The sequence below is a fragment of the Xanthomonas phaseoli pv. dieffenbachiae genome (assembly GCF_008639345.1).
Lineage (GTDB): Bacteria > Pseudomonadota > Gammaproteobacteria > Xanthomonadales > Xanthomonadaceae > Xanthomonas > Xanthomonas phaseoli.
Window position 1 is genome coordinate 1,894,618 of sequence record NZ_CP041380.1, and the last position, 57,671, is coordinate 1,952,288.

The 57,671-nt window shown below is 63.1% G+C and carries 40 protein-coding genes, 1 tRNA gene and 1 pseudogene (2 of these 42 only partly in view); 24 read left to right on the plus strand and 18 right to left on the minus strand.

Annotated elements, in window-relative coordinates:
- The 8 genes from pcnB to FLG15_RS08800 form a co-directional block, all read left to right on the plus strand.
- On the plus strand, positions 1-14 hold the 3' portion of the coding sequence (gene pcnB, locus FLG15_RS08765) for a polynucleotide adenylyltransferase PcnB (protein ID WP_007965770.1). 1,354 nt of this gene lie to the left of the window's left edge; 14 of the gene's 1,368 nt are visible here — the last part of the coding sequence; its start codon lies off the left edge, out of view; its stop codon occupies positions 12-14.
- A gap of 3 nt (positions 15-17) precedes the next feature.
- Positions 18-503: a 2-amino-4-hydroxy-6-hydroxymethyldihydropteridine diphosphokinase gene (folK, locus tag FLG15_RS08770; RefSeq protein ID WP_007965767.1), complete on the plus strand. Its 486-nt coding sequence runs from the start codon at positions 18-20 to the stop codon at positions 501-503.
- A 35-nt stretch (positions 504-538) separates the two neighbouring features.
- On the plus strand, positions 539-1,354 hold the full coding sequence (panB, locus tag FLG15_RS08775) for a 3-methyl-2-oxobutanoate hydroxymethyltransferase (RefSeq protein WP_057659208.1): 816 nt from the start codon (positions 539-541) through the stop codon (positions 1,352-1,354).
- The gene (gene panC, locus FLG15_RS08780) at positions 1,351-2,193 is read left to right on the plus strand and encodes a pantoate--beta-alanine ligase (protein WP_007965764.1); all 843 of its coding nucleotides are present in this window, start codon (positions 1,351-1,353) and stop codon (positions 2,191-2,193) included. The genes panB and panC overlap by 4 nt, the downstream gene beginning before the upstream one ends.
- A gap of 167 nt (positions 2,194-2,360) precedes the next feature.
- The gene (gene panD, locus FLG15_RS08785) at positions 2,361-2,741 is read left to right on the plus strand and encodes an aspartate 1-decarboxylase (RefSeq protein WP_003481969.1); all 381 of its coding nucleotides are present in this window, start codon (positions 2,361-2,363) and stop codon (positions 2,739-2,741) included.
- On the plus strand, positions 2,738-4,252 hold the full coding sequence (gene pgi / locus FLG15_RS08790) for a glucose-6-phosphate isomerase (protein ID WP_057659210.1): 1,515 nt from the start codon (positions 2,738-2,740) through the stop codon (positions 4,250-4,252). The genes panD and pgi overlap by 4 nt, the downstream gene beginning before the upstream one ends.
- 156 nt (positions 4,253-4,408) lie before the next feature.
- Entirely contained in the window at positions 4,409-4,753 is a 345-nt protein-coding gene (locus FLG15_RS08795) for a type II toxin-antitoxin system prevent-host-death family antitoxin (RefSeq protein WP_007965758.1), read from the plus strand.
- Positions 4,754-4,756: 3 nt separating this feature from the next.
- Positions 4,757-5,380 carry an ATPase gene (locus tag FLG15_RS08800; RefSeq protein WP_057678959.1) on the plus strand — a complete coding sequence of 208 codons (624 nt, stop codon included), beginning with the start codon at positions 4,757-4,759 and terminating at the stop codon, positions 5,378-5,380.
- 217 nt (positions 5,381-5,597) lie between these two features.
- Here FLG15_RS08800 and FLG15_RS08810 read toward each other — a convergent pair whose 3' ends face one another.
- Positions 5,598-7,553 carry a PhoX family protein gene (locus tag FLG15_RS08810; protein ID WP_150145859.1) on the minus strand — a complete coding sequence of 652 codons (1,956 nt, stop codon included), beginning with the start codon at positions 7,551-7,553 and terminating at the stop codon, positions 5,598-5,600.
- Between the two features lie 434 nt (positions 7,554-7,987).
- On the opposite strand from FLG15_RS08810, the gene FLG15_RS08815 reads away from it, so the two are divergent.
- Together FLG15_RS08815 and FLG15_RS08825 are read left to right on the plus strand one after the other, a co-directional pair.
- A complete protein-coding gene (locus FLG15_RS08815; RefSeq protein WP_057678958.1) occupies positions 7,988-10,600 on the plus strand; it encodes a glycoside hydrolase family 3 protein in 2,613 nt (870 codons plus the stop codon).
- Between the two features lie 253 nt (positions 10,601-10,853).
- Positions 10,854-12,416, plus strand: coding sequence for a sodium/sugar symporter (locus FLG15_RS08825; protein ID WP_057678960.1), 1,563 nt, complete (start codon positions 10,854-10,856; stop codon positions 12,414-12,416).
- 198 nt (positions 12,417-12,614) lie between these two features.
- Here the strand turns inward: FLG15_RS08825 and FLG15_RS08830 are convergent, their stop codons facing one another.
- Positions 12,615-14,471 (minus strand): putative bifunctional diguanylate cyclase/phosphodiesterase, encoded by a 1,857-nt coding sequence (locus tag FLG15_RS08830; RefSeq protein ID WP_057678957.1) that lies wholly within the window; start codon positions 14,469-14,471, stop codon positions 12,615-12,617.
- A 485-nt stretch (positions 14,472-14,956) separates the two neighbouring features.
- Here FLG15_RS08830 and FLG15_RS08835 point away from each other — a divergent pair, with 485 nt between their 5' ends.
- The gene (locus tag FLG15_RS08835; protein ID WP_057678956.1) at positions 14,957-15,943 is read left to right on the plus strand and encodes a cellulase family glycosylhydrolase; all 987 of its coding nucleotides are present in this window, start codon (positions 14,957-14,959) and stop codon (positions 15,941-15,943) included.
- A 185-nt stretch (positions 15,944-16,128) separates the two neighbouring features.
- Here the strand turns inward: FLG15_RS08835 and FLG15_RS08840 are convergent, their stop codons facing one another.
- Both FLG15_RS08840 and FLG15_RS08845 read right to left on the minus strand, forming a co-directional pair.
- Positions 16,129-16,695 carry a response regulator transcription factor gene (locus FLG15_RS08840; RefSeq protein WP_017158628.1) on the minus strand — a complete coding sequence of 189 codons (567 nt, stop codon included), beginning with the start codon at positions 16,693-16,695 and terminating at the stop codon, positions 16,129-16,131.
- Positions 16,692-17,918, minus strand: a complete 1,227-nt coding sequence (locus tag FLG15_RS08845; protein WP_057678955.1) for an ATP-binding protein — start codon at positions 17,916-17,918, stop codon at positions 16,692-16,694. Before FLG15_RS08845 ends, FLG15_RS08840 begins: the two co-directional genes overlap by 4 nt.
- A 321-nt stretch (positions 17,919-18,239) precedes the next feature.
- Here FLG15_RS08845 and ispG point away from each other — a divergent pair, with 321 nt between their 5' ends.
- Both ispG and FLG15_RS08860 read left to right on the plus strand, forming a co-directional pair.
- A complete protein-coding gene (gene ispG / locus FLG15_RS08855; RefSeq protein WP_057687124.1) occupies positions 18,240-19,505 on the plus strand; it encodes a flavodoxin-dependent (E)-4-hydroxy-3-methylbut-2-enyl-diphosphate synthase in 1,266 nt (421 codons plus the stop codon).
- The gene (locus FLG15_RS08860; RefSeq protein WP_150145861.1) at positions 19,486-20,217 is read left to right on the plus strand and encodes a phosphatase PAP2 family protein; all 732 of its coding nucleotides are present in this window, start codon (positions 19,486-19,488) and stop codon (positions 20,215-20,217) included. The genes ispG and FLG15_RS08860 overlap by 20 nt, the downstream gene beginning before the upstream one ends.
- Here the strand turns inward: FLG15_RS08860 and FLG15_RS08865 are convergent.
- The 8 genes from FLG15_RS08865 to amaB form a co-directional block, all read right to left on the minus strand.
- Positions 20,214-21,497 carry an MFS transporter gene (locus tag FLG15_RS08865; protein WP_150145863.1) on the minus strand — a complete coding sequence of 428 codons (1,284 nt, stop codon included), beginning with the start codon at positions 21,495-21,497 and terminating at the stop codon, positions 20,214-20,216. The two genes, FLG15_RS08860 and FLG15_RS08865, sit on opposite strands and share 4 nt — an antisense overlap.
- Positions 21,498-21,690: 193 nt before the next feature.
- Positions 21,691-22,395: an aspartate/glutamate racemase family protein gene (locus FLG15_RS08870; protein ID WP_057677505.1), complete on the minus strand. Its 705-nt coding sequence runs from the start codon at positions 22,393-22,395 to the stop codon at positions 21,691-21,693.
- A 139-nt stretch (positions 22,396-22,534) separates the two neighbouring features.
- Entirely contained in the window at positions 22,535-23,446 is a 912-nt protein-coding gene (locus FLG15_RS08880) for a DMT family transporter (protein ID WP_209227744.1), read from the minus strand.
- Positions 23,440-24,492: a UDP-N-acetylmuramate dehydrogenase gene (gene murB / locus FLG15_RS08885; protein ID WP_057677506.1), complete on the minus strand. Its 1,053-nt coding sequence runs from the start codon at positions 24,490-24,492 to the stop codon at positions 23,440-23,442. The genes FLG15_RS08880 and murB overlap by 7 nt, the downstream gene beginning before the upstream one ends.
- Complete coding sequence (locus FLG15_RS08890; RefSeq protein WP_005923429.1) at positions 24,489-25,544, minus strand: quinone-dependent dihydroorotate dehydrogenase; 1,056 nt, start codon at positions 25,542-25,544, stop codon at positions 24,489-24,491. Before FLG15_RS08890 ends, murB begins: the two co-directional genes overlap by 4 nt.
- Before the next feature lie 5 nt (positions 25,545-25,549).
- Positions 25,550-26,317, minus strand: coding sequence for a class I SAM-dependent methyltransferase (locus FLG15_RS08895; protein ID WP_057677507.1), 768 nt, complete (start codon positions 26,315-26,317; stop codon positions 25,550-25,552).
- A gap of 2 nt (positions 26,318-26,319) precedes the next feature.
- The gene (locus tag FLG15_RS08900; protein ID WP_011347158.1) at positions 26,320-26,604 is read right to left on the minus strand and encodes a DUF4190 domain-containing protein; all 285 of its coding nucleotides are present in this window, start codon (positions 26,602-26,604) and stop codon (positions 26,320-26,322) included.
- 495 nt (positions 26,605-27,099) lie between these two features.
- Positions 27,100-28,632: an L-piperidine-6-carboxylate dehydrogenase gene (gene amaB / locus FLG15_RS08910; protein WP_057677508.1), complete on the minus strand. Its 1,533-nt coding sequence runs from the start codon at positions 28,630-28,632 to the stop codon at positions 27,100-27,102.
- Between the two features lie 387 nt (positions 28,633-29,019).
- Here amaB and FLG15_RS08915 point away from each other — a divergent pair, with 387 nt between their 5' ends.
- From FLG15_RS08915 to FLG15_RS08940, 6 genes are all read left to right on the plus strand, one after another.
- A complete protein-coding gene (locus FLG15_RS08915; RefSeq protein WP_150145867.1) occupies positions 29,020-29,496 on the plus strand; it encodes a hypothetical protein in 477 nt (158 codons plus the stop codon).
- 609 nt (positions 29,497-30,105) lie between these two features.
- Complete coding sequence (locus FLG15_RS08920) at positions 30,106-30,909, plus strand: toll/interleukin-1 receptor domain-containing protein (protein ID WP_370512616.1); 804 nt, start codon at positions 30,106-30,108, stop codon at positions 30,907-30,909.
- A gap of 17 nt (positions 30,910-30,926) precedes the next feature.
- Positions 30,927-31,436 (plus strand): TIR domain-containing protein, encoded by a 510-nt coding sequence (locus tag FLG15_RS08925; RefSeq protein ID WP_150145871.1) that lies wholly within the window; start codon positions 30,927-30,929, stop codon positions 31,434-31,436.
- Complete coding sequence (locus FLG15_RS08930) at positions 31,417-32,295, plus strand: macro domain-containing protein (protein WP_370512617.1); 879 nt, start codon at positions 31,417-31,419, stop codon at positions 32,293-32,295. The genes FLG15_RS08925 and FLG15_RS08930 overlap by 20 nt, the downstream gene beginning before the upstream one ends.
- On the plus strand, positions 32,295-32,726 hold the full coding sequence (locus FLG15_RS08935) for an HIT family protein (RefSeq protein ID WP_150145875.1): 432 nt from the start codon (positions 32,295-32,297) through the stop codon (positions 32,724-32,726). Before FLG15_RS08930 ends, FLG15_RS08935 begins: the two co-directional genes overlap by 1 nt.
- A gap of 48 nt (positions 32,727-32,774) precedes the next feature.
- Positions 32,775-33,722, plus strand: coding sequence for a hypothetical protein (locus tag FLG15_RS08940; protein WP_150145877.1), 948 nt, complete (start codon positions 32,775-32,777; stop codon positions 33,720-33,722).
- 256 nt (positions 33,723-33,978) lie between these two features.
- Here FLG15_RS08940 and FLG15_RS08945 read toward each other — a convergent pair.
- From FLG15_RS08945 to FLG15_RS08960, 4 genes are all read right to left on the minus strand, one after another.
- A protein-coding gene (locus FLG15_RS08945; RefSeq protein ID WP_223842567.1) for an IS3-like element ISXcd1 family transposase occupies positions 33,979-35,066 on the minus strand; the annotation gives its coding sequence in 2 pieces (ribosomal slippage) (positions 33,979-34,814 and positions 34,814-35,066; 1,089 coding nt in all).
- Positions 35,067-35,114: 48 nt separating this feature from the next.
- Positions 35,115-35,942: a hypothetical protein gene (locus FLG15_RS08950; protein ID WP_150145879.1), complete on the minus strand. Its 828-nt coding sequence runs from the start codon at positions 35,940-35,942 to the stop codon at positions 35,115-35,117.
- A 110-nt stretch (positions 35,943-36,052) separates the two neighbouring features.
- Positions 36,053-37,045 carry a hypothetical protein gene (locus FLG15_RS08955; RefSeq protein WP_150145882.1) on the minus strand — a complete coding sequence of 331 codons (993 nt, stop codon included), beginning with the start codon at positions 37,043-37,045 and terminating at the stop codon, positions 36,053-36,055.
- Positions 37,046-37,110: 65 nt separating this feature from the next.
- A complete protein-coding gene (locus tag FLG15_RS08960; protein ID WP_150145884.1) occupies positions 37,111-38,526 on the minus strand; it encodes a site-specific integrase in 1,416 nt (471 codons plus the stop codon).
- A gap of 29 nt (positions 38,527-38,555) precedes the next feature.
- On the opposite strand from FLG15_RS08960, the gene FLG15_RS08965 reads away from it, so the two are divergent.
- A tRNA-Arg gene (locus FLG15_RS08965) sits at positions 38,556-38,632 on the plus strand.
- A 1,053-nt stretch (positions 38,633-39,685) separates the two neighbouring features.
- Positions 39,686-41,920 (plus strand): methyl-accepting chemotaxis protein, encoded by a 2,235-nt coding sequence (locus tag FLG15_RS08970; RefSeq protein WP_150145887.1) that lies wholly within the window; start codon positions 39,686-39,688, stop codon positions 41,918-41,920.
- Positions 41,921-42,219: 299 nt separating this feature from the next.
- On the opposite strand, the gene FLG15_RS08975 is transcribed toward FLG15_RS08970, so the two are convergent.
- On the minus strand, positions 42,220-42,771 hold the full coding sequence (locus tag FLG15_RS08975) for a CPBP family intramembrane glutamic endopeptidase (protein WP_057677509.1): 552 nt from the start codon (positions 42,769-42,771) through the stop codon (positions 42,220-42,222).
- A 292-nt stretch (positions 42,772-43,063) separates the two neighbouring features.
- On the minus strand, positions 43,064-43,705 hold the full coding sequence (locus FLG15_RS23375) for a VOC family protein (RefSeq protein ID WP_237377029.1): 642 nt from the start codon (positions 43,703-43,705) through the stop codon (positions 43,064-43,066).
- Between FLG15_RS23375 and FLG15_RS08985 the strand changes: the two genes are divergently transcribed.
- The 3 genes and pseudogenes from FLG15_RS08985 to FLG15_RS23380 all read left to right on the plus strand — a co-directional run.
- A complete protein-coding gene (locus tag FLG15_RS08985; protein WP_237377028.1) occupies positions 43,613-44,503 on the plus strand; it encodes an AraC family transcriptional regulator in 891 nt (296 codons plus the stop codon). The genes FLG15_RS23375 and FLG15_RS08985 overlap by 93 nt on opposite strands.
- 766 nt (positions 44,504-45,269) lie before the next feature.
- On the plus strand, positions 45,270-46,970 hold the full coding sequence (locus FLG15_RS08990; RefSeq protein WP_150145890.1) for a ShlB/FhaC/HecB family hemolysin secretion/activation protein: 1,701 nt from the start codon (positions 45,270-45,272) through the stop codon (positions 46,968-46,970).
- 70 nt (positions 46,971-47,040) lie between these two features.
- A pseudogene (locus FLG15_RS23380) lies at positions 47,041-57,671 on the plus strand (two-partner secretion domain-containing protein); its annotated part runs 2,954 nt beyond the window's last position; the annotation flags it as partial.

Sequence of the window (57,671 nt, forward strand, 5' to 3'; positions counted from 1 at the left end):
CGGCCGGCGAGTAGGGCATGCAGACCGCCTTTGTTGGCCTGGGTGCCAACCTGGGCCAGGCCGAGGCCAGCGTGCGCGCGGCCATCGCCGCGCTGGGCGCCGTGCCGCAGACCACGCTGATCGCCGCTTCGCGCTTGTATCGCACGCCGGCCTGGGGCCGCGAAGACCAGCCCGATTTCATCAATGCCGTGGCCCAGCTGCGTACCGAGCTTGCGCCGCTGCCGCTGCTGGAGGCCTTGCTCGGCATCGAACAGGCGTTCGGCCGCGAGCGTCGCGCCGGCGAGCGCTGGGGCCCGCGGACGCTCGACCTGGACCTGCTGCTGTACGCCGACCAGGTGATCGACCTGCCGCAGCTGCAGGTGCCGCATCCGCATCTGCACGCGCGCGCCTTCGCCCTGCTGCCGCTGTCGGAGCTGGCGCCGGAGGCGATCATTCCGGGGCATGGAACAGTGCGGCGCGCCCTGCACGCCATCGATACCTGCGGGCTGGAGCCGATTGGGTAGATAATGGCCGGCTTATCACCCCACGTAATGACTTCATGAGCAGCCACGCCGACAGCAAGCCCTGGACCGTGCCCGCCTTGGCGCAGGCCAAGCGCGAGGGTCGAAAACTGGTCATGTTGACCGCGTACGACGCCGGTTTTGCGCGCACCTTCGACGCCAATGGCGTGGACCTGATCCTGGTCGGCGATTCGCTCGGCATGGTGGTGCAGGGGCACGATTCCACCTTGCCGGTGACCACCGCCGACATGGTCTACCACACGGCCTCGGTGGCCCGTGCGCTCGATCGCGCCTTGCTGGTGGCCGACCTGTCGTTCCAGGCCGACGCCACGCCTGAGCGTGCATTGGACGCCGCCACCCAGCTGCTGCAGGCTGGCGCGGAGATGGTCAAGATCGAAGGCGCCGGGCACAAGCTGGAGGTCATCCGTTACCTGGTCGAGCGCGAGATCCCGGTCTGCTCGCACCTGGGCCTGACCCCGCAATCGGTGCTGCGGTTCGGTGGCTACAAGGTGCAGGGCCGCGGCGAGGCTGGCGAGCAGCTGCGTCGTGGCGCGCAGGCCGTGGTCGACGCCGGTGCGAGCCTGCTGGTGCTGGAATGCGTGCCGACGCCGATCGCCACGCAGATCAGTGCCGACCTCAGCGTGCCCACCATCGGCATCGGTGCCGGCCCCGGTTGCGACGGCCAGGTGCTGGTGATGCACGACATGCTTGGGCTGGACAGTGGCCACCGCCGGCCCAAGTTCGTCAAGGATTTTCTGGCCGAGGGCGGCTCGGTTGCCGGCGCGGTGCGCGCCTATGCACAGGCGGTGCGCGACGGCAGCTTTCCCGATGCAGAGCATGCATACGCCGCATGATCCAGACCCTGACCGATCTTTCCGCACTGCGCGCCCTGGTCAATGGCTGGAAGCGCGAGGGCTTGCGTGTGGCGCTGGTGCCCACCATGGGCAACCTGCACGCCGGGCATTATTCGCTGGTGATGCTGGCGCGCCAGTACGCCGACCGCGTGGTGTCCAGCGTGTTCGTCAACCCGACCCAGTTCGGACCGAATGAAGATTTTGCGCGCTACCCGCGCACGCCCGAGGCCGACCTGCGCGGCCTGGAAGACGCCGGTTGCGATGCGCTGTGGCTGCCGGACGTGGACACCATGTACCCGCTCGGCACCGCGCTGGCCACACCGATCCATGCGCCCGGCGTCAGCGATGTGCTGGAAGGCGAATGCCGGCCCGGGCATTTCGATGGCGTGTGCACCGTGGTGGCGCGATTGTTCAACCAGGTGCAGCCGGACGTGGCCGCCTTCGGCAAGAAGGATTACCAGCAGTTGGCGGTGATCCGGCAGATGGTGGCCGACCTGGCGTTTCCGATCGAAATTTTGGGCGGCAGCATCGTGCGCGAGGCCGATGGCCTGGCGATGAGCTCGCGCAACCAGTATCTGTCGGCGGAAGATCGCCCGATCTCGGGCACGATCCGCAAGGTGCTGCTGCAGATGCGCGACAGCTATGCCGCCGGCACGCCGCGTGCGCAGGTGGAAGATGCGGCCAGCCACACGCTGGAACAGGCCGGTTTCAGGGTCGATTACGCGGTGGTGCGGCTGCCTGACCTCAGCGAGCCGGGCGACAGCCACACCGGCGCGCGCGTGGCCTTGATCGCGGCCCGGTTGGGCAACACGCGCTTGATCGACAACCTGGAATTCTGAGCAGGCCGACGCGCCGTCGGAGCCGTCCGGCAGCGCCAGCGAACCGGGCGCGCGGTTGTGCGTGCTGCGCAGGCCTGAAGCCCTCACCACCGGCCGCAGCGCAAACCGGTGGGGACGGGCGCTTTCCGCTAAAATGCCGGCTTTCCTTTTGTCGTTGCCTTCCGTCCATGCACCTGTCCCTGCTGAAAGCCAAGATCCACCGCGCCACCGTCACCCACTCCGAGCTCAACTACGAAGGCTCGATCGCCATCGACGGCCTGCTGCTGGAAGCGACCGGCATCCGCGAATTCGAACAGGTCCACATCTGGGACGTCACCAACGGTGCGCGTTTCAGCACCTATGCCATCCGCGCCGAAGACGGCAGCGGCATCATGTCGCTCAACGGTGGCGCTGCGCGTCACGTGCAGGTGGGCGATCTGATCATCGTGGCGGCGTTCGCCAGCATGAGCGAAGACGAAGCCAAGACCTTCAAGCCCAATCTGGTATATGTGAACGCGCACAACGCGATCTCCCACACCAACCACAGCATCCCCACGCAGGCCGCATGACACACACCAACGGATTCGACGCGCTTCACGCCCACGCCCAGCGCCTGCGCGGCGCTGCCATCCCCGCATTGCTTGCCGCCGAGCCGCAGCGGCCGACGCAATACGCCAGGCAAGTCGGTCCGTTGTATTTCAACTTCGCGCGGCAGAAGTATGACCGCGCCGCGCTCGATGCGCTGTTCGCCATCGCGCGCGCGCGCGATCTTTCCGGCGCGTTCCAGCGCCTGTTCCGTGGCGAGCAGGTCAATGTCACCGAACAGCGCGCGGCCCTGCATACCGCGTTGCGCGGCGATTTGACCGACGCAGCGGTGGCATCGGAGGCGTATGCCACCGCTGCCGACGTGCGCCAGCGCATGGGCGCGCTGATCCAGCAGCTGGAAGCGACCGAGGTCACCGATATCGTCAGTGTCGGCATCGGTGGATCGGACCTGGGCCCGCGGCTGGTGGCCGATGCCTTGCGTCCGGTGGCCGGAGCGCGCTTGCGCGTGCATTTCGTCTCCAACGTCGATGGTGCGGCGATGCAGCGCACGCTGGCCACGCTGGATCCGGCACGCACCGCCGGCATCCTGATCTCCAAGACCTTCGGCACCCAGGAAACCCTGCTCAACGGCAGCATCCTGCATGCCTGGCTCGGTGGCAGCGAGCGGCTGTACGCGGTCAGTGCCAACCCCGAGCGTGCCGCCAAGGCCTTCGACATCGCACCCGGCCGCGTGCTGCCGATGTGGGACTGGGTGGGCGGGCGCTACTCGCTGTGGTCGGCAGTGGGTTTCCCGATTGCATTGGCCATTGGTTTCGAGCGTTTCGAACAACTGCTGGAAGGCGCCGCGCAGTTCGATGCACATGTGCTCAACACGCCGCTGGAAGAAAACGTTGCGGTGTTGCATGGCCTGACGGCAGTGTGGAACCGCAACCTGCTCGGTAGCGCCACGCACGCGGTGATGACCTACGACCAGCGCCTGGCACTGCTGCCGGCTTACCTGCAGCAGCTGGTGATGGAGAGCCTGGGCAAGCGCGTCAAGCTCGATGGCTCGGCGGTGGACAGCGACACCGTGTCGGTGTGGTGGGGTGGTGCCGGCACCGATGTGCAGCACAGCTTCTTCCAGGCGCTGCATCAGGGCACCAGCGTGGTGCCGGCCGATTTCATCGGCACCGTGCACAACGACGACCCGTACGCGGAAAACCATACTGCGCTGATGGCCAATGTGCTGGCGCAGACCGAGGCGCTGGCCAACGGGCAGGACAGCAGCGACCCGCACCGCAGCTACCCGGGCGGCCGCCCGAGCACGGTGATCCTGCTCGATGCGCTCACCCCGCAGGCGCTGGGCGCGCTGATCTCGATGTACGAGCACAGCGTCTACGTGCAATCGGTGATGTGGGGCATCAATGCGTTCGACCAGTTCGGCGTGGAGCTGGGCAAGCAGCTGGCCAGCCAGTTGCTGCCGGCGCTGAAGGGCGAATCGGCCGATGTGGCCGACCCGGTGACGCGCGAGCTGCTGAACAAGTTGCGCGGCTGAGCATGTGCGCATCGCGCTTGAAAAACCGGGGCCTGCGGGCCCCGTTTTTGTTTTGGACGGCATGATCGACCGGATTGTTTGGACAAAATGGACAAATTTCCTAAATTGGGAATTTGGGAGTAGGCTGATCGCCAGCACTTCGCCCCGGATTTCCCCATGTCGCGCTTCCAGGATCTGCCCGAGCTCGAAAAATCCCCCGCTGCCGACATCAAGGTAAAGGGCTGGCCCAGCCTGATGCGCAAGGTGCGCTCGCACGGGGCAGTGGTGATCACCAACCACAATCATCCCGAAGCGGTGGTGGTGGATGCTGAGGAGTATCGGCGCCTGGTCAATCAGGCCAGTGCGGCGGCCGCAACCTCGGCGCGCGCGCAGTCGCTGCAGGCACTGCAGGCGAAGTTCGACGCGCATCTTGCGGGGGCGACTGAGGGTGCGGGCCTGGCCAAGGCGATCGCCACACCGGCACGCCGCGGCCGCAAGGTCACCCTGGGCCCGTCGCTGTAAGCGATGGGTAATCTTCTGGTGCTGGCCGGCGTCAATGGCGCGGGCAAGAGTTCGTTACTGGGCCGGTTTCTGCAAGAGGACGGCGCCACCTGGTTCAACCCGGACGCCTTCACCAGGGACTTGGTGGAACAGGGCTGGGCGCCTGCAGAAGCGAACGCGCAGGCCTGGCAGGAAGGCGTACGGCGGCTGCGCCAGGCCATGGCCGATGGCAGCGATTTCGCCTTCGAAACCACGCTGGGCGCGACGACCATTCCGCGCCTGCTGCGCGAGGCCTGCGCGCAGCACACGGTCGCGGTCTGGTTTTGCGGGTTGGCGACCGTGGACCTGCATATCGAGCGCGTGGCGGCGCGGGTTGCGGCCGGCGGTCATGCCATTCCCGAGCACAAGATCCGCGAGCGTTACGACGCCTCGCGTGCCAACCTGATTGCCTTGCTGCCTCACCTGGCAGTGCTGCATGTCTACGACAACAGCGCATCGGCCGATGCCGCAGCTCAGGCATCGCCCATACTGGTGCTGGAACTGGACCGCAGCGGCCTGCATTACCCGCAAACGCCGGACGAACTGGCGCAGGTACCCGATTGGGCCAAGCCCATCGTGATGGCAGCGCTGGAGTTGCGGCAGTCCTGAGTCGCTTGCTCAGGCGCTTATGCTTTGATCCGTCTCACCGACGCGGCCAGACACCCATCGACCTTACCCGCAGGAGCACACCCGGGCGCGACAGTCCATATCGGCAACGCTCCTCCCGCCCAGGTGCGCTGCTACCGGGATGCGACAGCAGCGGGAATGCCCCGCTGCACGTGTCGGCTGTTGCGTCATGCAGCGCCGTACCTGGAAACGGCGACGCTTACGCCTTGCTCAACTGCACTGCCACCGGGTCGCCGGTGAGATAACCCACCGCGCCACCGAAGCGATCCTTGTAGTTGGCGCGGACCAGCGGATCCAGCGTGGCCTTGGCGGTGTCGTGCAACGGGCTTTCCCAGTCGCCGGGATGCTGGAAGTTGCTCATGACATAGGTCCAGCCGTGGATCTCGTCGACCGCATGCAGGCCGGTCGATTCGGCGCCCGCCGGCACCGACAGCACGCGCGTCAGCGTGCCGCTGTCCACGTTGTAGGCCCACAGGAAATTGTTGACGTGCAGGCTGCTATCTTCGCCGATGAACAAGGTGCGCAGCGATTCGGAGAACTTGAGGTTGTCCGGGTTGGCGATCCGTTCCGGGTCGGCCAGGTTGCCCAGCGCGTCGGCCTTGGCCAGGTTGTGGCCGGTGAGGGCGGCCGGGGCGGCCATGTCGATCGGCACCCAATCGCTGTGGATCGGCGCGCCTTGGCTATCGCGCTGGCCGCCGCGCAGGTTCAGGGCATACACCGCGCCAGCTTCCGGACCCTGCACTTTCACATCGCCCGAGCCGTTGAGCATGCTGGTGACGATATAGGACATGGCCATGTAGGCGACCTTGTCGCGCGCGTTGACGGTGGTGCCTTCGAGCTTGGTGAAGCCCAGGCTGCCGCCGGCCAGCGCGGCATAGCGATGGGTTTCCAGATACGTGGCGGCCTTCTCCATGCCGGGCTTGATGCGGATCCAGTTGAAGGTGCCGTTGAACGGAATCTTGGTGAACGAAGCATCGCTCGGGTCGCTCAGGTGCACGTCGAGGATGTCGGCAGCGGTGAGACGGTCGGCCATGGCCTGGATCTCGGCGCTGGTGGCGTGGCCGAGCTTGATCCAGCGCAGCGTGGCCGCGCCCGGTCCGACGCCCGAAGTCTGGTGCCACTTGCCGACATACAAGGTGCCGGCGGAGAGATCCGCCTTGCGGTCGGCAATGAACATGAACAGTCCGCCATTGGTCGCGTCGTCGCCCATCAGCACGGTGCGTTGGTCGGGCATCACCTGCACCAGCTCGTGCGAGATGCGGCCCAGGCAGTAGTGCTTGCGCACGCTCCCCGTTCCGTCCGGGTGCACGGTGATTTCCGGCAGGTGGCCATAGTGATACGGGTTGGCTTTTTCCGGGTCGCCGTACAGATGCGTGCTGTAGCTGCGGAACTGGGTGTTGCCGGCCAGCGCGGTGGCATCGGGTTCGTACTCTTCGCTGGACAGATGGGTATTCCACGGCGACAGGCTGGCGCCGCAGGTGGTCCACAGCCCATGGACCGGTGCGGTGTCGACGTTGTGGTACTTCACCAGCGACAGCTTGCCGGTGGCCGGGTCCTGGTCCAGCGTCAGCACCGCGATCGGCGCAGGCAGGTGACGGTTGGTGTCGTTGCCGGCCTGGTCGCGGGTGGTGTATTCGAACTGCACCACTGCGAACACATGGTTGCCCTTGACGCCTGGCACCTTGGCATTGGGCAGGGTCAATAGCGAGGAGCCGTCCGGGCAATCGGAAAAGAACGGACGCTCGGCACCGGGTTTGGAGCGGTCGATGATCGGGCGATGCTGGATGTCGTAGTACCCGCCCGCCAGCACGGTGCCGCCGTTGCCGTCCGGCACCTGATCGCCGGTAATGAAGAACGGGTGGTAGGCCAGCGCATACCGCTGCGTGCTGCCGTCGCTGCGGGTCACGCTGAGGGCCGAACCGACCGTGGTGGTGGCCATTGCCGCCGGATCGGCCAGGCTCGGCGCCGGCATGCCGTGGAAGGTGGCCGAGACCAGGCGGGTCGGGTTGTCCGACGGCCGCAGCGGGCGCGCGGCCCACGCCGCACCGCCAAGCTGTTGCAGGGCGGCAGCGCTGGCGTTGCCGAGCGGCAACAGGGGGACGGCCGCCAGCAATTGCATCAGGCGACGACGGGAGGGGTCGGGGGAGGGGGACATCGAAACTCCAGGCAAAGGCGACGATCAACGATGGCCGTGGCGCATCGGCAAGCCGGTCACGCTAGGCCGCTGGTATGACGGTTGTTTGACAGCAGGCTCACCCGTTGGCCTGCATTCGAACGTGTGATGGCAAGCGAGCGCTGCCAGATTCCCTTGACACGCCGATGCTGCGCATTGGTCAGACCGGCGGGTGGTGCGATGCAGCAAAGTGCATCTGCTCGCGCGCTCAGACGCTGCGGCAGATCAGGTGGTTTTGCGCGGTTTCACAGGTGCTGCCGGTATTCCAATGCTATAGCCGCGGCCAATAAGTTGCCCGGTATTCGGCATACGGGCAGCTGTTGTTGACAGGGTAGGGGAATCACGCAAGCGTACGCCGCCTAATGGCCTGCGGCGCAACGCATCGCCGTGGGAGAACCACCCTGGAGAAACGAATCTTGGACAAGCTGCTCCGTCGTACCGCCGCGCCCGTCGCGCGTCGCGCCCTCTGCCTGGCCACCGCCGCTGCGGTGCTGATGCTGGCCGCCTGCCAAGGCAAGGACACCGCTGCCGAAGCGAGCAAGACCGCCCCGGCCGCCGCACCTGCCGAGGCCTCGACCGCCATCCATCCGGACCAGTGGCCGTCGCCGAAGTGGCCGTTCCCGCAGGACGCGGCACTGGAGCAGCGCATCACCGATGTGATGGCCAAGATGAGCGTGGAAGAGAAGGTCGCCCAGACCATCCAGGGCGATATCGCCAGCATGACCCCGGACGACGTGCGCAAGTACCGCATCGGCTCGGTGCTGGCCGGCGGCAATTCCGATCCGGGCGGCAAGTACAACGCTAGCCCGGCCGAATGGTTGAAGCTGGCCGACGCGTTCTATGAGGCGTCGATGGACACTTCCAAGGGCGGCAACGCGATTCCGATCATCTTCGGCATCGATGCGGTGCACGGCCAGAGCAACATCGTCGGCGCCACGCTGTTCCCGCACAACATCGGCCTGGGCGCCACGCGCAATCCGGAACTGATCAAGAAGATCGGCGAAGTCACCGCTGCCGAAACCCGCGTCACCGGCATGGAGTGGACCTTTGCGCCGACCGTGGCCGTGCCGCAGGACGACCGCTGGGGCCGCACCTACGAAGGCTATTCCGAGTCGCCGGAGGTGGTGGCCAGCTTTGCCGGCAAGATGGTCGAAGGCGTACAGGGCGTGCCGGGCACGCCGCAGTTCCTGGACGGCAGCCACGTCATTTCGTCGGTGAAGCATTTCGTCGGCGACGGCGGCACCACCGACGGCAAGGACCAGGGCGACACCAAGGTGTCCGAATCCACCATGCGCGATATCCACGCCGCCGGCTATCCGCCTGCGATTGCCGCTGGCGCACAGAGCGTGATGGCCTCGTTCAACAGCTTCAACGGCGAAAAGATGCACGGCAACAAGGTCATGCTGACCGACGTGCTCAAGGGCCGCATGAATTTCGGCGGATTCGTGGTCGGCGACTGGAATGGCCACGGCCAGGTCAAGGGCTGCACCAACCAGAACTGCCCGGCCTCGTTCATCGCCGGTGTCGACATGGCGATGGCCGCCGACAGCTGGAAAGGTATCTACGAGACCGAACTGGCGGCGGTGAAGTCCGGGCAGATCTCGGCCGAGCGTCTGGACGATGCCGTGCGCCGCATCCTGCGCGTGAAGATGCGCCTGGGCCTGTTCGAGGCCGGCAAGCCGTCCAAGCGCCCACTCGGTGGCAAGTACGAATTGCTCGGCGCACCGGAACACCGTGCGATCGCCCGTCAGGCGGTACGTGAGTCGCTGGTGCTGCTGAAGAACCAGGCCGGCATCTTGCCGCTGAATCCGACCAAGCGCGTGCTGGTGCTGGGCGACGGTGCCAACGACATGGGCAAGCAGTCCGGCGGCTGGACCCTGAACTGGCAGGGCACCGGCACCAAGCGCAGCGACTATCCCAACGGCACCACCATCTGGGAAGGCCTGGACAAGCAGATCAAGGCCGCCGGCGGCAGCGCCGAGCTGGCCGTGGATGGCGCCTACAAGACCAAGCCCGACGTGGCCGTGGTGGTGTTCGGCGAAAATCCGTATGCCGAATTCCAGGGCGATATCGCCACCCTGTTGTACAAGCCGGGCGACGAAAGCGAACTGGCCCTGATCAAGAAACTCAAGGCCGAAGGCATCCCGGTGGTGGCGGTATTCCTGAGCGGGCGTCCGCTGTGGATGAATCAGTACATCAACGCCTCCGACGCGTTCGTCGCTGCCTGGTTGCCGGGCTCCGAAGGCGAGGGCATTGCCGATGTGCTGCTGCGCAAGGCCGATGGCTCGGTGCAGAACGACTTCAAGGGCAAGCTCAGCTTCTCCTGGCCCAAGACCGCCGTGCAGTTCGCCAATAACGTCGGCCAGAAGGACTACGACCCGCAGTTCAAGTTCGGCTTCGGCCTGACCTACGCCGACAAGGGCGACCTGGCAGCACTGCCGGAAGAATCCGGCGTGTCCGGCGAGCAGTCGGTAGGCGGGATGTACTTCGTGCGCGGCAAGCCTGCGCTCGGCATCGCCATGCAGCTGTCCAATGCCGGTCAGGCCAACATGCCGGCAACCACGCTGCCGGTGGGCTTGTCCGATGGCAGCCTGAAGATGACCGCAGTCGACCACAAGGCGCAGGAAGATGCGCGCCGTCTGGTGTGGTCCGGCAGTACCGCCTCCAGCGTGTTGCTGGTGTCCGCCAAGCCGGTGGACGTCTCGCGTGAAAGCAACGGCGATGTGCAGTTGCAGCTGACCCTGCGCCGCGACAGCGCGGTGACCGCGCCGGTGTGGCTGGGCGTGGGCTGTGGCGACAAGTGCGGTGGTCGTGTCGACGTCCAGAAGACCCTGGCTGCGCTGCCGCAAGGCCAGTGGAAAGTGGTCGGCGTGCCGTTGAAGTGCTTCGCAGTGGCCGGCGCGGATGTGACCAAGCTGACCCAGGTCGCCAGCATCGAAAGCGCTGCCGCGCTGGACCTGTCGGTGTCCAAGGTGTCGCTTGGCGCGCTCAACGAAGCCGAAGTCACCGTCGACTGCCCGGTCAAGTAAGCAGCATTCCCGCAGGCGTGCGTGCGCGCCTGGATGAGACCAAACAGCTGCGTCGCCAGTGCCGGCGACGCGGTATAGCGGCCACCCTGATCGGTGGTGTCATCAGCCGCCGCGGGACGCGCGCGTCGATCGGCCGGGATGGCCTGCAGCTGCGGTTCGCCGCGCTGCCGTGGCGCACGCCGTGCGTTGCGGCGGCATTCTGCAGGCCTGTCTGGCGTTCGACGCACACCCCAAAGCCAGACAGGAGAGTGCAGTGGGTTTGGCGACGTTGGATATCGTGATCGTGCTGGTCTATCTGGCCGGCATCTTCGTGCTCGCGCAGTGGGTCTCGCGCGAGAAGGCAGGCCACAGCAAGAGCGCCGAGGATTACTTCCTGGCGAGCAAGTCGCTGCCGTGGTGGGCGATCGGCGCCTCGCTGATCGCGGCGAACATCTCGGCCGAACAGATCATCGGCATGGCCGGTTCCGGCTATGCGATCGGTCTGGCGATCGCCTCCTACGAATGGATGGCGGCGCTGACGCTGCTGATCGTCGGCAAGTTCTTCCTGCCGATCTTCCTGCGCAACGGCATCTACACCATGCCGCAGTTCCTGGAGCAGCGTTACGGCACGTGGATCCGCACGCTGATGGCGGTGTTCTGGCTGCTGCTGTACGTGTTCGTCAACCTGACCTCGATCCTGTGGCTGGGATCGATCGCGGTCAGCCAGGTCACCGGCATGGACCAGACCCTGGCGCTGGCATTGATCGGCGTGTTCGCGCTGGTTTACCAGTTGTATGGCGGATTGAAGGCGGTGGCGCTGACCGACATCGTGCAGGTCACCCTGCTGGTGCTGGGCGGCCTGCTGGTGGCGGGGCTGACCCTGGCGCGCATTGGCGATGGTGCCGGCGTGCTGGCCGGCTTCCAGCACCTGTGGACGGCGCACCCGGAGCACTTCCACATGATCCTGACCAGGGACAACCCGTTCTACAAGGATCTGCCGGGCCTGAGCGTGCTGTTCGGCGGGCTGTGGGTGATGAACATCAGTTACTGGGGTTTCAACCAGTACATCATCCAGCGCGCGCTGGCCGCCAAGAACATCGGCGAGGCGCAGAAGGGCATGGTGTTTGCCGCGTTCCTGAAGCTGCTGATGCCGTTGGTGATCGTGGTGCCGGGCATTGCCGCAGTGGTGCTGGCGCCTGATCTGGCCAAGCCCGATCAGGCCTACCCGACCATGATGCAGTTGTTGCCGACCGGCATCCTGGGCCTGGTGTTTGCCGCGTTGGTTGCGGCGATCGTGGCCTCGCTGGCGTCCAAGATCAATTCGGTGGCGACGATCTTCACCCTGGATTTCTACGCCAAGTTCCGTCCGCAGACCGAGCAGAAGCAGCTGGTGCGCGTGGGGCGTCTCGTGGCCGCCGCCTCGGTGCTGATCGGCATCCTCACCGCGCGGCCGTTGCTGGGCAACTTCGATCAGGGCTTTCAGTTCATCCAGGAATTCACCGGCTTCTTTACCCCGGGCGTGGTGGTGATCTTCATGCTTGGCCTGTTCTGGAAGCGGGCCAACGAAGCCGGCGCGCTGACCGCGGCGATCGGCTCGGTGGTGTTGTCCTTCACGCTCAAGTTCGCCTGGCCCGAACTGCCATTCATGGACCGCATCGGTGTGGTGTTCGTTGCCGCGCTGGTATTGGCGGTGGTGGTGTCGTTGCTGACGCCTGCCACGCAGGCACGCGATCTGATCCGTACCAACGACGTCGCCTACGGCACCACCCTCGGCTTCAAGATCGGCGCGGCCGGCGTGATCGCGATTCTGATCGTGCTGTACACCGTGTTCTGGTAAGCAGCCATGTCTTGAAATGCAGCGCGGCGCGGCACCTTGGTGTTGCGCCGCGCTGCGTTGACAGCCTGCCGTTTCGGCGGCGAGCTTCGTCAAGCGGGTTTGGATGGCCCACAGGATCCACTGTGCACGCGTGGGAGATGCCGCTCGCGTACCGCACGCGCCACCGAATGGTGGAAGCGGTTGGTTTGTTGGCTGCGCCTAGACGCGCGCCGCGGCCAAGCTGGCGGCAAGCAGGTTGGCCGGCGCGGCATGTTGCTCGTGCCACGGCGTTTCCAGCCAGGTTTCCAACGCGGCGGCCGGCATCGGTTTGGCGATCCAGTAGCCCTGGCCTTCGTCGCAGCCCCAGGCGCGCAATTGCGCGTACGCCTCCGCCGATTCGATGCCTTCGGCGACCACACGCTGGCCCAGACTGTGGCCAAGCTGGATCATCGCCGGTACCAGGGTGCGATCGGTTTGGCTGTCCGGCAGCGAGCGGATGAAGGATTGATCGATCTTCAACGAACTGGCCGGCAGCTGCTTGAGATAGCTGAAATTGCTGTAGCCGGTGCCGAAGTCGTCGATGGCGATATGCACGCCCAGCGCCGCAATGGCGGCCAGTTGTTCGGCCAGGTGATCGGGGTGGCGGATCATCGCGCTTTCGGTGAATTCGATCTCCAGCCGGCGCGGGTCCAGCTTGTGACGATCCAGGCCACGCCGCAACAGGCCTGCAAAACCGGGGCGGTCCAGATCGGCAGCCGACACGTTCAAGGCCAGGTTGAAGTCCAGGCCTTGCTGCTGCCAGCGCGCTGCCTGCGCGATGCCGTTGTCGATGACCCAGGCGGTAATGCGGTTGATCAGCGCAGTTTTCTCGGCCATCGGAATGAAATCCGACGGCATCACTGGGCCGATCATCGGGTGCTGCCAGCGCAGCAAGGCTTCCACGCCGACGCAGCGGTGGTCGTGCAGGTCCACGCGCGGTTGAAAGTGCAGGCGCAGCTGGCTGGCGCTGTCCAGGGCAGCGGGCAGGGCGGCGAGCAGGCGGAAGGAGTTGCGCTGGGCGACATCGTGCTTGCGCTCGTACATGCTCCACGGCAGGCAGCGCTCGCGCGCGATATCCACCGCGGTGGTCAGTGAGCGGATGGTATCGGCGGCGCCGTAGCTGGACTGCAGCGACACCGCGCCGATCGAAGCCACCGCGGTATGCGGAATGCCCTGGTGTTCCAACGGCTCGGTGAACGCCTTGGAGACCTTGGTGCATAGCGTGGCCAGGCGCTGGCCTTCCGCCTGGGCCAGGAAGCCGAAGGTCGTCGGGTCCAGCCGATACAGCAGGGTGCCGCCGGGCAGATAGGCCGCAAGGCGGCGCTGCGCCAGGGCGACGTAGCCGTCTGCGTATTCCCAGCCCAGCGCCTTGACCATATCGCGGAAGTAGTCGCTGCCGCAGACATCGATGGCCACCGCCGTGGTCGCCGGTGCAGTGTCGCGTTGCGACAGCCAGGTATCCAGGTCTTCGCTAAAGCGCGAGCGGTTGGGCAGCCCGGTCGGACCATCGCGGTAGGTGGTACTGCGCAGGTTTTCCACGCGCAGCACGGCCAGGTCGCGCAGGCCTTCCAGCTGCGTGATCGCAGCTTGATCCAGCCCTGGGCGCGGGCTGGTGCCGATCACGCACAAGGTGCCGATGCGATGGCCGTCGCGCAGCTTCAGCGGTGCGCCGGCATAGAAGCGAATGAACGGCGGGCCCAGCACCAGCGGGTTGTCGCAAAAGCGCGGATCCAGTTGCGCATCCGGCACCACCATCACCTCGTCCGAGCGGATCGCATGCGCGCAGAACGCCTGGCTACGCGGCGTTTCGCGCGCTTCCAGGCCAATGCGCGCCTTGAACCACTGGCGGTGCTCGTCCACCAGCGAGACCACCGCAATTTCCGCGTCCAGGCTGCGCGCGGCCATCGCGGCCACGGTGTCGAACACCGGGTCTGGCGGCGAATCCAGCAGGCACAGGCCGCGCAGCACCTCGAGCCGGGTGGACTCGTCGAGCGTGGGCGGAAGAAGAGACGCGACGGGGGCAGGCAGGGAAGGCATGTGCTCGTATCGGCCTGAAGCGTAATCCCTTGATTGGCGCCGATTGGTGCCGTTCAGTTGCAGCAGGCGGACCCGGGCCGCGTTGGAACACGCGAACAGTGCCTTGGCAGCGCCACACACGCGCCGCGCGCGATCGGAATGCCATTTGCGCAGCGCTGTCGCAGGCCATGCGCCGGAAACGGTCGATCCGCTTCCCTCGACCGGCCAATGCTGCCGTTGCAGGACGTGGACACGCTCCGATGCGCAGTGGCGCATGCCCTCCGGTGGCGACGCCTAAATATCCCGCGTGCGCTGCCGATCACCTTTTGGAGGCAGCAGTGTTGACGCAGCGCAACTATCCGCGTCGCGCATGCGACCAATGGTCTTTGGCCGATGTTTGCTTTTGTGATGCGCATTCGCCTCATGCGTGACACGAGTTGACACAGTCTTCACTCGCGCTGTGGGCTGGCCGCCGCGGCTTTTGTCACTTCTTTTCTGGAATCATCGTGAATTCATTGCTGTCTTTTGCACAACGCACGCTTCTCGTCGCCGCCGGTCTGGCGCTGCCGTCTGCCGCCCATGCCGGGCTCACGGTGTCCGGCACGCAGTTGCGCGAGTCCAATGGCAATGCATTGGTGCTGCGCGGCGTCAATCTTCCACATGCCTGGTACGCGGGCCGCACCGATGCGGCGTTGGCAGCCATCGCGGCCACCGGTGCCAACAGCGTGCGCGTCGTGCTCAGTTCCGGCTACCGCTGGACGCGCACACCGGAGGCCGATGTGGCCCGCATCATCGCGCGCTGCAAAAGCCTGGGCTTGATCGCCGTGCTGGAGGTCCACGACACCACCGGCTACGGCGAAGACACCGCCGCTGCGAATCTGCTCAATGCGACCAATTACTGGGTCGCCATCCGCAAGGCCTTGATCGGCAATGAAGACCATGTGGTCATCAATATCGCCAACGAACCGTTCGGCAATAGCCTGACTGCCAGCGAATGGGTCAACGGCCATGCTACCGCCATCGCCACTTTGCGCAAGAATGGACTGACCCACGCCTTGATGGTGGATGCGCCCAACTGGGGCCAGGACTGGCAGTTCTACATGCGCGACAACGCCGCTGTGCTGCTGGCCCGCGACAGCCGCCGCAACCTGGTGTTCAGCGTGCACATGTACGAGGTGTTCGGTAGCGATGCCACGATCAACAATTATCTGCGCGCCTTCAACGATAAAAAGCTGGCGCTGGTGATCGGCGAATTCGGTGGCGACCATCGCGGTGCGCATGTGGACGAAGCGGCGATCATGCGCCGCGCGCGCGACTACAAGGTTGGCTACATGGGCTGGTCATGGTCGGGCAACGACAGCAGCACGCAGTCGCTGGATATCGCGATCGGCTGGAATGCCGCTCAACTGAGCAGCTGGGGCCGCAACCTGATCCTGGGCACCGATGGCATCGCGGCAACCTCGCGTCGGGCAAGCGTGTTCGGCCCGCTGTGAGATGAAGTCCTGCAGCCGGAAACTGTAGTTTTTCGGCCGCGCACAAGGGCATTGCAACGCTGTCGATCTGTGCGCCGTTGCGCGGCCGGCATCGGCACACCGGCACGCGTGACACGCATTTCAGATGCGTCACAAGTCTTCGCGATATCCCTGCCGTTTAAGGTCCGGCGACAGGGGCAAGACGGCTAGCGTAACGGCCCCGGGCTCGGGCGTTTGGTCAGCTTGCGCTGCAGCGATCGGCGATGCATGCCGAGCAGGCGCGCGGCCGCCGACACGTTGCCGCCGGTTTCGTGCAGCGCCTGCTGGATGTGCTCCCACTGCAGGCGGCTGAGCGGCGTCATCATTTCCTGCGCGCTTTCTTCTTCGTCCGGCTCTGGCAACTCGTCATCCTCTTCGCCCAGCGCCCGCATGATGGTGGGAATATTGGCCGGCTTGGGCAGGTAGTCATCGGCGCCGAGTTTGATCGCCTCCACCGCCGTGGCGATACTGGCGTAACCGGTGACCAGCAGGATGCGCATGTCGGCGCGAATCTCGCGCAGCGGCTGGATCAGGCTCAAACCGGAGTCGTGGCCGAGCTTGAGATCGATCAACGCAAAATCCGGCAACGCGCTGCGTGCCGTGGACAATGCACTGGCCGCATCGGTGGCGGTGAGCGTTTCCACGCCGCGGCGTGCAAGGCTGCGCTGCAGCGTGCGCAGGTACAAGGTGTCGTCGTCGACCAGCAGGCCGGTACGGATTGGGGGACTTGTCATGCGAGTGCCTCGTGGTCGGAGAGCGGCAGACGAAAACCGACGCGCGCGCCGCTGCCTTCGGCGGGCAGCATCCACAGCTCGCCCTGCAGGCGTTCGACAGTGGCATGCGAGAGCGCCAGCCCGACGCCCATGCCGTCGTGCTTGCCGCTATTGAACAGCGTGCCCGGCAGCATCGCTTGCGCGGTGTCGAAGCCGGGTCCGTAGTCGCGCACTTCGCCGCTGAGATAGTCGTGTTCCACCCGCAGGGTCAGGTCGATCTGCGGACGCCCGGCCCGTTCGCCGGCATCGGCGGCATTGTTGAGCAGCACCATCAGCAGGTGGCTGACGCCGGGCTGCAGCATCAGCCGCATCGGTGCGTCATCATTGCGGCGCAGTTCGATGGTGGGGCGCACCAGGCGCCATTGTTCCAGCACGTCTTTCACCGCCACCTCGCGGCTCAGATGGCCGTTGTCGGCCGGTGCCGCCAATGCCAGCACGCGCTCATGGCACTGCACCAGCAGCTCGCGCAAGGTGTCCAGGTCTTCGCGCAGTTCCACCTGATCGCACTGGTCGGCGATGTCGTCCACCAGCAGCGTCATGGTGGCCAGCGGGGTGTTCAATTCGTGCGCCACCGACGCCGCATGCGTGGCCAGCGCCACGATGCCTTCGTTGCGCGCAAAGCGCTCGCGCAAGGTGGAGATCTCGCGTTCGCGCTCGCGCATCGAAAACGCCAGCCGAGTCGCGAACGCCAGCACCACCACGGTGGACAGCAGAAAGTTGGCCGCCATGCCCCACATGTGCAGGCTGAGCGGGTCGAAGCCGCCGTAGGGCAGCGGCAGCCCGAACGCCGCGCTGATGACATAGCCGGCCACGCACGATGCCGCTACCGCCATCGCCCAGCTCAGCGGCAGTGCCAGTGCGGCCAGCGCGATCAGCACCAGGAACAACGAGCCGAACGGGTTGGCGATGCCGCCGCTCCAGCCCACCATCCAGGTCAGCACGGTCACGTCGACCAGAATGTGGCCGAACTCGGTGGCCGGGCTCACAGCGCCGCGGTGCGCCACGCGCAGCTGCGCATACAGGTTGAAGACCGCCAACGCGGCCACGCCGGCCCACAGGGGTTGCTGCGGCAGGTTCAGGCCCATCAGCCCGGTCGCGACCAGGATGGTGGCAGCCTGGCCGGCAGTGGCCAGCCATCGCAGGCTGCAGAGGGTCCGCAGGAAGGAAGCGTCGGAGCTGTTCATCCCGGCAATGCTATGCGCTTGGGAAGATGGTGGCCTGCGACAAACCGTCGCATCGGCCTCGAGCGGGATATGCACGTTGAGATGAGATGCGTTGGCCACGCTCTCCGGGCCGCCGGCGGCCAACCCTCCGGGAAGCATCCTGTGGCGCGCCGATACCGCGTTGCGCGCCTTGCCCAGGCGGCAAGCGTGGTCAAGGCGCCGCCTTGTCGCGACGCGCCACAGGACGCTTCGCACTCACCTCAACGTACAGAACACGCTCTAGAAATCGGCGTGCCTCTCGCTTCAGCTGTGAGCGCACGGCGGACAGGCTAAAATAGCGGGATGCATGACGCCGTGACCCGCCCAACCCCTCCCGCCGACGCCACCGCCTGGCCGCGCCGCATCACCCAGGCCGTCAAGATCGGCAGCGTGACCGTGGGCGGGGGCCATCCGGTCGTCGTCCAGTCGATGACCAACACCGACACCGCCGACATCGCCGGCAGCGTCAAGCAGGTGGCCGATCTGTGGCGCGCCGGCTCGGAAATGGTGCGCCTGACCGTCAACAATGCCGAGTCCGCTGCCGCCATTCCGCGCATCGTCGACAAGCTGCGCATGATGGGCATCGAAGTGCCCTTGATCGGCGACTTCCATTACAACGGCCATCAATTGCTCGCTGCCGAGCCGGCCTGCGCCGAGGCGCTGGCTAAGTACCGCATCAATCCGGGCAATGTCGGGTTCGGCAAGAAGAAGGACCTGCAGTTCAGTCAGTTGATCGAGTTCGCCATCAAGTACGGCAAGCCGGTGCGGATTGGCGCCAACTGGGGCTCGCTGGACCAGTCGCTGGCAGCGCAGCTGATGGACGAAAATTCGCAACGCGATACCCCGTGGGATGCCGGGCGGGTACTGCGCGAGGCGCTGATCCGCTCGGCGGTGGATTCAGCCGAGCGTGCGGTGGAGCTGGGCCTGCCGCGCGAGCGCATCATCCTGTCGGCCAAGGTGTCCGGTGTGCAGGAGCTGATCGCGGTGTATCGCGACATGGCCAGCCGCTGCGATTTCGCGCTGCATCTGGGCCTGACCGAGGCCGGTATCGGCAGCAAGGGCATCGTGGCCTCGGCGGCGGCCCTGAGCGTGCTGCTGCAGGAGGGCATTGGCGACACCATTCGTATCTCGCTGACCCCCGAGCCGGGGCAGTCGCGCACCCAGGAAGTGGTGGTGGCGCAGGAACTGCTGCAGACCACCGGCCAGCGCGCGTTTACCCCGATGGTCACCGCCTGCCCGGGCTGCGGCCGCACCACCTCCGAGTTCTTCCAGGAACTGGCCGGCGTGGTACAGAACCATGTGCGCGCCAAGATGCCGGAGTGGAAAATCACCAACCCCGGCGCCGAAAACATGACCCTGGCGGTGATGGGCTGCGTGGTCAACGGGCCAGGCGAATCGCGCCACGCCAATATCGGGATTTCGCTGCCGGGCACGGGCGAGGCGCCGTCGGCACCGGTGTTCATCGATGGCGAAAAAAGCGTCACCTTGCGCGGCGAAAACATCGCCTACGAATTCATCGAGTTGATCGATCAATACGTCGAACGTACCTATGTCCGCCGCGCCGGCTGAATCGCCGGCCGGGTTCAAAGGGTGGTTGCGTAGCAATGCGTGGCGCATGGCGTTGCTGTTCGCAGGGGTGTTGCTGCCGCTAGGGCTGTTCGTGGACCTGGCCGATGAAGTCCACGCGCTGGAAAATGTGTACTTCGACGAGCCGCTGCTGTGGAGCATGCGCAGCATCGCCACGCCCGGCCTGGATGCGTTTTTCGGCGCGATCTCCAAGGCCGGCTACCAATACGGCGTGATTCCGGCCGATATCGCCATCGTGTTGGTGTTGCTGGTGCTGCAGCGCTGGCGCGAGGGCACGTTTGCCGCGCTGGGATTCGGTGGCTCGGCGCTGCTCAACATGGGCGCCAAGCAGTTTTTCCAGCGCGACCGCCCCAGCTTGTGGGAATCGATCGCGCCGGAGAGCACGTTCAGTTTTCCCAGCGGCCACGCGATGGGCTCGATGACGCTGGCCGCGGTGGTCATCGCGCTGGCCTGGAACACGCGCTGGCGCTGGCCGGTGAGCATCGCCGCCAGCCTGTTCGCGCTGCTGGTGGGCATCTCGCGTATCTACCTGGGCGTGCATTACCCCTCCGACATCCTGGGCGGTTGGTCGGCCGCGCTGGTGTGGGTGGTCGGGCTGTATCTGGTGATGTTCCGCGGCGCGCGGCGGCTGCATTGGCGCACGCCGGCTGGCGCGGTGGCAGAGCAACCTGGGCGCGTGCCGTTTGCCGATTAACGGCGGTTGATACGCTCCCGCTGCGCTAATCGGGCGCCAACCATGGCGCCGATGGAAGCCAGCAAGATCACGTAGTACGCCGGCCCCATCGGGTGCTGCTTGAGCAGCATCACCACCAGCAGCGGGGTCAGGCCGCCGAACACTGCATAGCCCAGGTTGTAGGCGAACGATACGCCGGACAGACGGACCACCGGTGGAAACGCTTCGACCATCACGCGCGGAATCGCACCCAGCACGCCCAGCGCAGCGCCGAGCAGGGCATACAGCGGGAACAGCAGGTGGGGGTCGCCCGCAAAGCGGTAGAACAGCCATGCGCTGACGCCCAGGCACACGCTGCCGGCCAGTAGCACACGCCCGTTGCCCCAACGATCCGACAGTGCCCCGGTTACCACCGAGCCGATCGCCTGCATCAGCACTGCCAGAAGATTGGCCTGCAATGCAACCGGTGCCGGGTAGCCGTAGGCACTCTGCAGCAGCGTGGGTGTCATCAGCGACACCACCAGCACTGCGGCGGCGATCACCCAGGTCAGCCAGAGCGACATGGCCAGACTGCGCGGGTGATCGCGCAGTACCACCTTCAGTGGCGTCTCGCGCGCCAGTGCGCGCATGGCGACCAGCTCGGCGAACACCGGCGTTTCATGCAGCCAGCGCCGCAAGTACACCGAGAGCAGGCCGAAGATGCCGCCAGCCAAAAACGGCAGGCGCCAGGCGTACTCGGCGATTTGGTCCGAAGAAAACGCACGATTCAGTGCGCCGGCACTCAGCGAACCAAGCAGCACGCCGGCAGCCAGGCCAGCGGTCAAGGTGCCGCAGGCCAGCCCTGTGCGCCGCGCGGGCACATGTTCTGCCACGAACACCCACGCACTGGGTACTTCGCCACCGATGGCTGCGCCCTGCAACAGGCGCAACGTCAACAGCAGCAGCGGTGCGGCCACGCCGATCTGCGCGTAGGTCGGCAGCACGCCGATCGCTAGTGTGGGCAACGCCATCAATCCGATGCTCAGCGCGAACATGCGCTTGCGTCCGAGCAGATCGCCAAAGTGCGCCATTACTATGCCGCCCAACGGGCGGATCAGGTAGCCGGCCGCAAAGATGCCGAATGTCTGCAGCTGCCGCGTCCACTCCGGAATGCCTGGCGGAAAGAACAGCTCGCCCAGCACCTTCGCGAAAAAAATGAAGATGATGAAGTCGTAGAACTCCAGCGCGCCGCCCAGCGCAGACAAGCCCAGCGTTTTGTAATCGCTGCGGGTGAGCTGGGTTGATGGGGCATGGCTGGTCATGCAGTCGCATCCTGTCGCGGGTGGCGCGCATTGCCATCAAAGCCTGCCGACGCGCCGAGCAGGCAATGCTAGCTGCCGGGCGCGGCCATCGCTACGCCGTTTCGGCATTGAAATGCCGATGACACCCATCAAACCTTACGCGAACACCCTTGCGGGCTTTGGTTACCGCGCGCGCCTGGACGTTCGCTGCGAATCAGCCGGACACGCTTGCCAGCGCCGCTGCCTCGGCGTGCAGTGCGGTGGTGTCGAACAACGGCAACTGTGCATCGGTGTCGTCCACGAGCAGCGAGATCTCGGTGCAGCCCAGGATGATCGCTTGCGCTCCGTGCTGGCCTAGCTCGGCCATGACCTGGCGGAAGTACGCGCGCGATTCGGGCTTGATCACGCCCTGGCAGAGCTCGTCGTAGATCACCCGATGCAGCTGAGCGCGTGCCTCGGCCGGCGGCACCAGCACGTCCAGGCCGCGCGCCTGCAGGCGCTGGCGATAGAACGGCTGCTCCATGGTGAAGCGCGTGCCGAGCAACCCCACCCGGGTGACGCCCGCTGCGATGAGCGCAGCGGCGGTGGCATCGGCGATATGCAGCAGCGGCAGTGGCGTCGCGGCGGTGATCGCGTCGGCAACGCAATGCATGGTGTTGGTGCACAGCACGATGAAGTCGGCGCCTGCTGCTTGCAGCGCACGCGCGGCGGTTGCCATCGCCTGGCCAGCGCCCTCCCAATCGCCGGTGTGCTGCAGCCGTTCTATGTCGTGGAAATTGCCGCTGTACAGCAGCAGTTTCGCCGAATGCAGGCCGCCGCATGCATGGCGGACGCGCTGATTGATGATGCGGTAGTAGGGCAGCGTGGATTCCCAGCTCATGCCACCGATCAAACCGATTGTCTTGCTTGGAACCGGCATGCGAACTCCATAACACTACAGCGGATGAGGTTGCCAGGGCTACGGCACGCAGCGTGCGCTGCGCTTGGGGACCGAAGTGTACGTTGGCGTCCCGACCAGATGCATTCCCGATCATGCCCTGGCAGCTCAGGATGCCGGCTCACTCGCCTGGCTTGGCGCCTTCCACGGGTGCATGCGTGGCGGCGCGACGCGCCAGCACCGTTTCGCGATGGGCGATATAGACGTTGGCGCCGATGATGATGGCCGCACCGATGACGGTGTGGCGTTCGATCGCCTCGCCGAACAGCCACCAACCCAGCAGCGCCACCAACGGCAGCTGCATGAAACTGATCGGCTGCAACGCAGAGACTTCGCCCAGCTTGAGTGCGCGCGTCCAGAACAACTGCCCGGCGGTGCCGAAGATGCCAGTGGCCACCAGCCATACCCAGCCGATGCCCTGCGGCCAGTTCCATTGGAACAGCGCCGGAATCAGCGACATCGGCACCCAGAACACGTAGGTGTAGAACACCACCGTGTCCGAGTCGTCGCTGCGCGAGAGCTGTTTGATCTGGATCGCGACGATGGCGCTGATGACCGCAGCCAACAGCGCAATCAGCAAGCCGGGCGTGAACGTGGACGAGCCTGGTCGCAGGATCACCAGCACGCCGATAAAACCCGCCGCCACCGCCAGCCAGCGCCGCAGCCGGACCTGCTCATGCAGCCATACCACGGCCAGCACGGTGACGAACAGCGGCGTGGAGTAGGAGAGCGAGATGGCCTGCGACAGGGGCAGATGGCCGATCGCCCAAAACCCGCACAGCATCGAGGCCAGGCCGATCAAGGTACGGGCGAAATACTGCGGCAATTGCCGCGTGCGCGGCAGCGGCTTGCCCGGCCGCAGGATCAACGGCAACAACGCCAGCAACCCGAACGCATTGCGGAAAGATGCGATCTCGGTCGTCGCAATCGTGCTCGAGGCCAGGCGGATGGTGATTGCCATCAACCCGAAGGCGAAGGTACTGGTGAGCATCCACAGCGCGGCTCGCCGCGATACCTGCGCTGGCGTCACCAATGCGCCCCGATGATGCGCGGTTCCGGCTCCAGGATCACCGAATAGCGCTCGCGCACCGACTCGGCGATGCGCCGCGCGAAATCCAGTAACTGCGCGCCGGTGGCGGTGCCGTAATTGACCAGCACCAGCGCATGCTCGGGCGACACGCCTGCATCGCCCTCGCGCTTGCCCTTCCAGCCGCATTGCTCGATCAGCCAGGCGGCCGACAATTTGCCCTGGCCGGCATGCTCGCCCGGATACACCGGCATGTCGGCAAAGCTGGCCTGCAACGCGGCAATCTGTTCGCTCGGCAGCAGCGGGTTCTTGAAGAAGCTGCCTGCGTTGCCCAGCACGTCCGGGTCCGGCAACTTGCGGCGACGGATGTTGATCACTGCCTGCGCCACATCGGCCGCGCCCGCCAGTTCGGCGCCCATGCGCGCCAGTTCCTCGCGAATTCCGGCGTAGTCCAGTCGCAGTTCGTGCAGCAGCGGTAGATTGAATTCCACCGCCACGATCAGATAACGCTCGGGCTGCTGCTTGAACACGCTGTCGCGGTAGCCGAACGCGCAGTCGGCCGCATCCAGCCGCACGAACTGCTGGCCATGTCGGTCGAAGGCTTCCACCACGTGGATGAAGTCGCCCACCTGCGCGCCATACGCGCCGATGTTCTGGATCGGGCAGGCGCCCACGGTGCCCGGAATCAACGCCAGGTTTTCCAGCCCCGACAAGCCCTGCTGCAGCGAGTACAGCACCAGCGCATGCCAGTTCACGCCGGCACCGGCGCGCACGATGGCGTGGTCGGCACGGTGCGCGATGATGGAGGTCTCGCGGTTGTCGAAACACAGCACGCAGCCCGGCGGATCGCCGGCCAGCAGGACATTGCTGCCGCTGCCCAGCACCAGCAACGGTTGTCCGGCGATCTCGGGCGCGGCCAATGCCTGCGGCAATGCCTCAGGCGCGTGGACGTTGAGTAACCAGCGCGCGGTGGCCTCCACATGGAAGGTGTTGAGCGCGCGCAGCGGCGCCTGTTCGCTCAGCTGCCAGCCTGTGTGCACGGCATCGCTCATAACGGCGACACCGCACCGCCGCTGGGTGCTTCGCGGCGGCGTCGGATGGCGTTGACGCATTCGCCGATGAGCTGCGGTCCGCGATATACCAACCCGCTGTAGCACTGCACCAGGCTCGCACCGGCTGCCATCTTGGCCACCGCATCGGCACCGGAGTTGATGCCGCCCACGCCAATCAACGGGATCGATTCGGGCAGGCGCGCGCGCAGGCGCCGCAGCACCAACGTGGATTGCCCCAGCAGCGGCGCGCCGGAGAGTCCACCGGCTTCGGCAGCCAGCGGGTGATTGGCCACTAGCGTGCGCGTCACCGTGGTGTTGGTGGCGATCACGCCATCCACCGCCAGGTCGGCCAGCACGCGTGCGGCGGCATCGATGTCGCGGTCGTTGAGGTCCGGCGCCACCTTGACCAGCATCGGCACTCGTTTGCCGTGCTGCGCGCTTAGCGCTTCCTGGGTTTCGCGCAAGTCGGAAATCAGGCGGCGCAGCGATTGTTCCTCCTGCAACTCGCGCAAGCCTGCGGTATTGGGCGAGGAGATGTTGACCGTGATGTAGTCGGCCAGCGGATACACGCGCTCCATGCAGTAACGGTAGTCGCTGGTGGCCTCCTCGTTGGGCGTGTCCTTGTTCTTGCCGATGTTGATGCCGAGCAGGCCTCCCGTGCGGCGTGCGCGCTGCACGTTGGCCACCAGCGCATCCACGCCCAGATTGTTGAAGCCCATGCGGTTGATCACCGCCTGGTATTCCGGCAATCGGAACATGCGTGGCTTGGGGTTGCCTTCCTGCGCACGCGGCGTCACCGTGCCGATCTCGACAAAGCCGAAGCCCAGCGCAAACAACGCATCGATGTGCTCGCCGTTCTTGTCCAGCCCGGCACCCAGCCCCACCGGGTTGGGGAACATCAGGCCGAAGGCCGGGGTGGGCAGCGGCACCGGGCGCCTGGCCAGCAACGCCGTGGTGCCGGTGCGGTAGGCGGTGTCGATGGAACGCAACGCCAGCGCGTGGGCGCGCTCGGCATCCAGGGAAAACAGGAAGGGGCGGGCAAGCGAATACATGCGGGTCAGTTCAATCTCCCGGCGAACACGCGGGTTTGGTATTGGAAGTCGATCAGCCCGTCGTGCGCAGACGCATCGAACAACGTGCGGAGTGCGGCGAGCATCGGGGCATGACGTGGGTCGTGCGCAAGCGGGGCGTACGAGGACGACAGCAGGCGGCCGCGCAAGCTCTCGAAGTCCAGCCGCTGCACATTCGGGAAGCGGGCCATCGCGCGGAAGCCTTCGCCGAACCACGCCTGCATGGTGGCGTCGTCCTGATACCGCTCGGCCACTGCGGAATAGTCGGTGCCGTAATCCAGCAGCAGCTGCTCGTAGCCGCGCAGGAACGCGGTGCTGTCCAGTTCGCGCGAATTCCAGTACACCACCGCCAGCCCGCCGGGTTGCAGGATGCGCGCCCATTCCTCGCGTACCGCGTGCATGTCGAACCAGTGGAATGCTTGTGCCGCAGACACCAAGCCCACGCTGGCATCGGCCAGCCCGGTGGCTTCGGCGGTGCCGTCGATCGCCTGAAACTTTGGAAATTCCGCCAGCCACTGCAGCGCGGCTTCGCGCATGGCCTGGTTGGGCTCCACCGCCGTCACCGCATGCCCGGCTTCCAGAAACAGGCGGCTGGAAATGCCGGTGCCGGCGCCGATGTCGGCCACTGCCGTTGCGGGCGTCACGCCCAGTTCGTCATGCAGCCAGCGCAGCAACTGCGGGGGGTAACTGGGCCGGTAGCGCACATAGGCCGCCACGCGGTCGTTGAAGCGCTGGGCGGAAGAGGGCGTGGCCATGCTCAACTGTTGGCGGCCGCAAGCCAGGCCATTCCGCCGAAGAACAGCAGGAAAAACGCGATTCCCACCACCCAGAGCGCCACCGCCAGCCAGCCCATGATGAGGCCGCCGATGGCCAGGCCGTCGCCATCCAGGCCCTGGGGGTTGCGGCGGATTTCCGCGCGGGCCAGATGCCCGGTAATGATGGCGCAGATGCTGCCCAGGAACGGGATCAGCGTCCAGCCGAGAATGCCCGCAACCAGGCTGACGATCGCCATGGCGCTGGTCTGTCGAACGACAACGTTCATCATGAACTCCTTGAAAGGCGGGCAGCCGAAGGCTGGCGTCACACGATTATCCCAGAGCTGCCGGGCAAAAGGCGTGCCGTTTGCGGCCAAACGTCGTTGCGGGGCTGGTTTTGCGTGCGCGATGAGCTGAAATCGCCGCGCGTGCGGGTAGGGCGTGGCCATGCCTGTCGAGGCGCGTGCTGCCGGACGCTGGCTGACGGCGTGCCGAACGGGCGCCATGCGGCTCGGCGGGCTCAAGCCGGGCCGGTGCCACGTGGCGCCGGCATTTTACCGCTGGGCGAGCGCTGCGCCCGGTGCAGACGTGGCATGCGCTGCACAGAGCCGGATTGCTGGGCTTCGCCTGCAGCCGCCAATGTTTTCCGGGCGGCACCGCGGCCGCAATAGTGGGAACACCCCGGGGTATGTGCGTCGGCGATGCCGCGCGGACCGCTGCAGCAGGCCCGTTGCGACCGCACGGCGCGCCAAGCATGTGCCCGGCGCGCCATGCGACGTGGATCAAAGATCGAACTTGATGCCCTGCGCCAGCGGCAGCGAATCGGAGTAGTTGATGGTATTGGTCTGACGACGCATATACACCTTCCACGCATCCGAGCCGGATTCGCGCCCGCCGCCGGTTTCCTTCTCGCCGCCGAACGCACCGCCGATTTCCGCACCCGAGGTGCCGATATTGACGTTGGCGATGCCGCAATCGCTGCCTGCCGCCGACAGGAACTTCTCGGCGGCCTTGAGGTTCTGGGTGAAGATCGACGACGACAGGCCCTGCGGCACGCCATTCTGCAGCTCGATCGCTTCATCCAGCGTGCTGTACTTCATCACGTACAGGATCGGCGCGAAGGTCTCGTGCTGCACCACCGCGTCGCTGTTCTGCAGCCCCGTGACAATGGCCGGCAGCACGAAGTTACCCGGGCGATCGATCGCCGTGCCGCCCACTTCGACGGTGCCGCCGGCCGCCTTGGCCTTGGCGATCGAGTCGAGGAACTGCGCAACGGCACCCTGGCTGTTGAGTGGGCCCATCAGGTTTGCCGGGTCGGTGGGGTCGCCGATCTTGCTGTCGAGCTGCTTGTACGCCTTGACCAGCGTGGCCAGCACGGTGTCATAGATGGAGGCGTGCACGATCAGGCGGCGCGTGGTGGTGCAGCGCTGCCCGGCGGTGCCGACCGCACCGAACACGATGCCGGGGATGGCCAGCTTCAGGTCGGCGGTTTCGTCAAGGATGATGGCGTTGTTGCCGCCCAGTTCCAGCAGGCAGCGGCCCAGGCGACGGGCGACCTTCTCTGCCACCACGCGGCCGATCTGGGTCGAACCGGTGAAGCTGATCAACGGCACGCGGGTGTCTTCGACCAGCTTTTCCGACAGCGCCGTGCCGGCATCGTTGATCAGGAAGAAGATGTCCGGGAAGCCGGCACCCTTGAGTGCCGCGTTGCAGATCTTCATCGTCGCGATCGCGGTCAGCGGCGTCTTGTTGGACGGCTTCCAGATGCAGACATCGCCGCAAATTGCCGCCAGAAACGCATTCCACGCCCACACCGCCACCGGGAAGTTGAACGCGCTGATGATGCCCACCAGGCCCAAAGGCTGGTACTGCTCGTACATGCGGTGGCCGGGGCGCTCCGAATGCATGGTGTAGCCATAGAGCATGCGGCTCTGGCCCACGGCAAAGTCGGCGATGTCGATCATCTCCTGCACTTCGCCGTCGCCTTCGGGCTTGCTCTTGCCCATTTCCAGCGCCACCAGCGACCCGAGCGCATCCTTGTGCGCGCGCAGCGCCTCGCCGCACAGACGCACCGCCTCGCCGCGACGCGGCGCCGGCGTGGTCCGCCAAACCTTGAAGGCGGCCTGCGCGCGCTGGACGATCAGCTCGTAGTCTTCCGGCGTGGTCGCCTGCACCTCGGCGATCACCGCGTTGGTGGTCGGATTGAGCGGCTGCAGCACCCCGGCGCCGGTGGCCTGCGACCAGGTCGCCTCGCCAAGATAGGTGCCGGAATTGGACGCAGCGAGGTCGAGCGCCTTGAGCAGGTCAGCGGACATGGGATCTCCTGGAAACGGTGACGGTGACGGTCGCGGTAGCAGAGCCACCCGCAACTCGGTAGCCGGCGATTTTAGCAGGCTCCGCCGGCCACCTACCGGCTTGGCAATCGCAACGATCGTGCGACAATGCCGCCTTGGCCCCGTAGCTCAGCTGGATAGAGCGTCCCCCTCCTAAGGAAGAGGGGGAATTGTGCGGTCACCGCTATCTTGTCTAACCTGTTGTTGAATAAGGCCTGCGGTCGCCCGTTCGGCGGGCCTGATGCAGGTCTAGACATCCCAAAGCAGCTTCCAACAGCGCTTGTTCGCCACAGCATTGCCACGGCTTCCAAGGTCTCCTAGGCTGCGCTATAAGACATATGTAATGAGTCTAGGGATGGGCCGTCTCGCATGTCTGCAAGCGCGCTTCAAACGCTTCGAGAGCTGTATCCGCAACGCTATGCACTGAGGCCTGATGAAGTGGCGCATGTGCTTCGTGGCCAAAGCACGAGAGGGGTCGTGCAACGCGTGCGCGAAGGCATGCAGTCAGGGCGCTATCCAGGTGCCCGCAAGATCGACGGATTGATCCAGATGCCGCTCGAAGCTTTGGCTGAAATCTTGGATCCAGCGCCCACACCTCAGCCGGTCGCCCCCATCATCACGCCTTCATCCTCGCGACGAAGATCCGCCATTGGGCCGCGTCTGGGTTTCGTGCGTGCGGCAGTCTTCTGGGAGCAAGTGATGGGAGCGATCGGAGAAGCGGAGCTTGCTGTGGAGTTGGCCGAAGTTGCAGCGCGAGTTCTGGGTAAGCTTCGCTACGACGACGCAAGAGGAAGGGCGGATCGTCATAAGCGTGTGTTGCTCGAAAGCTTGGGACATAGCTCTTGATGCATCATGGGGTAAGCGCAAATTGGCGAAATTCCAACAAACCATCTGGAACACGGACACTTGCGCAAGACACCCTGAGTCTTTCGATCGTCAAGTCTCGACCAAGTCGAGCTTTCCAGACGCGTAGCCGCGAAGCTTGGCTTTAACGGCCTTGGGTAGGTGCGTGCTATCGGCTTCGTAATTCTCAAGGACCAGTCGCACGATCAATTGGCGATCTCGCGACTCTTCTGGTTGGCAAGTGACTCTGGCGCAGGTGTATCGATAGTTGATTTGGCGTTGTGCGTTCATGACCGTCGATAAGGCAAAGATACCATCTGTCAAATCGAGGGGTTGCATTTAACGCAAATCGAGAGATCGACGCAAATGACACGCGCCATATGTAGTCCCAGCCTTTGAGACCAGGCACTCTTAAGCTTGCCCAATGCCCTCCCGTCATGCACACCGAGCAGCACTACGCCGCTGCAAGGAGCCCCCAGAGGCTCTGGCCAAGCTTCCGCTTCTTCTACGCCGCAACACGCCTAGCCACTCAGACGGGCGTAAGACGCTTGAAGAGGGGCTACAGCAGCGGCATCCTATGGCCGGCACTGTCTAGACGATCAAGGAGGGTGTGTGCTCAGAGGGTTTCAAGTCGTGTCAGTTCCGGACGGGCTGAGTGAGAGTAGTCGTGCGCGGGGTGAGTCGTCGGCGGCAAGACAAAAAAAAGAAGTGCACGACCTCTTGGATCAATTCATCAGCCCGAATGGCGCAATCAGTGCGAGCAGCCTGAGTGCGGAGTGGTTTCCCATGGTTCCCGCCGATGTCTTTATTTCCCATTCGCACCACGACGAGGCACTCGCTCTGCGCTTGGCAGGTTGGCTAGAAGAGCGCTTTGGGCTGCGGGTCTTCGTTGATTCAGTCGTCTGGAAAAGCGCTGATGTGCTCTTGAACGTGATCGACAAGCAATACTGCAAAACCGACGATGGGAAATACTTCGACTACAAAAAGAGAAATCTATCCACCAGCCACATCCACATGATGTTGGTAATGGCTATCGCGCAGATGATGCATGACACAGAAGCGTTTTTCTTGTTGAGCACACCCAAAGCATTGTCGGTCGAGGATCTGGATAAAGAAAAGCTCGCGCAAACAACTCCTTCACCCTGGATCTTTGCCGAGATGGTGCTGTCCAAGCTCATTCGATCTAAGCCGGTAGACATGAAGCGGCGGGCGCTTCTTGAAGCAAAGGCCTCAATGGAAAATGCCTTGGACTCCGTTGAGCTGGTAGTAGCTCACAAAGTTCCGGTGAAGCACCTCACGCCTATTGATCGGAGTGTCTTCAATCGTTGGAGCGCCGCCTTCACGATCGGCTCGCGCGAGGATGCGCTGGATATGTTGTATCGCTTAGCGCCCCCAGTTGCTCCACAAGAGGTCTAATTTCAAAGGACGAAGCCATGAGCTACCGCAACAAGACCTATGTTGCTTTTGCCAGCGAAAACATTCGCTCTTACTATATGATGAAGGCTTGGAAAGACAACGATAAAATCGAGTTTGACTTCTACGATGCCCATGACCTGTTCCAGGCCCGCGACAGCTGCTTGCCAGAAACCATCAAGGCAAGGCTTCGTGAGCGGCTGAAAAATGCCAAGCAAGTCGTGCTCTTAGGAAGTGCTGACGGTCGCAGGAAGGGGGGCGACGGCACCTCATTCCTGGCCCATGAGATCAAGGTCATTCAAGAGTTTGATTTGCCAATCGTGGTTGCCAATCTGGACGGGGACCGAAAGGTGGATCGGAATTTCATCCCCAAACCGCTACTCGATGCCAACTACTACACTGTATCGGTGTCTTTCCAGCCTGCGATCATCAAATATGCGCTGGATAGATATGTGCCGAAATACCCAGGAAAAAAGGGCGAAGGCCCGCATGAGTATCCGGCAAGCGTCTATGAAGATCTCGGTCTGTAACATGAGTGAGCTTCTTCAAGACATGAAGACACGTCGGTTTTGGGGCAAGTTGCTGACCAAAACCTTCGCGCTCTTGGGCACGGTCACTGCTGTTGTCAAAGGGGTTGTCACCTTCTGGCCTGAGCACGTTGATTGGTTTGGCGGCGGCACAATCTTTGTAGTCGCTTTGATGTTGTGCGCACTTATCGGGTTGGGTCTGACCTGGCCGCGTCCGATTGAGTGTGACTACGCATCGCCTAAGACCAAAATCAAGATCGTCAAAGGTGATATCTTCGATCAGCCTGGCCACTTAGTCATTGGCGCTACCACTAGCTTTGATACTCAAACGCCGCACGTCATTAAAAAGAGCAGTCTCATTGGTCAAGCCATCGATAAGTTGTATGGCGGGGACCTAGCGAGGTTGAATTCTGATTTAACCGCTGCACTGGTCAATAAGGTCGTCGTGGGCGAGATCGATAAGCCCGGGAACACGGCTCTCTACGAGACTGGCACAGTTGCAACTGTGCCAAACGGGCCGCGCAAATTGTTCTTCTCGGCCTATGCCGAGATGAATGAGACAAACAATGCAGCGACCAAGGTTGAGATGTTGACCAAGAGTTTGGTTAAGCTTTGGGAAGCGTGTGTCATTGAAGGAAATTGCGATCCGGTCGCTATTACGCCCTGGGGCGGCGGTCCGACTAGGGCTTCTGGCTGGCTTCCCGCCCAAGACTCGATCCGCCTCATAATCTTGACGTTCATGTTCGCCTCGCGTCAGCGAGCGGTTAGTGACGAGTTGACAGTCGTGGTTCCAGAAGACAGCTTCAAGAAACTGGACCGCTTAGAGTTGCAGGCCTTCTTGTCTTCGCTTCGGAGTTCGTGATGAGCCAGGCGCTGGTATTGCCGGAAAACGATGCGTGCGCTTTTTGCGACTATCTCAGTGGTAAGCGCCCCTACACGATCTTGCGCCGGGATGATTGGACTGCAACACTCGTCACACGCGAGCAGCGGGGTAAGCCGCACCTGCTTGTCATCCCCATTGCACACCGAGCAAGCCTGTTGGATCTGCATGAGTCCGAAGCCGAGGCGCTGATGCTGGCTGTGCGCGATGCGGCAAGACTCATTGACCGGGCGTATCAGCGCCCGGGAATTGCGGTGTGGCAAAACAACGGTGTCGACGCCGACCAGACCATTTCGCACCTGCACTTCCATGTGGCTGGCACGCTCGATGAAGGCGGGACGGAGCGAGGGGAGGTTGAGGAGCTTTCCCTGGAAGCGACTCAGGCGATTGCCAGGCGTCTGCTTGAAAGCTAGTTTTTCAAAGATCGGTCGGTTCAAACTCAAACTTGAAAGGAACCAGTGATGGCAGAGCTCTGGGAAGTATCGGCGGTTATTGCCATGCGGGATTTGCAATGGATCTTCGCGCCAAGCGGCCACTTGCCGAGTGCTGGCATCAATTTGGCAGGCAATGCCGAGGCCCGGCTCGGTGACTTGGCGGCAGCCATCGGCGACCGCTTCTTCCTCTTCGAGATCAAACCCCAAAGCTCCAAGTTTTCCTCTGAGTGGAAGGAGAAGGATCGTGGGGGCGGGATTAGGCGCCCGAAGCACGCGTATGCGTCTGTCTTGGACATGGCCAAGGCTTGGAACGGTGACCCGGCTGCCATTTCGGCAGAAAACCAGGTCATTTCGTCATCAAGGTGCCATCACTTCGCCTATTGGGAGGTCGGTTCTCCGGGCGCTTTGGATGAGCAGCTTTGCTTGCAGCCCTATCTGCGTGCAGTGCTTAACGGCAGCTTGCACAAGCACGGCCTGAGCGGTGTCGTCAAATCGCTGCGTGGAAATTTGAACCTCGCTTACGCGCCAAACGGCGTGCTTCCTGATGGAAGCATCGCCTTCCATCGTTGCCAGGCAGCAACTGTAGGGGCTGCACACCTTAAGCATCTAGGGATTGTCGCTAACCGAGCAGCCCCAAGCCCTCATGTTTGGTATCCACTGGGCCTCGACCTTTTTGAGTTCAACGCCTACATCAAGACATTGATGGCAGGCTCTCCAACCAAAAGCGAAGCGATCAACACAATGGCCATCTCGACAGGGGGATGGCAAAGGATCCTGCGAAGCACCGATGATCTTGCTGAGCTTCTTCACGAACTGACGGTTGTTTCGCTCTTTGGTCTCGGCGAGCCTCGTTTCTCGGATAGGGTTAGTCACGCCGTGCTGTCGGCGGCCGACATTGATGCCAGTCAGCCTGCAGAGACAGCCTCCGATCCCTCAGCCGAGACGGCACCAAAAAATGGTCCAAGGCTACGCTAATGCGATATCTCGCCGGATGATCGGATGTTGTGTCTGAGGACACCTCGCAGGTGCGCATCGGCCGCATTCTTGGCGTCAATAGGATGGTGATGCAGAAGCGCTGAAACATAGCATTCGAGCCAAACCACGTTTTGGAAGCTCAGCGTCTCGACCGCTGCGTGCGAACTTTTTGAGAAGACCTGAACGGCGGTATCCGCATTTTGCAAGGGCGTTCCAAGGGTAATCCCCCCGCTTTGAGCGTTCGCCAAAAGTGGAGCTAGGCGGCCATCGCCAATTTCATTGCTGGCGTGATACCGCCGAGCGCCATGTTGGGGCGCTCATGGTTGTACGTCCATAGCCAGCGCGTGGCCTTGTCCTGAACCTGCTCGATGGTGTCGAACAACGTTGTGGCCAGCCAGGCGTAGCGGACGGTGCGGTTGTAACGTTCGACATAGGCATTCTGCTGCGGCTTGCCTGGCTGGATGTGCTCGATCCGAATCCCGCGCTGCTGTGCCCAAGCTAGCAGCGCGCCGCTGATGTACTCCGGGCCGTTGTCGCAGCGAATGGCGTTTGGCTTGCCGCGCCAGTCAATGATCTGTTCCAACGAGCGGATCACCCGGGCCGATGGCAGCGATAAGTCGACCTCGATGCCCAGACCCTCACGGTTGAAGTCATCGAGCACATTGAACAACCGGAAGCTGCGGCCGTCGGCCAGCTGGTCGTGCATGAAATCCATCGACCAGACCTGGTTGATCGTCTCCGGCACCGCCAACGGCTCTGGCCGCTCGCGCACCAGCCGCTTCTTCGGCTTGATCCGCAGGTTCAACTCCAGCTCCCGATAGATGCGGTACACCCGCTTGTGATTCCAGCCAAAGCCCTTCACGTTGCGCAGGTGCAGAAAGCACAGGCCGAACCCCCAATCACGATAGGTTGTGGTCAACCGCACCAGCCAATCGGCAATCCGGGCGTTCTCCTCGCTGGCCTTGGCTTGATAGCGAAAGCAGGTCTCGCTCACCGCAAAGGTCCGGCAGGCATGCCGGATGTTCGTGTGGCCACCATCTACGGCCCATCGGGCCATCTCCCGGCGTTGAGATGGCCTCACCATTTTTTTGCCATCGCCTCCTTCAGCAGGTCGGCGCTGAGCTGGGCATCGGCGTACATCTTCTTCAGGCGCCGGTTCTCGTCCTGCAGCTCCCTGAGCTGGGACATCAGCGATGCGTCCATGCCGCCGAACTTGCTGCGCCACTTGTAGAACGTCGCCGAGCTGATGCCGTGTTCCCGGCACAACTCCGGCACGGGCGTGCCGGCCTCGGCCTGCTTGAGGACGGCAATGATCTGGCTGTCGGTGAAGCGGGATGTCTTCATGGAACCTCCTCGGAAAAGGGTACGAGAAAATTCCACTTCTGGCGTCAGCTAACCTGTGGGGGGATTACCGGCCCATGGCGCGTCGATGAGAGCATGAGAAGTCTCAAACGCCGGCAAGCCATCCCTCTTGCGTAGGGCCTGCACTGTCAGCAATTCGGCAGGGAAGAGGCGGTCGAAGTAGTCATCGAACTCGTAAAACACCGAGCCTGTGCTGTCATTGGACCGAGCAATATGAAAGTTAGCCGCCGTGGACATTGCGCGACTAAACGTCTCCCTGTCTTCGCTGCGCCAGGCGTCGAGCACGCTTTGGTAGGCGGGCACGACTGGGGTTATTGAATGATAGCTACTAGAAAGTCCAAAGCCGTGGCAGAATAAATTGATCAAAAATACATCATGGGTATTATGAGCAATGCGGCGTGACTGAGGTGGCTTATTAATCTTTTGATCTTTCTCAGCCATCTCTAAGTATCGCTGCGCACCAACCTTTGCAATTTCCCACCAACTGAGCATTGATGGTCCTGCCGCGCGCAAACTGTCTCGATACTCGGTAGGCCAGTTGCCGCGTGCTGGATTCATTGCACTAAATGTCCCGTCCAGCCGGAAACGCAGCGATCTGAATGCCATAGTCCAGTTTAAAAATTGTCCCGCAGCTTCCGCATCTTCCCTAAACCAAGCATCGCAGGTGCTCATTGCGTAGTAGTGAGCAATGTCCCAAAGTGGATGTCCTACCCGAGGAGGCAATACGCTAGAAACAGCAAGATATGCTTCCAGTTCCCGTAGGGAGCGCTCAGGCTCACCTTTGCTCTTTGCATGTTCCATCCATTCCGCGCAGTTGGTGGCAAGCGCTTTGAGAGTAGGGTGGAGAAGAAGGGCCATGCGAAGAAGCCTTGGTTGGTGCTGAGGACCATAGCTTAGCGCTTAGTTGTCTTTGAGTCAGGTCCGCCGGGTCAGGGTTGTGGGCTTTATTTAAATTAATCGTACGGATTTTAGAAAGCCACTCCCTTTGAGGTAAGGTCAAATCGAATGAGCTGGATGTTGAGCTGGCTGAATGTTTTTAGTAGGTCCGGGGAGATGTGACCATTTGGAACTACTGCAAAAAGATGCTTGGTATGAATGGTGGAGTGGCAGAGTAATTGCCCAATTGTTTGGTAAAGGTCGGCTCGAAGGGTGGATGTCTTGACTTCATAGATCTCCGTCAGTTTTCCTTCGCTTTCAACTCCAAGATCAAACAACACATTTTTGACAATCCGATCTTTTTTGAATATTCCTTTTGCTTCCCGCCAAATTTTAAGAGCTTCAACGACATCACCATGGCGCGATATGAAATCGAACTCGGCATTTCGGAGTCCTGAGCGGGGGCCGCTGTTCTCGCGGTAATAGTCAGTCCATTCTTTGAGGTCGCGCTGAAACGAGGGGCTTTTTAGCAGCCCTTCTCGCACCTCGGTCTTGAACTGCGCAATACAATCGATATAACGGTCTATTGAGGTGCTACAAGCTTCCGACCGTGTGGCGGTGACTACAAAACCATCCCGGATCATCCCATTGGAGAGGGCGACAGGCGTGAGTGGAAGCTTGCTCCAAGCAAGAAATGCAGTCTTGCCGACTCCTCTTTGCCCGCCGCCGACTTTACCGGAGTGCAGCAAGAAAGCTTTGCCGGAGGCATCATCCCGCGCGAAAAATCCTGCGGCGCGAGCGGATGTTCCACTTCTTGCAACATTAATTTCCACGGTGATATTCATGCTTTTTCTGGTGGAAAACAATCCAAACCAATTTGCTTGCCTTGGCGTTGAGGTTTCGTCGTCCAAGGGCCGTGTATAGAACCATAGTCGTCCATCCGTGTTGATGCGGACTCCGAAATCGGTCCCGCCAGGAAAGCCAATATTCTTCACTGTTTTGTCGGGAAATTTATTAGACAAGGTTTCAATCAAATCTCTTTCAGCGGCCTTAATGTCTGACGGGGTTTCGAGAAGATGTAGCATTGGGTTTTCATATCACTTGAAATAGAGGTGAAATTACAGAAAAACATGATGCAGATACAAATAAATTATGTTGGGCTCAATTTTGCCCGTGCCTGGAAGGCTAGCGCTACTGCCGACGCCATGTCCTCAGTGCTCAGCCCCAGGAGTTGCTTCACGACATCGTCCACACCGGTGCCTGCACCGCCCTGGCGTTCAAGCTGTTCCAGCTTCTTGCCCAAGGCGACGGGGTCCGGGTTGAAGTAGCGCATGAAGGTCTTCAAGTCCTTATGCCCCGAGATCCTGGCCGCCTCCGCTGGGTTGAGGTGATGTCCCATTTCGGTGATGCGGGTATGGCGGAGGTCATGCATGCGCGCGGTCAGGATCTCTGGGTCACCGAGCTTCTCGGCTACCTGCCCACGCACCCGATCCCAGGCCTGAGTGACGGTGTCTGCCCGAATACGCTTGCCGCGTGAACTCACAAAGACCGCTCCTTTCTTTGTTTCGCTGGCTTCAAAGCGCGCAGCGATCAAGGCCATGGGCTCTGAGGTCAGCGGGATCACGCGCTCATTGTATTTGCCATTCTTGGCCTTGGTCTCGCGAAGTCGGGCGGTCTTTTTCTTGAAGTTGATGTCCGCCCAATCGAGCTTCACGCATTCGGAGCGACGGGCTGCGGTCATGCGCGCAAAGCGAATGACATCGGCCGTTGCCGGATCGGTCCGCCCAGCATCCAGCTGCGCAACGATGGCGTTCCATTCCTCCTCGGTGAGCGTCCGGTCGCGCGAGTCGTCCGAGTTGAGGGATTTCAAGCTCTTGATCGGCGAGCGCAGATCGATCTGCCAGGTCTCGTGCGCAATCCGAAAAAGGTTCCGGATCGTGGTCAGGGCTCGCTTTTTGCTCCCCTGGGCCATCGGGAGCGTGGTGCCGTCTCGCTTGACCTTGATGTATGAGTTCACGAACGAGCTGGCATGGCGCCCCAGGAAGTCATCCTGAGTCAAATCCTTGGCCAGCTTGCGGGTGAGGTGGGGCATGCCGGTCTGGCTCAATCCAAGACCGTTGCCGCCTCCCAAGAAGAGATGGGCATTGGAGTGGTCGGTTCTTACCGACGCGTGCTTGATCAGCCCATCATCGATTTCTTGGACAAACCGGCGCAGCAGATGCCCGAAGGTCCAGGCCTCTGCCGTGTGCGCGTAGGGCGTTTGCCGAAGCTCCAAGGAGGCGTGTTCTCGGCGGACATAGGCCTCGGCCATGAGCCGAGCAGCATCGATGTGATGCTGAGTGTTCGGGGGCGCCTTGGGGTCGACGGGGTAGCGCACCAGCGGGAACTTCAACGCCTGACCGTCGAGGGACCTCCGGATACGCGCCTCCCACCTCAGCTGCCCGTCCGTCCTGAGCGTCACGCCCGCCACAGAGCTAACGGCCTGGGAGGCTTTGATGCCGCGCGGAAGCGTGCCATTGAAGGTCTTGGTGCGCCCCGGCTTGACAGCTGCTTTGGCTTTGCTCACTTAGCGTCTCCCTGTATCCTTAGACGGATGGCCCCGTGGCACAATTGGATAGCGCGCGTCCCTCCTAAGGACGAGGTTGCTGGTTCGAACCCAGCCGGGGTCACCACTTTTTTGACAATCGGCATGAGTAGGCCGGTGGTTACCACAGACTCGCCACAGTCAGGCTGGACTTCAACGCAAAGCCTTGTCCTGCTTGGGTCTTAGTGTAGCGACGTTGTCCCTCCTAAGGGGAAGGTCGCCCGTTCGAATCGGGCCGGGGTCACCAGCAAGCAATTGCCGAGCGCGAACACGCATCGGCGGATTTGGCCTATAGGCAGGTATCCATGGAACTGGACATCCTGGATACCAGTGCGATTGCGAATTCGTGCCCTGGCTCGTCTCCCGCTTCGGCCTGCCTGAATGCTTATGGTTTTCGAGTTGGGCAGATTTGCCTGCATTCGGGCATTGCCTGTCTGAGAAGACGGCTCAGCGTGTCTGGAATCCTCACTGGAGCGCACTAAAGGGGAAAGCACGTCGTTGGACGTCTCCACACTATGGGTCAGGCGTTGTTGCGAATCTTTTCCAGCGCCCGGCAGTAACGAGTGGCCCACGCATCTCTGAGCGAGGGCGGCCTTCGACGTCATGGCCGTCGCGGAGAATGCAGGAGACGGCTGTTCTTTGCCGCCCCAGATCCAACACTGCAGGTCTTGATGAGCGGTTCCAAGCTTGCCCGTTCCCGATTGCGGCGACGCAGCGATGCTGCGCTCAGCGAAGTCTACCCACGTAGGGACTAGACCCCGCACGCGTCAAGCGCAGCCCCGACCGTTGCCAGGCGTGACTAGCCGGTGTGGACCTTTGTCGCCGTCCTTGGGAAGGGCGCGAGCACCCACGAGGGTGCCTAGTTCCTGTCCAGGCGGCTCGAAAAAATTCTGGCAGGGCAAGGCTTTTAAATGAAGGGTTGGGGGCGCCCCTGTCTTATGTGGCGAATGCTTGAGTCGGGTTTAATTTGTCGGAAAATTATTAAGCGCGTGGTCCAGTTAATTATTCTGCGTATCCACCTATAAAATTTTGCAAAAGAGGTATCAAATTTCCAGATGCCTGGGCCGCTATTGGAATCGCGGCTAGACGCTCCCCGCGCGATGTTTTCTGAGATGCGTCGATCAGACATCCGAGACTTGTGATGAATACATTCCTGCAGCGCTTCAACGTTGGCCGACGCCTGGGAGCGGCGTTCGGCATCTTGATCTTGCTTTCGTGCTTGCTTGTTGGCGTCGGGCTCTACAGCATGGGCCGCGCTCGTACCGAGCTGGACCGTATCGTCAAGGTGAACGTTGAGAAGATGCGTCTAAGTAACGCGATGGCCGACGCGAACGCGACGATTTTCGTCGCGCTCGGAACGCTGGCGATGGTGACCTCCGACGAGCTCAACGAAGAGGCCTTGGCGACCATCAAGGCAGAGCGGCAGCGCTATGCGGAAATGCGAAAAGCGCTCGATGCGTCTACGCCATCGGTGGCTGAGCGAAAGATACGTGCCGAAATCGATAGCGCTCGTGAGATTTCGCGTGGCTTGAACGATCAGGTGATCGCGTTGGCGGTGGCCAACAAGAACGCCGAAGCGGAAGCTTTCTTAAGTGAGACTGCCCGTCCAGCGATGCTGAATTGGCAAGGTAAAATCGCTGAAAATGTCGCGTTGCAGGAAAAACAGACCAGCGGCTCCTACAATGATGCAATGGCGGCGATGCATCAAGGCAAGATCGTGCTGCTAGCAGGTGGTGGCATGGTCATCGCGGTCAGCATGTCGTTGGCATATTTCATTACGTTGAGCTTGACGCAACCGCTTGGCCGCGCCACCCGTGCCGCTGAGTGGATTGCAAGTGGCAAGCTGGACAACGATGTGGAAACGCGTTTCGGCGACGAAACAGGTCGATTGCTTACCGCCATGCATAAGATGCAGCAACAGCTGCGCAGTTTGCTAGCCGCGCAAGGCGAAATAGTCAGGCGCCACAACGAAGGTCAGATCAGTTTCCGGATCGATGCCGCCGCATTTCCCGGCGAATACGGTCTGATTGCCAACGAGACCAACGAGCTGGTCGCCGCCCATATCAACGTCAAGATGCAGACCGTGCATTTGATCGAACGTTATGCCATCGGTGACCTGAGCGAGGATATGCCGCAATTGCCCGGCGAGAAAGCCGCCATCACCTCTGCCATGCAGCATGTCAAGCAAAACTTGTCCACGATGAATCATGAGATCAAGCACCTGGCGCAGGCTGCCGCTAGTGGTGATTTTGCTGCACGCGGTAATGCCGAGCAATTCCAATACGACTTCCGTGTGATGGTGGAGAGCCTGAACACGTTGATGGCGACCGCTGACGGTAACTTGCAGTCGTTGTCCAACCTGTTGCAGTCGATCGCCGCCGGCGACTTGACTGCACGCATGAGCGGTGAATTTCGCGGCGTGTTTGCGCAGATGCGCGACGATGCCAACGCCACTGCGACGCAGTTGGCCGATATCGTCAGCAGCATCAAGGCCTCGGCAGTGTCGATCAAAGGTGCGGCCAGCGAGATTGCCGCCGGCAACCAGGATCTGTCCCAGCGCACTGAACAACAGGCCGCCAATCTGGAAGAAAGCGCGGCTTCGATGGAGCAACTCACCTCTACCGTCAAGCAGAATGCCGAAGGTGCCCGCCAGGCCAACCAGTTGGCGCTCGGAGCTGCCAGTGTGGCGGCCCAGGGCGGTGCGGTCGTGGGTAAAGTGGTCGCGACCATGTCTGGCATCGAAGCCTCGTCCAAGAAAATTGCCGACATCATCTCCGTCATCGACGGCATCGCCTTCCAGACCAACATCCTGGCCCTGAACGCGGCGGTAGAGGCGGCGCGCGCCGGCGATCAGGGCCGCGGCTTTGCTGTGGTTGCCTCGGAAGTGCGTACCCTCGCGCAACGCTCGTCCGGTGCGGCCAAGGAGATCAAGGAACTCATCGAGGACTCCGTGCAGCGTGTGGCTGAGGGTTCCGCGTTGGTCAACACCGCAGGCAAAACCATGGGCGAAATCGTCTCCAGCGTGCAGAGGGTCACCGACCTGATGGGTGAGATTTCTGCAGCTTCGCAGGAGCAATCGGCCGGTATCGAACAGGTCAACCGGGCCGTTACCCAGATGGACGAGAGCACCCAGCAGAACGCCGCTCTGGTCGAGGAAGCCACCGCTGCTGCGCGCTCGCTTGAAGAGCAGGCCATGCAGTTGACCCAGGCAGTTGCCGTATTCAAGACTGACGATGACCACATTGCCTCCGCCAGAGAACTTGTCAGATCCCTTACGCCGTCCCCAGCCGCCAAGGCACGGTCAGACCGCTCGGCGCGTACCAATTCTCGCGTAGTGACCACTAGTGCTGGCGGAAGTGGTTGGAAAGAATACTAGAAGGCGTCCATAGCGCAGCTCGAAGGGCGTCTGTCGCAACGATGGGGCAGACGCCCTTAGGCCGTCGCCAGCCGAACATATGCATCGATTGAGGTCCGTGCCACCAGGTGTGGTGGTGCTGGATGCGTGTGCCGCGACTCGACATCATCCTGGTGGCGGCAGGGGCAGGGGCAGGGGCAGGGCCAGCCAGTGCGGCTGCCGGGGGCGGGCATGGGGATTACCCCACGGATCCGAGTCGAGTTCGAGGGGATCCCATGCCGCCGCCTGATGTGCCGTGTGTGGGCCGACGCATGAGGCAGTCAATACCACCCAAGATAGAGCGTCGTGACGCCCCAAGTATCGACGAGTGCGTGTGCCAGGATGAGTGCCAGCAGATTGCGGTTTGAGCGCAGATACGCATAGCCGAATGCTGCGCCCACAATACCCGTCAGCACGATTCCCGAGATGCCTTGGCTCGCATGCATGGCGCCAAACACGACACCGCCGACACTGGCTGCAGTGAGGCGGCCGAGACTGCTGCGCTTGAACAAAGCCTCCAGTTGATGCATCAAGAATGCTCGAAACACCAGTTCCTCACCGATGGCTGCGCTGATCCACGCATAGCCGATTAGCTGCAGTGCAGCCGGTGCGTTATGGCGAAGCGCGCCATAGGCGCTGTAGTCGGTCTTCGTGCCTGTCAGGTAGTCGATGAGCGGCTGAAAAATTGGCGTGATGAGAGCGGTGACCAGCAGCGCCAGGACAGCGGTCCACCCAATTGTTGGACCAAGCCGTTGCCAGCTCAGGCCGCAGGCCCAACGGCTGTGGGTCTCTTGCCAAACAAGTGTGGCCCCGATTAGGCCAACCACTGGCATTCGCCAAGGGAAGGGCAGCCAAGGGATGTAGGCAAGCGCCATCACGACGCAGATTATCGCCAGCCTGGCGAGTGGATGGTTTAGAACGGACGAGGCATTGCGACTAGCAAGAGCAGACCACTTTGATTGAGACATGTCGACCGGATACGCCACGGGCATTTGATAGTAGCGAGCTGTCGATCGGCAAGACCGTGCCATACGACACGATGACTTTTCAGCACTTGTCTCAGCGCGAACCTGGAGTATGCAAAATCGATGCGCGACTCCGATTATTCAGTGATCTCGCCAGCTCTCAAAGCGCTTGCCATAGTTCGGCTTTATTGCCGTCCGGGTCGATGACCCAGGCAAACAAGCCAAATTCTGACTTCACTACGTTCTCTGACACGCGGCAGCCCGCAGCTTTGAGCTTGGCGATCAGCGACTCCAGGTCGTGGACCCGGTAATTCACAATAAACGGGGCGGTGGTGTTCTCGAATTGGGCGCTCGTGTCGTGGTGAACAGCCCAGACCACTGCGGTTTCAGCGCCTTCGACGCCCGGGCTGGCGTCGAACACCGTGCCTCCCCACGTCTGCACCTCGATGCCCAGCTGCGTTGCGTACCACTGTTGCAACTCGGCTGTGTCCTTGGATTTGATGATGATTCCGCCGATGCCTGTCACTCCGTGCATGTCTGATCCCTTGCCAGCCGTCGTCAGTGGATTGAATAGCGGGCAACGCTGCCAGCCTTGGTGGGAGGCAGCGTTGCCCACGAGCTCAAGATAGAGCATCGTCACCGCAGCCATTTGTCGGATCTTGCGCACATGCCGAGCAGCGAAACGGTTCCCCTTACCGTCGTCCAGAGCGTGAACCGTGCGCTGGACTACATCGAGGTCAACCTTGCCGGGCAGCTGTCGCTGTCTCTGATCGCCGGGGCGGCTTGCGTCTCGCCGTTCCATTTTCAGCGCATGTTTCGCGCTGTCATGGGCGAAACCCCGCATGCATTCGTGTTGCGCCGACGCTTGGAAAACGCGCTGGGCGATATTTCTCAAGGCAATCGTCAACCTTTGACAGACATCGCGCTGAGCCGGGGGTTTTCGTCGTTATCGGATTTTTCCAGGAACTTCCGCAAACACTATGGATGCTCGCCGAGAAAACTGGATCTGCATACCTGCCTGGCCGGCCGTCGGAGAGCGCTGGATGAAACCTTGGCAGGTGTATCAGGCATCGGCGGCAACAGCGCAGACGATGCGCACGAATTTTCGGTCACGCTGCGCGATCTCCCGGAGCGCACGGTCCAATACCTTCGTGTACACCGGCCTTTTGAGGAAGGCTCCGTCCAAGCGGCAGCCATGCGACTGGTGGCGTGGGCACGAGGCGCTGGCGTCGAGCATCATCAATGGCTGGGCTATCTCTGGGATCAACCTCGTCTGGCGTCTGCAGCGGCGTGCAGGTATGACGTTGCGGTGGAGGTCACCCAGGGGCGTCATTGCGGTGAGATCGGCGTTTTTCGATTGCCACCCATGAAAGTGGCTGAGGTTGTGATACGGGGTGGGCTGGCGCTGGAGATGCGCGCATTTCGCTGGTTGCGCGATACATGGCTGCCTGCCAGCGGATATCTGCCGACTGACTTGCCTGCGTTCGAGGCCTGGCTGGGTCTGCCCTATGCACATGGGGCCGAGCATTTCGAATTGGCATGTCAGATTCCCATCCGCGTCCCAACGGCACCGGGCGGATGGGATCAACGACACCTTTGATGGGACCAGCCCGTTCTGATGGGTCAGTTTAGGAAGTGACACTCAAAACGTTCGCAGCGGTCTCAGCGGCCGCGTCCACCACTTTTCAAGCCTGGCCAGCGGTTCTGCCGCCTCTCGCTTCTGCAGCAAGCGGCGCGCTACCGAGCTCGCTGAGCATGAGGATGTGCATGGTGGTGGCTTGTTTTTCGTGCGGGTCGGCAAGTAAGACGGTTCTTATTATGACTGGGGCGTCCGTAAAGCGGGACGCGTCATTGCGCGGGCGAAGTGCGAGAGATCAGCGAGTGAAGGCACGATTCGGAACTGTAGGACCAAGTTCACCCCGGTGCGCCTGGCGCATGCGGGCGGCGAACGAAGCGAAGCCAAGTAGGCCAGCGGGTCTCTGCAGATGAAATGCGGTATGCCGCAATTCATCGACTTTGAGACCGACGAGGCAGGCAACTTCATATGCCTCCCAGGACATTTAAGAACCTCCCGAGTTGTTAGCATGATGACGGACGTTGAGGTCAGAAAGCCGGCTTTGTCCAAAGAATCCGTAGCCATCCAAAACAATAGAGCCATTTATTTGTGATTTTCATCACAAATAACTAGAGCTCGGGCTTTTCTTACAGGGTTTCCCCTACAGCACGCGTTGACCGTTTTTTAACATTACGTCACAGTTGCGCCGCATTTCAGCGAGCTGAAGGGTTGCGACACCGTTTTGGTGGCCAGGCACGCTGATGCGGGTGACGGCGTGCATTGCGCGACCGACGCACAGGGGGCAGGACAGATGTGGAAGCGATCGGCGCCCTTGGCGCTGGCGGCTTGCCTGTGGGCAGTTGCCGGGCTGGCGGCCGCACAACAATCGGCACCGACAACGCTGGATCGGCAGGAGCAATTGCGCCAGGCCGAGGAGATTCAGCGTCGCCAGGAACAGGAGCGCCAGGCGCCCTTCGCCGGCCCGCGCGAGGACGCCGACCGCGTAGATGCGCGCAGCACCGTGCTGCCCAACGAAGACTTGTGTTTTTCGATTACCCGCGTGCACCTGTCGGGTGCAGGCGATGATGCAGCGCGCTTTGCGTGGTTATGGAAGTCTCTGCGCCGTTACCAGGGCCGCTGCATCGGGCGCGCCGGTATCGACATCATCCGGCGCCGCGCATTGGATCAGTTGGTCGCCCGCGGTTTGGTCACCACCCGCATCGGTGTGCCGGAGCAGGATCTGTCGCGCGGCGACCTACGTTTCGAACTGCTGCCCGGCCGATTGCGCGATGTGCGTGTGGTGTCCGACACCGAAGGCGCGCACTGGAAAACGGCATTGCCGCTCCGTAGGGGAGATTTGCTGGATCTGCGTGCCATTGAACAGGCGGTAGAGCAGTTCAAACGGTTGCCGTCGCAGGACGCCAAGATCGATATCGCGCCAGGCGAGGCACCAGGTGAATCGGATCTGGTCATCATCTTGCAGCACGGGCGGCGCTGGCGCGGTGTGGCCAATGCCGACGATTCCGGTGTGGAGGCGACCGGCCGTGTGCAGGCTGGGTTGGACGTTTCGCTGGATAACCCACTGGGCCTCAACGATCTGCTCAGCATTGGCTACAGCCATGACCTGGCCACGCGCGATGAAGAACGCGGCACGCGCGGCAACAGCCTGAGTTACAACCTGCCGTGGGGATGGTGGACGTTTGCGCTGTCGGCATCGTCGTACCGCTATCACCAGCGCGTAGACGGTTTTTTACAGACCTTCCAGTCCAGTGGCGAGTCCAGCAACGCGCAGCTGGATATCCAGCGCGTCCTGCATCGCGACGGCACAAGCAAGACCTCGGCCGGTGTGGTGATTGGCCGGCGGCGTGCGCGTAGTTACCTGGATGGCGTGGAGATCGGCATCCAGCGCCGCGATACCAGCAGTGCGGAGTTCTACTTCACGCATCGGCGCTATCTGGGCGCGATGCAGCTGGACATGCGTCTGGCGCATCGGCGCGGCACACCGTGGTTCAACAGCCAGTGGACCGGCTACGACCCGCAGATCGGCTTCCCGACATTTCGCTATGGCGTGACGACGCTGGACGTGAGCACGGCGCTGCCGTTCAAGCTGGGCCCGGTGCCGATGGCGTGGGAAAGCAGCCTGCGTGCACAGACCGCCGGCGAACTGTTGCTGGGGTCCGAGTTCGTCACCATCGGTGGTCGCTACAGTGTGCGCGGTTTCGACGGCGAAGCGACGCTTGGCGCCGAAAAAGGCGCGTACTGGCGCAATACCTTGAGCTTCCCTGTGCAGCAGATCGGGCTGACGCCGTATCTGGGCCTGGATGCAGGCCGCATCGATGGTACCAGCGCCAGCGGACTGCGCGGCCGCAGTTTGGTGGGCGGCGCGGTGGGCCTGCGTGGCGGTTGGTTCGGTGCCAGCGTCGATGCGTTTGCCGGTTGGGCGATCCACCGCCCCGACGGATTTGCAAGTGCGCAGCCGGCATATGGCATGCGTGTGATCTACCAGTTCTGACACGGATCGCGCCGCCAGCCGGCTGCGCGTTTGTTGATTGATGACGCCAACAGGCGGCGAGAGAGAAACGATGGACAACGAAGCGGTGGGCGTGCGTGGTTGCCTGGCCGAGCAGAGCAAGCGTGCGCTTGCACTGCTGCTGTGCTGCACGGTCACCTGGACCTCGTTTCCGGCATGGGCGCAGCTTGCGCCAACCGCCAACCCTGGGGGGCAAACGCCAGGGCAGCAGGTCGCTGCCAATGGCGTGCCGGTGGTGGACATCGTCGCGCCCAATGCGCGCGGCATTTCGCACAACCGCTACAGCAACTTCAATGTCGGCCCGAATGGGCTGATCCTCAACAACAGCGCGCAGATCTCCAAGACCGAGCTTGGCGGTTACGTGGCCGGCAACAACAACCTGCAGCGCAGCGGTGCCGCCTCGCTGATCCTCAACGAAGTCACCTCGGCCAGCAGCCGCTTGCAGGGCTATACCGAAATCGCCGGTGCCAAAGCGCAGCTGGTGATTGCCAACCCCAACGGCATTTCCTGCGATGGCTGCGGCTTTCTCAATACCTCGCGCGTCACCCTGACCACCGGCACGCCGAACCTGGGCAGCGATGGTGCGTTGAACGGCTTCAGCATCACCGGCGGTGCGCTGAGCATCGGTCGCAACGGTCTGGACGCGTTCGATGTGGATCGCCTGGATCTGTTGTCGCGTCAGCTCAGTGTAGACGGCTCGATCTGGACCAGGGAGCTGGTCGCCGCCGCTGGTGCCGGACGGGTGAATTACGACGGCATGCTGCTGGACGTCCTGCCGGGTGCCGACGGCGGCCTTCCTGCGATCGGTATCGATGTGGCGCAATTGGGCGGCATGTATGCCGAACGCATTCGCCTGATCGCCACCGAAGCCGGCGTCGGCGTGGTGAGCCGCGGCACATTGGCTGCGCAAAGTGGCGACCTGCAGATCGACAGCGCAGGGCAGGTGAGCCTGGGAGGCACCACCGTCGCGCGGGATGCTGTGAATGTGCGTGCCACCGGCGCGCTGGATCAGCGTGGCGTGCTTGGCTCGCAACAAGGCGACGTGTCCCTGCGTGCTGCAAGCATGACGCTTGCAGGCGACCTGGTGGCCGCCGGTGCGCTGGATGCGCAAGCCGGTGGTCTGGTGACCCATGTTGGCCGCAGTAGCGCGGGGTCGATCCGTCTGTTCGGCTCGGAATTGAATGCCGATGGCAGCCTGCACGCCACCGGCGCCCTGGACCTGGGCGCCGATGGGCTCTTGCGCAGTGGTGGCGTTGCCTATGGCGGTGCAGGCGCGAATTTGCGGGCGGCACAGATTGCGTTGTCCGGCACCTTGCAGAGTGGCGCGGCGATTGCGCTGAACGCCATTGCCATCGACGCACTCGGCACGCTGGATGCGGCAACGGCGCTGCAGATCAACGGCAATGGCAATGTGCGCCTGGCTGGATTGGCGCAGGCCGGGCAGGGAGCTGATGTGCAGGCGGGTGGGCGCCTGGAACTGCAGGGGCAGCTGATCGCAGCCGATGGGCTTGCGTTGAACGCAGCGTCGATCGACATCGCGCAGCGCGCTGCGGTGTCTGCAGGCAACGATCTGGATCTGCGTAGCGCCGGTGCCGTCAACAATGCCGGCCGCGATCTGTGGCTGCAGGCTGCCAGTGTCAGCGCGGCGGGTAGCCTGTCTGCGGCACGCGATGCCCAGCTGGCGGTTGCCGGCGAATTGGTCAATCGCGGCACCGTCGTCGCAGGCAATGCATTGAGCGCAGATGCAGCGCAGCTGGAGAGCCGCGGCGATATCGGCAGCCAGGGTGGCGATGCCACCTTACGCAGCCGCGGCAATCTGCGCCTGAGCGGCAATACCGTTGCAGGTGGCGCATTAGCGTTGGATGCTGCAAGCAGTGCCCAGGTGTCGGGGTCCGTAAATGCAGCCAGCGTCAGCCTTCGTAGCGGCGGCGATGCCAACCTCTCCGGCACGCTGCAGAGCACGCGTGGCGCGCTGACGGTTGCCGCGGCAGGTGAGCTTGCAAACGATGCCATCGTGCGTTCGGCAGGTGCGCTCGATCTGCAGGCCAATGGCGCGCTGCGTCAGCGCGGCCAACTGCACAGCGATGGCGCGTTGCAACTGCGTGGCGGCAGCGTCGCCCACAACGGCGTGATCAATGCCGGTGGTGATCTGCGCATCGCTGGCGCTGGGGCGCTGGCGTTGGACGGCACCGTGCAGAGCGCAGGCAATACAACGTTGCAAACGGCCGGCGCGCTGGATAACAGCGCAAAGGTGATTGCTGCCGGTCCATTGCAGGTGGACGCGGCTAGCCTGCGCAACGCGCAAGGCGCGGCATTGTCGTCTGGCGCCGATGCGCAGCTGCGGATTGGCGCCGCACTTGAGAATGCCGGCAGCGTGTACGCTGCCAACGCATTGCAGATCAGTGCGGATTCCTTGACCCAGAACGGAAGCATCAGTTCCGGCAATACGCTTTCCGCGACGGTTGTCGGCATGCTCGACAATACCGGCAGTGTGGTGGCACGCAATGGGATGCAGCTCGATGCTGGCGACTTGCGCAGCAGCGGCCAGCTCGGCAGTGAAGCTGCAGGCGTTGTCTTGGGCAGCCAGGGCAATATCGCATTGCAGGGTGTGGTGGCTGCCGCAACTACGTTGCGGGCTACCGCCGCGGGCGATCTGCAGCAGGCCGGCGCGCTGAAGGCGCAATCGCTGGCGTTGCGTGCGGGTCGCGACCTCATCGCGAGCGGCACGCTGCAATCTGCATCGAATTTGGAACTACAGGCGCAACGTGCATTGACCTTCGCTGCGCAAGGCCAGGCTGGTGGCGACATCAGCATGCGCGCTGCCACGCTGACGACAAGCCAGGATGCGCTCTTGCAGGGCGCCGGCGCGATTGCATTGGATGGCGGCACGATCGATAGCCGCGGCAAGCTCGATGCAGGTGGCGATCTACGCGTACGTAGCCTGGGCGACATGAGCTTGGCGGGTGTTGCGCAGGGCAGCGATGTTGAGCTGACGGCGACCGGGGTGCTGACTAATGCGGCGCAGGCCTTCGCTGGGCGCACCTTGACTGCGCAGGCACAAAGCCTGGAGAACACCGCTGCCGGCGTATTGGCAGGCGGTGGGGATGTGACACTCACCGCGGCAGCACAGTTGAACAACGCCGGCCGCGTGCAGGCAGCCGGCGAACTGCAGATGACGGCGGCAAGCCTCGATCAAGGTGGCAGCGCATCGGCCGGAAAGACCTTGCGTGGCATCGTTGCTGGCACGCTGGACAATCGTGGCAACTTGATCGCCAGAGATGCGTTGCAGATCGATGCAGGCACGTTGCGCAGCAGCGGCCAATTGGGCAGCGAGCTGGCCAGTGTTGCGTTAAGCAGCCAGGGTGCGATGCAGCTGGACGGTGTGGTCGCCGCCGCGACTGCCTTGCAGGTCTCGGCTGGCGGCGATCTGCAGCAAGCTGGTTCACTCAAGGCGCAGTCGGTTACCCTGCACGCCGGGCAAGACCTCACTGCCAATGGCAGCCTGCAATCCGCATCCACGTTGGATCTGCAGGCACAACGCACGCTCGCATTGAACGGTGAGGCATCCAGTGCTACAGATCCACGCTTCATGGCGCAACCATCACCACCGGCACCGCGGCGGTGCTGCAGAGTGGGGCAGCGATCACCTTGGCAGGCGACAGCATCGAGAGCCGTGGTGCGCTCGATGCAGCGAATGATCTGACGCTACGTAGTGCGGGCGATCTGACGTTGGGCGGTGTGGCGCAGGCCGGTCTCGACATTACGCTGGCCGCAACAGGTATCTTGAACAATGGTGCCCGAGTGATCGCCGCGCGCGATCTGAGCGTGCAGGCTTCCAGTGCCACGAATGCGTCTGACGCAACCCTGGGCGCCAAGCGCGATTTGCGTGTCGATGTCGCCGGTGTACTGGACAACCGCGGCAGCCTGCACGGAGAGCGTGGCCTTTCGCTGACCTCCGGGTCGCTGTTGCAGCGCGGTCGTGTCTATAGCGGCGATGCGCTGTCGATTGCTTCCAACGGTGCGTTCGAAAACGTAGGCCAGTTGGTGTCCGGCAAAGATTTGAGCATCACCGCCGGCAGCATTGTCAGCCATGGCCAGCTGGGCTCGGTGACCGGCGCGCTGACACTGACCAGCCAGAACGAAATCGCATTGCAAGGCGTGGTATCTGCCGCGACCACGTTGCAAGCCGCCGCAGGGGGCGATCTTTCACAGGCAGGGACGCTCAGTGCGCAGACTGTCGCGCTACAGGCTGGCGGTGATCTCGTTGCTGGTGGCACCCTGCAATCGGCTTCCACGTTGGATGTGCAAGCACAGCGCACGCTGAGCTTGAGCGGACAGGCGCAGGCCGGGACAGATGCCGTCCTGCACGGCAACAGCATTGCAACTGGTCGCGATGCCGTGCTGAAAAGCGGTGGCGCCATCACTCTGGACGGTGCGGCCATCGACAGCCGCGGCACGCTGGATGCCGGGACGGATCTTGCAGTGCGCAGCACGGGCGATCTTGCCCTTGCGGGTGTTGCGCAGGCCAACCGCGATGTCATGCTCAGCGCGACTGGTGCGCTCGGCAATGCCGGCCAGGTCTTCGCGGGTCGCGACCTCTCGCTACAGGCAGGTCCGATCAACAACGCAGCAGCTGGCGCACTTGCGGCAGTCGGGGGCGTCGCGCTGGCGACAGGTGCACTGCAGAATGCCGGCAGCCTGCAGAGTGGCGGCGATCTGCGTATCACCGCAGCCAGCATGCACCAGAGCGGCACTGCCGTCGCCGCCAAGGCCTTGACCGCCACGGTCACCGGCACATTGGATAACCGCGGCAGTCTCATCGCCAAGGATGCAGTGCTGGCCGAAGCGGGTACGTTGCGTAGCAGCGGCCAGCTCGGCAGCGAAGCGGCGAACGTGACGTTGACCAGCCAGGGCGATATGACCTTGCAGGGCGTGGTCGCCGCAGCCACCACGCTGCACGCCGCCGCTGGCGGCGATCTGCAACAGGCCGGTTCGCTCAAGGCGCAGTCCATCGCGCTGCAGGCCGGGCGCGATCTCACTGCCGCAGGCACGCTGCAATCGGCATCGCAGCTGGATCTGCAGGCACAACGCGGACTCATGTTGAACGGCCAGGCGGTGTCCGCAGCGAACGCAATCCTGCGTGGCGCGCAGATCGCGACCGGGCAAGCGGCAGTGCTGCAAAGTGGCGCCGAAATCAGCCTGGACGGCGCAGCGATCGACAGCCGCGGTGCACTCGATGCCGCCACCGACATCAATCTGCGCAGCACCGGCGAGTTGGCGGTTGCCGGCGTGGTGCAGGCAGACCGCAACGTGGTGCTGAGCGCAACCGGTGCGCTGACCAACGCCGCGCAGGTCGCGGCCGGTGGTGGCCTGACCGCGACTGCTGCCAGTGCGAGTAACACCGCAACTGGCGTACTGCTGGCGCAAGGCGACGCCACCCTGTCCACCGCTGGCCTGCTCGACAACGCCGGCGCCATACGCGCGGGTAATCAACTCTCGCTTGGTGTCGGTTCGCTACGCCAGACCGGTCAGGCCTATGGCCTGCAGCGACTCGGTGTCAGCGCCAGCGGCGCGGTGGATAACCGCGGCGATCTGATCGGCGGCAATGCGTTGCGCGTGGAAGCGGGGCAGCTGAGCAGCAGTGGTCAGCTGGGCAGCGAGCGTGGCGATGTGGCATTGATCAGTCGTGGCAACCTGCAGCTCGATGGCCGCCTGGCATCGGCAGGGGCGTTCACGGCACAGGCCGATGGCGCGCTGATGCAAAGTGGCAATCTAAGCGCAGCCAGCACACTCGACCTGCGTTCCACAGGCGACCTGACGGTTGCCGGCCAGGTTGCGGGTCAACAACTCACACTCGTCAGCGATGCGGTTGTACGCCAGCAAGGCACTGTCAGCGGGACAACGGTCGATGTGCAAGGCGCGCGCATCGAAAACGCCGGTCAAACCACCGCAGCGGGCAATCTCAGCCTTCGCGCAGGCCAGATCGGTATCACCGGTACGGTGGGTGCCGGCATCAACGCAGACGGTAACCTGGGTCGCGGAAGCACGCTCAATCTGGTTGCCGATCGTCAGCTCACCGCCTCCGGCACGCTGCTGGTCGGCGGCAACCTCACTGCGCAGGGCAGTCAGTTGCAGTTGGCTGGCGCCACCACGCGGGCCACCGGCAATGTGGCACTGACCACTGGCGGTAGCCTCGATCATCGTGGCGGCAATCTGCTCGCGGGCGGAACGCTCGCCGTGCAGGCCGGCGGCAATATCGACAACGGGCGTCTCAACAATGTCGGCGGGCAACTGCAGGCGAACCAGTTGAGCATCGATGGCGGAAGCCTGAGTAATGTCGGCGGTGGACTAGTGCAGAGCGGCGCAGGTGTGACCCGCGTAGTGATCGGGGGTGCGCTCGACAACAGCGCCGGCACGCTCGCCAGCAACGGTCAGGATCTGAGCATCACCGCTGCCAGTATTGAAAATGCGCAGGGCCGCATCGAACATGCCGGCACCGGCACCCTGTCGGTGACCAGTCGCGGTGCACTCGGCAACAGCAGTGGACGCATCCTGACGCAGGGTCAGTTGACACTGGGCGCCAGCGGCGCCCTGAACAACCAGAGCGGCGCCATCGCTGCGGCGGGCGACGCAGGCGTGAGCGCAGCCAGCCTCAATAATCTGACCGGATCGGTGTCGGCACGGACATTGAACGTGCAAAACAGCGGCACGGTCGATAACCGTAACGGCCTGCTGCAGGCCAGCGGCGGTGCGCTGACCTTGCGCGCCGACAGTCTCAGCAATGCCGGCGGTACCGTGCAGGCGATTGCCAATGCGGGCGTGGGCGGGGGGCTGCGCGTTGAATTGAACCGCAGTTTGGACAATGGCAATGGCACGATCGGTGCCAGTACCGATGCCGTGATCACTGCAGAAAACATCAGCAGCACTGGCGGCAATCTGCAGGCCGGTCGCGACCTCGGCATCACCGCACGTGGTCAACTGGATAATCATCAGAGCGGCAAGCTCAGCGCCGGCCGTGATCTGAACGTTGCGGTCACCGGCGCGTTGCTCAATAGCGGCGGTCAGCTCGATGCGGGCAATACCTTGACCGCCTCCGCCGGACGGATCGACAACACCCAAGCCAGCATCGTCAACAACGGCAGTGGCCTGACCCGCATCACTACTGGCGGCGCATTGACCAACACCGGCGGCAATTTGGGTGGGCGCGGCAGTGTGGTGATCGATGCGGCCAGCATCGCCAACACTAGCGGCCAGTTGGTCGCAGGCGGCGACCTGATCGCCAATACCAATGCGCTGAACAACCAGGGCGGCAGCGTGTATGCCGGCGCCAACTTCCTATTGCAGCGCGCAGGTGCCACGCTCGATAACCAGAACGGCAAAGTCAAGGCCGAGCAATCGGTTCGCCTTAACCTGCAAAACCTGAGCAATGCCGGTGGCCAGATTGGCGCAGGCAGCGTTACCGGCGGCGCCGGCGATGTGGTCATCGACACGGTTGGCTTCGACGGTGGCGGCAGCATCCTCGCGCAGAACCTGCTGGATCTGACCCTGCGCAGCGACTACACGCACCGCGCCGGCGCCGACCTGGTCAGCAACGGCAATTTCAACCTGCGTGTGGGCGGCAACTTGGTCAACGAGTCCACGCTCAAAGCAGCGCGCACCCTCGATATCATCGCCAGCAGCATCACCAACCGCGGCGGTGCCAATATCGTCTCCAACGATACCCGCCTCAACGGCGGCAACGTCATCGATAACGCCGGCAGCATTTCCGGCAACGGGGCGTTGTCGCTTATTGCCAACAGCGTCTACAACACCGGCAGCATCGTAGGCGGCAATGTCTCGGTGAATACCGGTACGCTGGTCAATGGCGCTGATTTCGGCGGTGCAACCAACAACGCTGCCTATGGCTCCGCATTGCTGGGCTCCACTGGCAACATGAATTTGATCGTGCGCGATCAGTTGCTCAATCGCGACGCACGCATTTTCAGCCTGGGCAATATCGCGATTGGTGGCGCGCAGGATGGTGGTGGCACCTTGGTGTCTCGGACCGGCGTGGTGAATAATCTCTCGGGCAGCATTGAGGCTGATGGAAGCATCTTGATTGCGGCCCAGCAGCTCAATAATCGGCGTCGCGTGATTAACACCACCAGCGTCTCTACCGATCCCGGCAATGACGGTGTGTATTCGGGTGGCGAGCTCATCCAGGGTAAAACGATCCGCAACATCCAGGGAGCCCGCGCCCCCTATCCTTACAAGGGGCTCGCGCCGGGTATCTATCGCAACTATCAGGTCATTCAACAGGAGCAGTTGTCTTCGGCAAGCGCAGAGGGACGCATCGCGGCGGGCGGAAACATCCTGCTGTCGGGGAGCGTGACGAACAATGCCTCCACCATCGCTGCAGCAGGCTTGTTCGCTGCCAACCAGCGCGGGCTTGGCGGACTCTCGGACGGGATATCGTAGGGGGCGAGCAGCTGCTTAACCAGGCGCTGGCGTTGAATCAGACGGTTCGACAAAGCGATGTGGAACATATCGTCACCGCGATTACCAACGACTGCATGCAGCCGGTTGGGCAGAAGCTGGTCTGCTATTACGAAGAAGAAGACCAGAGGCTGAGTTCCTCAACGACCAACAGCAGCTATATCGCCCTGGGCGCCAGCATGACGGGCAGCCAAGGCGTCAGCATCAACGGCGCCAATATCAGCAATGGCGCTGTCGGTAGCGATGGTCGCGCCGTCAGTGGCGCTGCGCTGCGTGGCGTAGGCGCCCAGGTTGGCTTGAATGGTCGCACCGCGCAGAGCGCCGGTGGAGTGGGCGGCCAGGCAGTGGTGGGCCGCGCCAACGGCGGCGCGAGCAGCATCCAAGTTGCGACCGGCACCAGTGGCAGCACAGGCACGCACGTCGGTGCCAACACGCAGGACGCCACGCTCGCTACATCGGGCGGCATCGTCAAGATGTCGGTTGCGCCGGTGATGTCCAACGACAGCGGCCTGGTGCGTAGCAGCGTCGATCAGACGAATGTGCAGACCACCGCCGCCGGCACCGGTGTCGCAGCGGGTGGAAACGAAACCCGCACGCGCATCGATCCCGCCACCATTCCCGTGACCAACATCGTTGGTAGCGGGCAGACCTCGCTGACGCAGATCGATTTGCCCATCGGCGGCCTGTATCGCCTCTCCAGTGGCGCGGCCACCGACCGCACGGCGATGGGCCGCGCAGCAATCGGCCTGGGCGGCATCAACGCCTGGCGCAGCAACGGCCCGGGCCGTCGCTACCTGATCGAGACCGATCCGCGCTTCGTCAACTACGACAATTTCATCAGCAGCGACTTCCTGCTGGACAAGCTGGGCGTGGACCCGGAGTGGACCCAGACCCGCTTGGGCGACGGCTTCTACGAGCAGCGCCTGGTGCTGGACCAGATCACCCAGCTCACCGGCCGCCGCTACCTGGGCAACTACGCCGATGGCGTGGCGCAATACCGCGCTTTGCTCGAATCCGGCGTGGCCGCGGCAGGCCAGCTGCAATTGAGCATGGGCGTGGGCCTCACCGCCGCGCAGGCGGCTGCGCTGACACAAGACATCGTGTGGATGGTGGAGCAGGAGTACCAGGGCCAGAAGGTGCTGGTGCCGGTGGTCTACTTGGCCTCCAACTCGCTGCAGTTGCGCGGCAATGGCGCCTTGATCGCCGGCGGCAACGTCGAGCTCAATGCCACCAATACCATGAGCAACCAGGGCGTGATTGCCGGCGCCGATGTCAGCATCACCGCCGGCAACCTGCTCAACCAGGGCCGCATCAGCGGCACTGGCACCGTGGCATTGGAAGCGCGCAACGACCTGCTTAACCAGGGCCAGATCCAGGGTCGCGATGTCGCACTGGTGGCCGGCAACAACCTGGTCAGCGAAGCGTCCAAGGCCATCAATGGCGTCGGCATCCTGTCGGGCATCACCGCCAGCAACACACTGCAACTCACGGCCGGTAACGACATGACCTTGACCGGCACCCGCGTGCAGGCGGGCGGCAGTGCGGCGTTGATCGCAGGCAATAACCTCAGCCTCACGCCCAGCGCCTTGCGCGACGACAACGGCCTGCTGCGTGGCGGCGACGCGGTGTCGGTGACCACGGGCAAGGACCTGATCGTCTCAGCAGGCAACGACCTGCAACTGCATGGCGTCAGCATCAACGCGGGCGGCAGCGCCGCCTTGCAGGCAGGCAACAATCTCTCGCTGACCCCGACCACCGGTCTGGACGGCAAGGTCGCCACGCGCACCAGCATCAGCACCGGCGACAGCCTGCAGCTGACCGCCGGCAACGACCTGACCATCCGCCAGGCCAAGGTCAAGGCAGGCGGCGACCTGATCGCTGCAGCCGGCAACAACCTCAATGTCGAGTCGGTCCTCAACGCAACCGAGACCGACAGCTACCAAAGCCGCAACGGCAAGACCCGCGTCACCACCACGACCACCACGCAAACCATCGACCAACAGGCGCTGACTGCCGGCGGCAACCTGATCCTCAGCGCCGGCAACGACGTCAATCTGGTCGCCGCCAAGCTCGATGCAGGCAAGGGCTTGGGGATCAGTGCCGGCAACGACATCAACGCCAGCACGCTGACCACGGTGGACACCAGTGATGTCCTGGAAACGCGCAAGCGCTTCAAGCAAACCACCAGCACCCGCGACGAAACCGTCC

Coding starts and splice junctions, on each gene's coding strand:
- folK (WP_007965767.1), top strand. CDS start 18: ATGCAGACCGCCTTTGTTGGCCTGGGTGCCAACCTGGGCCAGGCCGAG.
- panB (WP_057659208.1), top strand. CDS start 539: ATGAGCAGCCACGCCGACAGCAAGCCCTGGACCGTGCCCGCCTTGGCG.
- panC (WP_007965764.1), top strand. CDS start 1,351: ATGATCCAGACCCTGACCGATCTTTCCGCACTGCGCGCCCTGGTCAAT.
- panD (WP_003481969.1), top strand. CDS start 2,361: ATGCACCTGTCCCTGCTGAAAGCCAAGATCCACCGCGCCACCGTCACC.
- pgi (WP_057659210.1), top strand. CDS start 2,738: ATGACACACACCAACGGATTCGACGCGCTTCACGCCCACGCCCAGCGC.
- FLG15_RS08795 (WP_007965758.1), top strand. CDS start 4,409: ATGTCGCGCTTCCAGGATCTGCCCGAGCTCGAAAAATCCCCCGCTGCC.
- FLG15_RS08800 (WP_057678959.1), top strand. CDS start 4,757: ATGGGTAATCTTCTGGTGCTGGCCGGCGTCAATGGCGCGGGCAAGAGT.
- FLG15_RS08810 (WP_150145859.1), bottom strand. CDS start 7,553: ATGTCCCCCTCCCCCGACCCCTCCCGTCGTCGCCTGATGCAATTGCTG.
- FLG15_RS08830 (WP_057678957.1), bottom strand. CDS start 14,471: ATGCCTTCCCTGCCTGCCCCCGTCGCGTCTCTTCTTCCGCCCACGCTC.
- FLG15_RS08840 (WP_017158628.1), bottom strand. CDS start 16,695: ATGACAAGTCCCCCAATCCGTACCGGCCTGCTGGTCGACGACGACACC.
- FLG15_RS08845 (WP_057678955.1), bottom strand. CDS start 17,918: ATGAACAGCTCCGACGCTTCCTTCCTGCGGACCCTCTGCAGCCTGCGA.
- ispG (WP_057687124.1), top strand. CDS start 18,240: ATGCATGACGCCGTGACCCGCCCAACCCCTCCCGCCGACGCCACCGCC.
- FLG15_RS08860 (WP_150145861.1), top strand. CDS start 19,486: ATGTCCGCCGCGCCGGCTGAATCGCCGGCCGGGTTCAAAGGGTGGTTG.
- FLG15_RS08865 (WP_150145863.1), bottom strand. CDS start 21,497: ATGACCAGCCATGCCCCATCAACCCAGCTCACCCGCAGCGATTACAAA.
- FLG15_RS08870 (WP_057677505.1), bottom strand. CDS start 22,395: ATGCCGGTTCCAAGCAAGACAATCGGTTTGATCGGTGGCATGAGCTGG.
- murB (WP_057677506.1), bottom strand. CDS start 24,492: ATGAGCGATGCCGTGCACACAGGCTGGCAGCTGAGCGAACAGGCGCCG.
- FLG15_RS08890 (WP_005923429.1), bottom strand. CDS start 25,544: ATGTATTCGCTTGCCCGCCCCTTCCTGTTTTCCCTGGATGCCGAGCGC.
- FLG15_RS08895 (WP_057677507.1), bottom strand. CDS start 26,317: ATGGCCACGCCCTCTTCCGCCCAGCGCTTCAACGACCGCGTGGCGGCC.
- FLG15_RS08900 (WP_011347158.1), bottom strand. CDS start 26,604: ATGAACGTTGTCGTTCGACAGACCAGCGCCATGGCGATCGTCAGCCTG.
- amaB (WP_057677508.1), bottom strand. CDS start 28,632: ATGTCCGCTGACCTGCTCAAGGCGCTCGACCTCGCTGCGTCCAATTCC.
- FLG15_RS08915 (WP_150145867.1), top strand. CDS start 29,020: ATGTCTGCAAGCGCGCTTCAAACGCTTCGAGAGCTGTATCCGCAACGC.
- FLG15_RS08925 (WP_150145871.1), top strand. CDS start 30,927: ATGAGCTACCGCAACAAGACCTATGTTGCTTTTGCCAGCGAAAACATT.
- FLG15_RS08930 (WP_370512617.1), top strand. CDS start 31,417: ATGAAGATCTCGGTCTGTAACATGAGTGAGCTTCTTCAAGACATGAAG.
- FLG15_RS08935 (WP_150145875.1), top strand. CDS start 32,295: ATGAGCCAGGCGCTGGTATTGCCGGAAAACGATGCGTGCGCTTTTTGC.
- FLG15_RS08940 (WP_150145877.1), top strand. CDS start 32,775: ATGGCAGAGCTCTGGGAAGTATCGGCGGTTATTGCCATGCGGGATTTG.
- FLG15_RS08950 (WP_150145879.1), bottom strand. CDS start 35,942: ATGGCCCTTCTTCTCCACCCTACTCTCAAAGCGCTTGCCACCAACTGC.
- FLG15_RS08955 (WP_150145882.1), bottom strand. CDS start 37,045: ATGCTACATCTTCTCGAAACCCCGTCAGACATTAAGGCCGCTGAAAGA.
- FLG15_RS08970 (WP_150145887.1), top strand. CDS start 39,686: ATGAATACATTCCTGCAGCGCTTCAACGTTGGCCGACGCCTGGGAGCG.
- FLG15_RS08975 (WP_057677509.1), bottom strand. CDS start 42,771: ATGCCAGTGGTTGGCCTAATCGGGGCCACACTTGTTTGGCAAGAGACC.
- FLG15_RS23375 (WP_237377029.1), bottom strand. CDS start 43,705: ATGGAACGGCGAGACGCAAGCCGCCCCGGCGATCAGAGACAGCGACAG.
- FLG15_RS08990 (WP_150145890.1), top strand. CDS start 45,270: ATGTGGAAGCGATCGGCGCCCTTGGCGCTGGCGGCTTGCCTGTGGGCA.